We start from the raw sequence: 55,483 nt of genomic DNA, 5'->3' as shown, positions 1-55,483 counted from the left end.
CGCCGCGGGCATCCATATCGTCGAGAGCCTGTTCTGGCGGCAGGCGATCGTGCTGCCGATGCTCGTCGGCTGGGCGCTGACGCGGGGCGGCCTTGCCATCTATCGCACCCACCGGATCGGCACCCATGCGCGGCGAGCGATGATGGGGCTGACCGGCATGGCGCTCAACTTCGGCGGGATGATCTTTTTGCCCATGGCCGAGGCGACGACGATCAACCTGTCGGTGCCGATCTTCGCGGTGATCTTTGCCGCGCTGTTCCTCCGCGAGCCAACGGGGTGGCAGCGGTGGAGCGCCGTGCTGGTCGGTTTCCTTGGCGTCCTGCTCGTCCTCAATCCGACGACGCTCGTCGCGCAGGGCTTCACCGGCCATCACGGGCTCGGCACGCTGATTGCGCTCGGCGGGGCGGTGATGACCGCGCTGATCACGATCCAGGTCCGCGATCTGGCGCGCACCGAAAGTCCGATGACGATCGTCTTCTGGTTCAGTCTGATCTCGATGCTCCCGCTCGGTCTGGCGCTGCCGTTCGTGATGACCGCGCATGGCGCCGGCGAATGGGCGTTGCTGATCGGGCTCGGCCTGCTCGGTGCAGTGGTGCAATTGTCGCTGACCGGCGCGCTGCGCCTCGCGCCTGTCGCGGTGGTGACGCCGATGGATTATTCGAGCCTGCTGTGGTCGATTGCCTGCGGCTGGTTCTTCTTTGGCACCCTGCCTGCGGAGACGACCTGGGTCGGCGCGCCGCTGATCGTCGCGAGCGGGCTGTTCATCGCCTGGCGCGAGCATCGCCTGCATATCGAACGGATGAAGGATATCACCGCATGACCCCGCCCATCCTCTACCATTGCCCCGATGCCCGCTCGCTGCGCTGCCTGTGGGCGGTCGAAGAGGTGGGCGCAGACGTCGACCTGCGCGTCCTGCCCTTTCCGCCGCGCGCCTTTGCGCCCGAATATCGCGCCGTCAATCCGCTGATGACGGTGCCGGGCTGGGTCGAAGGCGGACGGGTGATGACCGAATCCGCGGCCATATGCGAACGCATCGTCGAGGACAGCGCGCTCGAGGTGCGCCGCGACGAAGCGGATTATTGGGACTATCGCAACTGGCTGCACCGCAGCGATGCCACGCTGACCTTCCCGCTCGCGGTCATGATCCGCTACACGCGCGTCGAACCCGCCGAGCGCCGGCTCGCGCAGGCGGTCGACGATTACAAGGCCTTCTTCGGCGGCCGCACCAAGAGCATCGAGGCGGCGCTCGCCGACGGGCGCGACTGGCTGGTCGCCGGCCGTTTCACCGCCGCCGACATCGTGATCGGCTATGCCGCCTTCCTTGCGACAACGCTGGGCGCGGCCGACGTGCTGGGCGAAGCGACGACCGACTGGCTGCATCGCTGCACTGCCCGCCCCGCCTTCCTTCGCGCCCGCGAACGCCAGCGCACCGACGCGCCGCAGCTATAGCCCCAGCATCAGCTTGGCCATGATATTGCGCTGAATCTCGTTCGACCCGCCATAGATCGACGCGGCGCGACCGTTGAAATAGCGCGCCGAAGCGGTGAGATCATCTTCGGGTCCGACGAAGGGCAGATTGCTGCCCGGCGCGCGCGCCGCGAACTGGTGCGGCGCCGCGTAGGGACCGGCGATGTCGACCGCCAGTTCCTGTATCCGCTGCTGCGCCTCGGTTCCCTGCACCTTCAGCATCGATGACGCCGGACCGGGGCTGCGCCCGAGCGCGATTGCCGCCATCATCCGCTGCTCGGCGGCATGGATCGCGTGGACATCGGTATAGAGCCGTGCGAAACGCCGCCGGATCGCCGGATCGTCAAGCAAGGTGCCGCCCTCGCCGAAATCGCGCGCCGCCGCGCCGGCCAGCAGGCGATCGAGCGCCGCGGTCAGCCCCGCAGCGTAAGCCGCCGAGCGTTCGAACTCGAGCAGATATTTGGCGACGCCCCACCCCCGATCCTCTTCGCCGAGCCGCCCCGATTGCGGCACGCGGACATTGTCGAAAAAGACCTGGTTGAAATCATGGTCGCCCGACAGCGTCAGGATCGGCCGCACCTCGATCCCCGGCAGCGTCATGTCGAGCAACAGGAAGGTGATGCCCTGTTGCGGGCGGCCGTCACGGCTGGTGCGCACCAGGCAGAACATGCGGTTCGCGAAATGGGCGTGCGTCGTCCAGATCTTCGACCCGGTCAGCACATAATCGTCGCCATCGCGCTCGGCGCGGAGCGACAGGCTGGCAAGATCCGATCCTGCCTGCGGTTCGGAATAGCCCTGGCACCAGAAATCCTCGCCCGACAGGATACGCGGCAGATAATGCGCCTTCTGCTCGGGGGTGCCGAAGCGCATGATGCACGGCGCGACCATGCGCAATCCCATCGGCGACAGGCTGGGCGCGCCGGCAGCGGCGAGTTCGGAATCGAAGATATGCCGCTGTGTCTCGTCCCAGCCGGTCCCGCCATATTCGCGCGGCCAGTGCGGCGCCGCCCAGCCATGGCGATGCAGGATCGCCTGCCACGCCATCGCATGCGGCTTGTCGACGAACACGCTCGTCGCGCGCGCCGCGGCGTCGCGCAGATCGTCGGTCAGATTGGCCGCAATCCAGCCGCGAACCTCCTGCCGGAAGGCCTCCAGCCCCTGCCTCTGGATCGGATCGGCCGTCAATTCACCATCCGCTCATAGCCTTCCCAATAAGGGGCGCAGAGATCCTTGCGAAGAATCTTGCCGCTGGCGTTGCGCGGCAGCGCCTCGATCACGTCGACGCTGCGCGGACATTTGAATGGCGCTATGCGCTCGCGCGCCCAGGCAATGATGTCGGCCTCTTCCACCGTCGTCCCGGGCTTGGGCACGACGACCGCCTTGACCGTTTCACCCCATTTGAGATCGGGGATGCCGATCACGGCGACTTCCTGCACCGCCGGGTGGCCGTAGATCGCGCTTTCGACCTCCGCCGGATAGACATTCTCGCCGCCGGTGATGATCATATCCTTCACCCGGTCGTGGATGTAGAGATAACCGTCCTCGTCCATATAGCCGGCGTCGCCGGTGTGGATCCAGCCGTCGCCCGTCATCGTGCGCGCGGTCGCCTCGGGCAGGTTCCAGTAACCGAGCATATTGTTCGAAGAGCGCGTGACAACCTCGCCCACCGCGCCCACGGGCATATCCTGCCCGTCGTCGCCGATGATCCTGATCTCCACGCCGGGCAGCGGCTTGCCCGCCGACCGCATGCGCTTGTTGCCTTCGGGATCATGATCCTCGGGCGGCAGCATGCAGATGGTGCCTGTCGTTTCGGTCATCCCATAAGCCTGGATGAATTCCGCCCCGAACATCTTGATGCACTGGCGCAGCAGTTCGAGCGGGATCGGCGCCGCGCCATAGAGGATATATTTGAGCCGGCTGTAATCGACCGTGCCGCAGCGCGGGTGGAGCAGCAGCATCTGAAGCGCCGCGGGAACGATGAAGAAGCGCGTCACGCCATGCTGTTCGACCGCATCGAAAACCCCGTCGGGATTGAATTCGGCGAGGATGATGCCGGGCAGCCCTGCCGCCAGCGCCATGATCCCAAGCCCCGTTCCGCCGATATGCGCGCAGGGCATCGCGACAAGCACCGCCTCGTCATCGTCCCATTTCGTATAGGCCAGATCGGCGTCGGCCGAGTTTTTCCGCAACGCGAACAAATTGCGGTTCGACAGCACGGCACCTTTGGGACTGCCGGTGGTCCCCGAGGTATAAAGTTGCAGCACGGCATCGTCGGGACCGGACGGGGTGAAGGGCGCGCGCGGCGTCGCGTCGATCAGCGCGCGTGCCTCGGTATCGCCGACGATGCGCGGCGCATGGTCGAGCTTGCCCGCCAACTGATCGGGCACCGCGTCGAAACCGGGGCCGGTGAAGACGATCTTCGCCCGGGTATCGTTGATGATATAGGCCCATTCGACGGGCGAAAGCCGCCAGCCGATCGGCGCCATGACGATCCCGGCGCGCGCGGCGCCAAAGAAGAGCGTGAAATAGAGGTCGCTGTTCTTGCCGATCCACGCGATGCGATCGCCCTTCTCGAGCCCCGCGGCGCGCAGCGCGCTTGCCACGCGCGCCGTCCGCTCCTCAAGCTCGGCATAGGTGAACAATCGGTCCTCTTCGCGCATCGCAATGCGCGACGGCCGGTCGGCGGCCCAGTGGGTGATGAATTCGTCGAAACTGACAAGGTCCGAAACGTCGGCAGCCATCGATCCTCTCTCCTCGAATCGCGTTGCTATTTGCAATCGAGAAGGACGCTAAAGCTTCGGCGGCCAAGGTAAAGCGCCGAACGCCCAACCTGACAGCAGTGACAGCTTGGGCGCGCCGCCGGACTCAGCTGTGTTTGCGGAACAGCAGCATCAAATTGTTCGCCGGCATGGTGCGGCGCTCGGTTAAGCCAAATCCGTGCGGCGCGGCCGCATCGACGACCGCCTCCACTTCGCGCAGCCCCCAGGCGGGATTGCGGCTGCGCAGGCTCTCGTCAAAGGCAAGGTTGCTGTCGGCGGTCGCGACATCGGCTTCGAGATAAGGGCCGTAAAGGATCAGAGGGGCGCCCGATCCCAGCAATCGCGCCGCCCCCGCGAACAAGCCCAGCGTCGCCGCCCACGGGCTGATATGCACCATGTTGATGCACAAGAGGGCATCGGCATGTCCCAGCGGCCAGTCCGGCGCCGATGCGTCGAGGTGCAGCGGCGCGGCGATGTTCGGCAGCCTTGCCTCGGCGCTCCAGGCCGCGATCGAGGCGAGCGCGGCTGGGTCGGGGTCGCTCGCCTGCCAGTCAAGCTTCGGGAAGGCGGCGGCGAAATGGACGGCATGCTCGCCCGAACCGCTCGCCACCTCAAGCACCGTGCCCGACGCGGGGAGCCAGTCGCCGAGCACCGCGGCGATCGTGTCGCGATTGCGCAAGGTTGCGGGGGCATGGCGCTTGTCGCCCTCGCCGCCGTCCGAAGGCGTCCACGGCCCCTTCATCGCCGCGACGAACGCGCTGCCGCGAGCAGGCGCCGGGCGCGCAGCGCGATCTCGACCCGCTGAAAAACGATGAAGCCGAGCGCGAAGGCCATCAGGATATCGGTAACGGCCATCAACCCCCCCTGTCCGTGGCCGGCGACGCCTTCGGCCATGTTGCGCGACACACCCCGGATGAAGATGAGCGCGACGAAGAAAAGCAACGCTGCGGGCGACACGGTCTGGCTGAGTTCATGCGTGTCGGGATCGACCGCAACCTGCATCAACTTGCCGCGCATCCAGCCGAGGCCGCTGCCGACCGCGAGCGCGACAAGGCACCATATCCACACCAGTCCGTGCGGCGGAGCGTTCCAGAAAATGAAACCCAGCAACAGCGCGTAGAAGGTCGGCAATATCCACAGGCGTTCGAGCCGCAACCGCCGTGCCTTGCCGACCGAGCGCAGCCTAAAGAACAGCACGAGCAGAACGACCCCGGCGGGGATCAGATAATGCAGCAGCGGCGACGGGGCGGTTCCGGCGTTCATGACCGCCTCACTTCGCCTTTGCCTGCGCCCGCGCGCGACGTTCGCGCACGATCAGCCACGCCAGCAGCCCGACCGGCCCGACCATCAGCGTCAGGAACAGGAAAGGGAACTGGACGATCCGGCTGAAACCCTTGGCATCGGCATCGCGGGCAATCCACATGCCCGTGAACAGGTCGAAGGCCAGATAATGCGTCCAGCCGAGCGTCGCGCCGCCGGGACTGTCGAATAATTTCATCACCCCCGCCAGCGTCGTGAAATTGCCGCCGCCGGTTCCGCCGGCATCGATCGTGCCGGAGAGGAAGCCGCCGAGCATCACGGCATAGGCGAGGCAGAGCAGGAAGACCCCGGCATAGAGGATCAGCGCCAGCACTTTCGGCCCGCGCGGCGCGAAGGCGAGAAGCAGCCAGCCACCGATCGCCCAATAATTGGCCAGCAGGAAAACGCTATCCCAGCTCATCGCTTTTCCCCTTCAGATCAGTCCGCCGACGCCGAGAAAGATGATTCCGCCGAACAATGCAACCAGCCCCGCCGACAAAATCAGCAGCGTCATTCGCGCCGCGGCCCGCCGCCGCATCACGACGAAGGCGGTGAGCAGCGCGAAACCCAGCGCGATGAGCGGCGCATAGCCGAACACCCAGTGGTGCGCGAGCGCGCGGCGGGGCCGGACGATTTCCCATTGTTCGGCGACAAGGCCGTAGCCGGTTACCGCGGCCAGCCAGATCGCGGCGAAGACGACGAGCGACAAGGCGGCGGCGAGACCGCAGCCGCCCCGGCGCGGCGCGGCACCGCTTTCATCCTCGCCCGCGGCGCGCATCAATCCTCCCAGCGAAGCACCGGCTTGCGCGCCGCCAGCGTCTCGTCGAGCCGCGCGCGCGGCGCGAAATGCGGCGCCGACTTGAGCGCCGGATCGCCGTTCTTTGCGCGAAGCGCGATGCTGCGCAGCGCACCGACGAACTGGTCGAGCACCGCCTTCGATTCGGTCTCGGTGGGTTCGACGAGCATCGCGCCGTGGACGACGAGCGGGAAATAGACCGTCATCGGGTGATAGCCTTCGTCGATCAGTCCCTTGGCGATGTCGAGCGTCGAGAAGCCCTCGGCAAGCCCGCGATCGCTGAACAGCGCCTCGTGCATGCATGGTCCCGACGCGGCGAAGGGCGCATCGAGCACATCCTCCAGGCTGCGCAGGATATAGTTTGCGTTGAGCACCGCATCCTCGGCGACCTGCTTCAGCCCGTCGGCCCCGTGGCTGAGAATATAGGCCAGCGCGCGGGTGAACATGCCCATCTGGCCGTGGAAGGCGGTCATGCGACCGAAGGTGTCGGGGTGCTCGGCGCCCGCGCTTTCTTCCTCGACCAGCTTGAAAGACCCGTCGGCGTAGCGCGCCGAATAGGGGATCGGGCCATAGGGCGCGAGCGCCTTCGACAGCACGACCGGCCCCGAACCGGGACCACCGCCGCCGTGCGGGGTCGAAAAGGTCTTGTGCAGATTGATGTGCATCGCGTCGATGCCAAGGTCGCCGGGGCGAACCTTGCCGACGATCGCGTTGAAGTTGGCGCCGTCGCAATAGACATAGCCGCCCACCGCGTGCACCGCGTCCGAAATCGCTTTCATGTCGCGTTCGAACAGGCCGCAGGTGTTGGGGTTGGTGATCATCACGCCCGCCACATCGGGGCCGAGCCGCGCCTTGAGCGCCGCGAGATCGACGCGCCCCTCCGCGGTCGCCGGAATATCCTCGACCGTGAAGCCGGCAAAGGCAGCTGTTGCGGGATTGGTCCCATGCGCGCTTTCGGGGACGAGCAGCACCCGCCGGTCCTCGCCGCGCGCTTCGAGCGCCGCCTTGATGCACAGGATCCCGCAAAGCTCGCCGTGCGCGCCCGCCTTGGGCGACATGGCGACGCCGTACATGCCGGTGAGTTCGATCAGCCACACCGCGAGTTCGTTGATGACCGCAAGCGCGCCCTGCACCGTTTCCTGCGGCTGGAGCGGATGCACGTCGGCAAAGCCCGGCATCCGCGCGACCTTTTCGTTGAGGCGCGGGTTATGCTTCATCGTGCAGCTGCCAAGTGGGAAGAGGCCGTGGTCGATCGCATAATTCTGGCGCGACAGGCGCGTATAGTGGCGCACCGTTTCGGACTCGCTGAGCCCCGGCAGGCCGATGGGATCGCGGCGCATCAGCGCGCCGAGATCGGCAGCGGGCGCCGCCTCGTCGAAGTCGACGCCGGTGGTCGCGGTCGAGCCGATCTCGAAGATCAACGGCTCCTCGAGCATCAGCGCGCGGTTGCCGGTAAATGTCGCGGTATCGGCGGCACCACCAGCGCCGTGCATTTCGGGGCGCCAGCCGGCGGGGTTGAGCGCGGTCATGCCAGCACCTCCTTCAGCGCCGCGGCAAAGGCGGCGATATCCTCTTCGGTCGCGGTTTCGGTGACGGCGACGACCAGGCCGTTCGCCAGCGCGTCATTGTCAGGATAAAGGCGCCCGAGCGACACGCCGCCGAGCACGCCCTTTTCGGCGAGCTTGTGAACCGTCGCGCGCGCGTCGACGGGCAGCCGCAGCGTGAATTCGTTGAAGAAGCCGCTGTTGACGACCGACACGCCCGGTACTTGCGCCAGTTCGGCCGCTGCCACCCTGGCGCGCCCGTGGTTGATGCCGGCAAGCTGCCGCAACCCCGCTTCGCCGAGTAAGGTCATGTGGATGCTGAAGGCCAGCGCGCAAAGCCCTGCATTCGTGCAGATATTGCTCGTCGCCTTCTCGCGCCGGATATGCTGCTCACGCGTCGACAGCGTCAGAACGAAGCCGCGCTTGCCATTGGCATCGACCGTCTCTCCGCACAGCCGCCCCGGCATCTGGCGGACATATTTCGTCTTGCACGCAAACAGGCCAACATAGGGACCGCCGAACTGGAGCCCGACGCCGATCGCCTGCCCCTCGCCCACCACGATATCGGCGCCCATCTCGCCCGGCGACTTGATGAGACCCAGGGCAACGGGTTCGGTAACGACCGCGATCAGCAGCGCACCGGCCGCCTGGCATGCCGTAGCGAGCGCGCTCATGTCGTCGATGCGGCCCAATATATCGGGATATTGAACGACGACGCAGCTTGTATCCTTGTCGATAGCGGCGGCGAGCGCGGCCCAGTCGGTACCGGCTTCAAGCGTCGGGTCGCCGTCGACAAGCTGGTCACCGGTATATTTCGCCATCGTCCGCGCGACGCTGCGATAATGCGGATGGAGGCCGGTCGAGAGCAACGTCTTGCCGCGCTTGGTGATGCGCCGCGCCATCACGATCGCCTCCCAGCAGGCAGTCGAGCCGTCGTACATGGACGCATTGGCGACGTCGGTGCCGAAAAGACGCGCGACCTGCGTCTGGAACTCGAACAGCATCTGCAGCGTGCCCTGCGCGATTTCGGGCTGATAGGGCGTGTAGGCAGTCAGAAACTCGCCGCGCTGGATCAGATGGTCGACACTCGCGGGCACATGGTGGCGATAGGCGCCCGCACCGAGGAAGAAGGGACCGTCGCCGGCGGCGCGATTCTGTCGCGCGAGCGCTGCCATATGGCGCTCGACCGCCAGTTCGCTGGCATGACCGGGAAGGCCGGCGATCGGGCCGTCGAGCCGCGCTTCGGCAGGCACGTCGACGAACAGATCGTCGATCGAGGCAGCGCCGACCGCCGCGAGCATCGCGCTGCGGTCATCGGGCGTGAGGGGGAGGTAACGCATGAACTACTCCGTCGAAGAAGCTGATTTTATGGCAAGAAGCTGGGCCAGATCGGGAAGCGATCCGGTAAAGATCGCCGGCCCGCTGTGCGTGGTCTTCACCCAGGGGGCGAGCCAGATGCGAAGCCCCGCATCGCGCACGCGGCGGCAAAAGGCATAATCGTCCGACAACTGCGCCCGCGTGTCGGGTTCGATCATCGGCAGGAAATAGGCATAGGCCTCCTCGCCGATCCCGTGCGCGGCGCGCTCGGCGGGATCGGTGCGGAAGACCAGTTCGGGATGACGCGCGCGCAACCTGTCGAACACGTCGCGGCGGATCATCATCATCCCGCTGCCGACCCGCGTCAGTTCGACCAGATCGGTGAGCGCGAAGGATTGGTCGGGATGCAGGAAATGCAGCGCAAACTCCCCCGAAAAGCGCCCGAGCGCCGCCGGATCGGCGTCACCCAGCCCGGCTTTGGCGGCCAGCGCCGCATTGCGCCAGTTGAGCATCCGCCGCGGACAGGCAGCCCCCAGAATCGCGCAATCGTCGCGGCCGACCATCGCGCGCAGCATCGCGAATACATCCTCGGCGCCGAAGTCGATGTCGGCATCGACGAACAGCATGTGGGTGCAGTCGCTTTCCGCGAAGATCGCGGCGAGCATGTCGCGCGCGCGCGTCACCGACGGCTGGTAGAGGATGAACTCGAACCGCACCGTCAGGCCGATCGCCTGCGCGCGTAACGCAAGGTCGAGCAGCGCGCGGACATAGCTACCCTGCGCCCCGTCATAGATGGGCGTCGCCACCATCAGGCGGCAATTGGCAAGCGCAGGGTCCGTCATGGTCTTGCGGCCTTTCCCCCTCCCGCGACCGGAAGGAGTTTGCGATCACAGATCGGCGATGAATTCCTTGTACGCCTGCGCATTCATCAGCCCGTCGAGCTGGCTCTTGTCGCTGAGCGTCATGCGAAAGAACCAGCCTTCGCCTTCGGGGTCCGAATTGACGAGCGCGGGGTCCTCCTCAAGCTGGCCGTTGCCTTCGGTGACGGTGCCATCGACGGGCGCGTAGACGTCGCTCGCCGCCTTCACCGATTCGACCACCGCGGCGTCGCCGCCCTTCGACAGTTCGGCGCCGGTGTCGGGAACCTCGACGAAGACGATATCGCCGAGCTGGCCCTGCGCGAAGTCGGTGATGCCGACCGTCGCCACATCGCCATCGACATCGATCCATTCATGCTCTTCGGTATAAAAACGCGGCATCGATCAGCCTCCCTGTTTGCGCACGTAACGATGTGGAACGAAGGGCATCGGCGTCACCGTCACGGCGACGCGCTTGCCGCGGACTTCGGCGGCGAGCGCCGTGCCGGGCTCGGACAGGCCGGTGGGCACATAGCCCATCGCTATGGGGGCGCCGACGCTCGGCGCAAAACCGCCCGAGGTGACGACACCGACTTCGCGGTTCCCGTCGAAAATCTTGGCGCCCTCGCGCACCGGCATCTTGCCATCTACGGTCAGGCCGACGCGCTTGCGCGGACTGCCATCGGCAAGATGGCCGAGGATGCGCGCGGCGCCCGGAAAGCCGCCTTCCTCGCGGCGGCGCTTGCTGATCGCAAAGGCCACATCGCCCTCGACGGGGTCGATGCCTTCGTCGAGGTCGTGGCCGTAAAGCGGCAATCCCGCTTCGAGCCGCAGCGAATCGCGCGCGCCGAGGCCGATCGGTTTTACCGCCTCCTGCGCGCACAGCGCATCGGCGAGGGCCGAGACGTCGCTCGCCGGCACCGAAATTTCGAACCCGTCTTCTCCGGTATAGCCCGAACGGCTGATCCCCAGCCGCACGTCGCCCCACAGATAGGGGCCGGCCTGCATGAAGACGAGGCGATCGACGGGAAGAATATCGGAAAATTCGGGAACCACGCCGAGCGCCGTCAGCGCGGCCGCGGCCTTTGGCCCCTGCAGCGCAAGCAGCGCCTGTTCGTCGAGCAGGTTCATCTCGATCTCGTCGGGCAGATGTTCGCGCAGATGCGCGATGTCGTCCCACTTCACCGCGCCATTGACGACCATGTAGAGGCCATGCCCCGTATTGGTGACCATCAGATCGTCGAGGATGCCGCCATCGTCGGCGAGCAGCAGCGAGTAGCGCATCCGCCCCGGCTTCAACGCCGAAATATCGCCCGGAACCAGCGCCTCGAGCGCTTCGGCGGCGCCTTCGCCGCTGAACACGAGCTGCCCCATGTGGCTGACGTCGAACAGACCCGCATTGTCGCGCGTCCACAGATGTTCGGCCATGATGCCGTCATACTGGATCGGCATGTAATAGCCGGCGAATTCGACCATCCGCGCGCCCCTTGCACGGTGCCAGGCGTCGAGCGGAAGCGTTTCGATCGCGACCGTTTCGGCCATTTCTTCGGTTTCGCTCATATCGGCCTCCCGTCGTTGACATGACGCGGCGCGGCCCGATGCCGTTCCTTCGCCACGCCCCCTCTGTCACGGGAACCTGAGAGTTTTCGTCCATGCGCCCACGATGACGGGTCGGCATGGAGTTACCCCTTCGGTGGTCCGGGCGACGCCCGAACGCTTTCCAGAGTGTCCGTTCCAGCCGCGCGGTCCGTTGACCTGAGAGTTTCCGGGGCGGTTGCTCCTTCGGTGGCGACGGCCGGTTTCCCTGCCCCCGCGCTCTCCCGCGTGGCCGGTCGAATCTCTTGGAGAGGCTCGACAGACGCCTGAGCCTTGGCGCTCGCCTTCGGCAGAGTCAATCGGCGAGCTGTTGCATCGCGTCATTTTCGTGGACGAAGTGTCCAGGCGCCGCGAGCGACGCCGCGGCTACGATCGCGCGCGCCACCGTTTCGGCCGGAATCGAGCGATAGCGGCGCAGCGATCCGTGCAACAGCGCGTCGGTGAACGGCGCGGCAAGCATCGCCAGCCCCTCGCCAATCCGCTTCGGCCCCCGCCGGTCGCCGGTGAGCAGGCCGGGGCGCATCAGGTCGAGCCGCAGGAAATTGAGCGCGCGCAGCTCCTCCTCCACCTCACCCTTCGTCCGCAGATAGAAGTTCGCGCTATGCGCCGCCGCGCCGACGCTGCTGACCGCGATCATGTGCGCCGTCCCCGCCGCCTTCGCCGCACGGGCGCAGGCGAGCAGCAGATCATGATCGACCGCGCGAAACGCGTCCTGCGACCCCGCCTGGCGGATCGTGGTGCCGAGGCAGGAGATCAATATCCCGGGTCGCTCCGCCGCGATGATCTCGGCCCATTCGCCCGGATCGGCGGTCATGGCGCGATGGCCGGCCCCCGCCTCGACCAAGCGGCGCGCCAGCAGGGTAAGCGGCAGGGAATGGCCGCAGCGGGCAACCGCCTGTCCGACAAGCCCCGTCGCTCCGATCAGAAGCGCGCGGGGTGCGGCATCAGACATGCGCCAGCGCCTCGGGCACCGCGGCCCGCCCATTCATCTCAGCAAAGCGATCGATCGCGAATCGGTCGGTCATCCCGGCAATATAGTCGCCGATGTGGCGCACCGTCGCCCCGTCCGTATCGGGCAGCCGCGATGCCCATTCCTCGCCCATCAGCGCAGGATCGTCCCTGTAGGCCGCAAACAGCCCCGAAACGACGGTGCGCGCCGCGTCGGCGGCCGCGATCTGCGACGGATGGTGATAGAGGTTCGCATACATGAAGCGTTTGAGATCGCGCTCCTGCCGCGCCAGCGTATCCGAAAAGCCGCCGAGCGTGCGGCCCGCCGCGCGCACTTCCGCTACGCTCTCCACCCCCGCATCGGCGACATTGGCCTTGGTCGCGGCGATCACGTCGTTGACCATCACGCCGATCTGGTCGCGCACCAGCTCGCGCAGCAACCGGTCGCGCGGCGCGCCCGGAAAGCGGGCTTCGACGAGGCGGAAATTCTCGGCGACGAAGGGCTGCGCCATCAACTGGTCGATCGTCAGCAGTCCCGCGCGCAGGCCGTCGTCGATGTCGTGATTGTCGTACGCGATGTCGTCGGCGACCGCCGCCACCTGCGCCTCCAGGCTGGCATGGCTCGTCAGGTCGAGCGGAAATTCCGCGTCGATTTCCGCCAATGCCCAGCCGGGATGACGCACCGGACCATTGTGCTTCGCCAACCCCTCCAGCGTCTCCCACGTCAGATTGATGCCATCGAAGCGCGGATAGGGACATTCGAGCCGCGCGAGCGTGCGCAGCGTGTGCCCATTATGATCGAACCCGCCATGCGCCATCATCGCCGCTTTCAGCGCGTCCTCGCCCGCATGACCGAAGGGCGGGTGACCGATGTCATGGGCAAGGCACAAGGCCTCGGTCAGATCTTCGTTCAGCCCCAGCGCCCGGGCGATTCCGCGACCAATCTGCGCGACTTCGATGCTGTGCGTCAGCCGGACGCGATAATGGTCGCCGTCGGGCGCGACGAAGACCTGCGTCTTGTGACGCAGCCGGCGGAAAGCGATCGAATGGATGATGCGGTCGCGGTCGCGCTGAAAGGCATCGCGCGGCCCGCGCACGACGCGGCCCGGTTCGTCATGGCGGCGTCCGCGTGTCGCCCTGGGGTCACTCGCACAGGCCGACAACGTCATTTGAAGAGATCGACCTCTTGCCCCGCATCGCTGGTAAAGACGAAACCATCGCCGCCCGCCTTCTTATATTGCGCGAGCCAGTCGGCAGCCGCCTTCTTGTCCTTGAACGGCCCCACGAGCAGGCGGCGGGTGCGGCCCCATTCGGTCGAGCCGCCATCCTTGCCCTTGAACAGCGCGGCATTCTTTTTGGCGAAGCGGTTGAAATCGAAGGCGAGCGCCTTCTGGTTCGACCCCGCCGCAACTTGCACCCAGATGCGCGAGGGATTGGCCTTTTTCTTCGCGGCCTCTTCCTTCGCCTTGGCGTCGGCCTCCGCCTTGGCCTTGGCCGCGGCTTCTTCCTTTTCGCGCTTTGCCGCTTCGGCGGCATCTGCCTTGCGCTTGTCCTCGACCAGCTTGGCAAGCGTATCGGCGCCGACCGCGCCGCTGGTGCGCTCAAGCTCCTCGGGCGGAATCTCGATCGAGCTGACGATCTGCGCCAACGAGGCGAGCGGAGCCGCAGCACTCGGCGCTGGCGTGGTCGTCGCCGACGGCGGCGCAGCGGCAGCGGCCGACGGCTGGCCGACATCGCTCAGCGAGAAGCCCGGACCGACCGGACCGGCACCGCTGTTCACCGCTACGCCCACCGGTTGGGCCGCCGCTGGCGCCGGTGTCGGCGCGGGAGGCTTCGCTGCCGGGACGGACGGTGTATCAGCACGGCGCACCGGCACGGCGGCTGGCGGCTGCGCCAAGGTCGGCGCAGGCGCTGGCGTGGGCGCAGGTGTCGGCTTCGGGGTCAGCGTCGGAGCCGGTCGCGTCGCCGGTGGCGGCGTGGCAGTGGCCACCTGCACCGGTTTGCCCTTGTCGCCGCGCCGTTTGCTCGGCGTCGAAGTCGGGGAAGGCGCTGGTGTCGGGGCCGGAGCGGCCGCAGCGATCTGCACGGGCTTGCGCACCGGGCCAAGTTCGCCAGCCGGGAAGCGCCCGAAATGTGCGGCGGCGGCCTGCTGCGCCGGATTGAGCCGGTCCATCTGGGTTAGATAGGGCAAAATGCTCTGCGCCAGCAGCGCCGGCATCGTCGCCTTGACGATCTCGGTCGCCTCGTCATTGCGGCCGTTGATCGCTAGGATCATCGCGCGCGACCGCCATGCGGCACGGTCCTGCGTGCGAAGCTGCGGCGTGAGGAGCTGAATCGCGCGGTCGGCCTGCCCCGTGATGCCGAGCGAGATCGCATAGCGGCGGATCACTTCGTCGCTCGGCGCGATCGACAGGGCGAGTTGATAATCGCGCTGCGCCCCATCCTGCTGGCCCAGCAAATCGCGCGCAAGCCCGCGGTCGGCAAGGAATAGCCGCTCGGGGGCGCCGAGAAGCTGCGCCTCGCCGAAATAGTCGAGCGCCCGCGACGGCTTTTCGAGATGGAGCATCGCCGACCCGAGCGCCGCCTTGACCCCGCCGTCGCGCGGGCTCGCCTGCTCGGCACGGGTCAGAAAGCCGAGCGCGGCGCGATAATCCTCCAGCTCGATCGAAGCGCGTCCGGCATCAAGCAGCGCGGCGCTGTCGGCGGCGTTCGAGGCGAGCCGAGCGATCGCCGACGACAGCATCGTCCGCGCGGCGGTGCGTTTTTCCATCGCCGCCTTGGTGGCCGCATCGGGCGGTGTCACCTGAAATGCATGCGCCGCTGCGAAGGGGGCAGCGGACAGGAACAGCAGGCCGAGCGCGCCGACATGAAGTCGAACGCGCCGCGGCCCCGCCGTCAATATGGATCGCCGCATGGGCAAATCATCCCGTGTTCGGGCCGCCTGCCCATCGGGCGGCCGCGATGAACCCTGTTACTGGTTGTTCTGACGGCCCAGGAAGCGCGGAATATCGACTCCGTCTTCCTTGTCGCCTTCTTCGGCAGGGGCCGAACCGCCACGCGACAGACGCGACATGCGTTCGAACAAGGTGCCGCCACCGATCGGCCGCGCAGGCTCGGCCGCGGGGGCCGGGTCGGCAGCCGGCGCGGGCGCCGGTTCGGGTGCATCAAGTACGAGCTCGTCGCTGGTATCGTCATAGGTCGCGGCGACCTGCGACAGTTCCATCGGCTCTTCCTCGGCCGGCGCCGGTGCTTCGGCCGCGGGAGCATCGCCCAGCGAGAAGCCCGGTGCGGGGTCGGTGTCGACTTCGGGTTCCGCAGCTTGGACCGGCGCTTCCACAGCCGCCGCCTCGACCGGCTCCTCGGCAAAGGGCGCCGGCGCCGGGCTGCGCGCGGGGGCGAAGGAGAAGCTGCGCGCCGCCGGTGCCGCCGGAGCCGCCGCGTCGCCAGAACCGTCGATGCCGGTCGCGACAACCGATACGCGAATCTTGCCTTCCAGCCCTTCGTTGAAGGCGCTGCCCCAGATGATGTTGGCGTCGGGATCGACGAGTTCGCGAATATGGTTCGCCGCTTCGTCGACTTCCATCAGGCGCATGTCTTCGCCGCCGGTGATCGAGATGATCACGCCCTTCGCGCCCGCCATCGACACGCCATCGAGCAGCGGGTTGGCGATCGCCTTCTGCGCAGCTTCGAGCGCGCGACCGTCGCCTTCGGCTTCGCCGGTGCCCATCATCGCCTTGCCCATTTCGCGCATCACGCTGCGCACGTCGGCAAAGTCGAGGTTGATGAGGCCGGGCATGACCATCAGATCGGTGATACCGCGCACGCCCTGCTGGAGCACTTCATCCGCCATGGTGAAGGCTTCCTTGAAGGTCGTGTTCGGGTTGGCGACCAGGAAGAGATTCTGGTTGGGAATGACGATCAGCGTGTCGACATGGTCCTGAAGCTCGGCAATGCCGGCTTCGGCCGACCGCATGCGGCGGTTGCCCTCGAAGGTGAAGGGCTTGGTCACGACGCCGACGGTCAGAATGCCGCGGTCGCGGGCCGCCTTGGCGATGACCGGAGCCGCACCGGTGCCCGTGCCGCCGCCCATGCCGGCCGCGACGAAGCACATATGCGCGCCGTTCAGCGCCTCTTCGACCTGCGCAATGCTTTCCTCGGCCGCCGCCCGGCCGACTTCGGGACGCGAACCCGCACCCAGACCCTGGGTGATCTGCGTTCCGAGCTGGATGCGACGCTCCGCCGGCGAGGCGTTGAGCGCCTGCGCGTCGGTGTTGGCGACGACGAAATCGACGCCCTCGACCTTCGCCGCGATCATGTTCGCGATGGCATTGCCCCCCGCGCCGCCGACGCCGATCACGGCGATACGCGGCTTCAGTTCATCGACCTGCGGCGGGCCAATATTGATGCTCATCAACCAATCTCCCTGTAGCGGCGGACCAACGCCGCTTCCCTCACCTTGCGACCCATTCGGGCGGTAGTCCGGCCGCCCGTCATTGATTTATCGCATTGCACTATTGTGACGCCGGAATCACCCAAAAAATTAACCTTTCGCGCAACCGCGCGTCAGAAACTGCTCTTCAGCGCGGTGATAAGTCGGTTGATGATCGACGACCCCTTGGGACGGTACACATCCTGCGCCATCGTGGGCAGGTCGCGCAGATCCACGGGATCGGATGCGGCATAAAGAACCAGACCGGCAAGCGTCGCGAAAGCCGGTCCCGAATGGGCATCGGGCAGGCCGTGCAAGCCGCGCGGTCGCCCGACGCGCGCCGCCCGGCCGAGTGCGATCTGGGTATAATCGGCGATGCCTTTCAGATCGGCGCCCCCGCCGACGAGCACGACCTGGCGGCCGATCGGGCCGACGAAGTGAAGATCCTTCAGCGTCCGTCCGATGTCGCCCATCATCTGGTCGAGCCGCTGGCGAATGACCGAGATCAGCTGCGCGCGCGTGATGCGCGGCGCATCGCTGCCCGCGGGCGCGCCGGGATCGAGTTCGATCAAATCATTGTTGTCGCGCGGGCTGGCCGAGGCCGAGCCGTAGAAGCTCTGCAGCCGCTGCGCCTGGCTGCGCCGGATACCGAAGGCCGAGGCGATGTCGTCGGTGATGTCGCTCGCCCCGAACGGCAGCGAAACCATCTCGACGAGCATTCCGCCCGCATAGAGCGATACCGTCGTCACCGCCGCGCCGAGCTCGACAAGCGCCACGCCAAGGTCGCGTTCTTCTTCCGACAGGCAGGCGAGCCCCGCCGCGATCGGCGAGGCGACCACCGCATTGACGTCGAGATGCGCCTGCCGCACCGCGGCTTCCAGATTTCGCACCGGGGCGCCGTCGGCCATGATGATGTGGATGTCGACGCCCAGCCGGTCGGCGTGCAGGCCGATCGGATTCTTGACGCCGGTCAACCCGTCGAGCGTGTAGAGCGCCGGCTGCGCGTGCAGGATCATCCGCCCTTCGGGATCGATCCCCGCGCGCCCGGCGGCGAGCAGATCGTCGATATCTTCCTGTTCGATGCGGTGACCGCCCAATTCGCTCTCGATCGGGGCGACGTCGCTCAAGAGGCTGCCCGCCGAGAAGCTGACCCAGACGTCGTCGATATTGAGACCCGCGATACGCTCGGCCTGTTCGATCGCCTCGCGCACGATATGCTCGGTCTGCTCCATGTCGGCGACATAGCCGCGCTGGACGCCGCGGCTTTCGCGCTGGCCGGTGCCGAGCACGTGCAACTGCCCGTCGGCAGTCTGGCCCGCGATGAGCGCACAGACCTTCCACGACCCGACATCGAGCGCGGTGATAATCTTTTCGATGCGCGGCGGCGCCATCGCTTCTATCCCTCGTTCGCCTGACCCGCCGACACCGCGTCGGCGGCGGCACGCGCGTCGTCGATCTTCGACGGCGCCACCTGCCCTTCGTGCGGCATGCGTAGCACGAAACGGCTGGGGTCGCGCATGTCGAAACGCAGGATGCCGCGGCCAAGGAGGCGGTTCGCCCCGTCCATGTGCGCGAATTTCGCGAGCGCCGCCTTCGCTTCGGCATCGCCTTCGGGCAGCGACAGCGTTTCGCCGCTGCGGAAGCGCAGATCCCAGCGGCGGTTGCCGACCCAGGTCGCGCCCGCGAGCAGTTCCTTGAGCGAACTGGCCTCGGCGAGCAGCGCGTCGAGATCCTGCGCGCGCCGATTGGCATTGGGGCCGATGACGAGCGGCAGGTCGGGCATGGTCGCGACCGTCACGGGTTCCAGGACGACCCCGCTGTCGTCGATCAGCGACAGTCGGCCGTCATTCTGCCAGATCGCTGCCGGGGTGCGCTCGACGATATCGACGACCAGCGTATCGGGCAGGCGGCGCGACACGCGCGCATCCTTGATCCAGCCATACTGCATCAGGTCGCGGCGCACATCGTCAAGCTCGACCGCGGCCATCGAGCGGTCCTTCTGCGCCAGCGCGATATCATAAACCTTCAGCCGGTCGATGCGATCGGCACCGACCACTTCGACCTTCTTTACCTGAAATCCGGCGCGCCCGACCGCCTGCGCCCACTCTTCGTGGATTTTCGCGGTCACACCCGTCACCTCGGCACCGAGCACCAGCACGCCCGCCAGGCCGATACCGATCGTCCAGTTGGCGACGCGCTGAAGCTGCGCCGGGCTGATCGGCAAGGCGTTGATGACCATGTTGAGGCGCGAATGCTTGACCGACCGGCGCCTTTTGGGCGCGCGCGACGGACGGCGCGGCGGCGCCTTCGCGCGTTTGATCCTGGTGCTGCTCATACTCCGCTGCTCATGCCAATGCTTCCCCCACGATGCGTTCGACGAGTTCGGCATAGTCCATGCCGATGGCGCGCGCCTGTTCCGGCACGAGGCTGAGCGGTGTCATCCCCGGCTGCGTATTGACCTCGAGCAGGAAAATGCCCGCAAGTCCATGCTCGTCGTCCCAGCGAAAATCGGAACGCGACGCGCCCTTGCAGCCGAGCAGGCGATGCGCTTCGACCGCCAGATGCTTCATCCGCTGCGCAACGTCGGCGGGGACATCGGCAGGACAGACATGTTCGGTCAGACCGTCGGTATATTTGGCGTCATAGTCGTAGAATCCCGACTTCACGCGCAGTTCGGTGACACCGAGCGCCTCATCGCCGAGTACCGCGACGGTCAGTTCGCGCCCCTTGATGAAAGGCTCGGCGAGCAGCCGATCGAACTCCTGCCACGGCCCCACAGCTTCGCGCGCAATCGGGTTGCCGTAGTTGCTGTCGTCCTTGACAATCGCGACGCCGACCGACGATCCTTCGTTGACGGGTTTCAGGACATAGGGGCGCGGCAAGGGATCGGCTGAAAACAGGCTTTCGCTGTCGACCATCGTCCCCGTCGGCATGGGAATACCATGCGGCACCAGCGCCTGTTTCGTCAATTCCTTGTCGATCGCGATCACCGACGTGACGAGCCCGCTGTGGGTGTATTTGAGGCCCATCAGGTCGAGCATGCCCTGCACGGTGCCGTCTTCGCCCGGAACGCCGTGGAGGGCGTTGAAGACGACATCGGGCCGCGCTTCGGCAAGCCGCTGCGCCACATCGCGGCCCATGTCGATGCGCGTGACCTTGTGCCCGCGGCTTTCGAGCGCGTCGGCAACGCCCTTGCCGCTCATCAGCGACACTTCGCGCTCGGCGGACCAGCCGCCCATCAGCACGGCGACATGCCACGGACCCCGGCTCACTTCGCCACTCCCAAGCGCTGAATCTCCCATTGCAATTCGATGCCGCTCTTCGCCTTCACCCGGCGGCGGACTTCCTCGCCGAGCGCTTCGATGTCGGCGCTCGTCGCCGCACCGGTATTGATCAGGAAATTGGTATGCTTCTCGCTCACCTGCGCGCCACCGATGGCGAAACCGCGGCAACCGGCCTCATCGATAAGCTGCCACGCCTTGCGACCGTCGGGGTTCTTGAAGGTCGAGCCGCCGGTCTTCGAGCGCAGCGGCTGCGACGCCTCGCGGCTCGCCGAGATGCGGTCCATTTCGGCCTGGATGGCTTCGGGTTCACCCGGACGCCCGCGGAACGTCGCGCCCACGACGACCGCACCTTCGGGCAATTCGCTGTGGCGATAAGTGTAGCCCAGATCGGCAAGCGGCAAGGTCCGGCGCTCGCCCGAGCGCAAGACGATGTCGGCCTCGACCAATATGTCCTTGACCTCGCTGCCATAAGCGCCGCCGTTCATCCGCACGAAGCCGCCAACGGTGCCGGGGATCGACCGCAGGAACTCCATCCCCGCGATCCCTGCGTCGCGCGCGGTCGACGAGACGAGGATGCCCGAGGCACCGCCTCCGCAGCGCAAGCTGGTCGCGTCGACGGCTTCGACCTTAGCAAAGGCCTTGCCGAGCCGGACGACGACGCCCGGAAAGCCGCCGTCGCGAACGATGAGGTTCGAGCCAAGGCCGAGTGCCATCACCGGAATCGCGGGATCGAGGTCGCGCAGGAAACCGGCAAGATCATCGGCGTCCTTCGGCTCGAACAGCCAGTCGGCAGGACCGCCCGACTTGAACCAGACGAGCGGCGCCAGCGGCGCCTTTGCGGTTAGCTTGCCGCGGACCGCCGGAAGCGTATCGGCGGTGCTCATACCGCCTCCACCGCGCTCGCCAGCCCCGCCGCCATCTTGGTGATGTCGCCTGCGCCGAGGCAGATGATCATGTCACCCGCGCCGAGCGTTTCGGTGCGGATCGCGTCGGCGATCGTTGCAGCGAGCGCGCCGGCGTCGGCAACGGTCGATGCATGGCGATGGCCGCGGTCGCGCAGCCCCTGCGCCAGCGCATCCGACGACACGCCCTCGATCGGGCTTTCGCCCGCTGCATAAACGGGCAGTGCGAGCACCATGTCCGCGTCGTTAAAGGCCTGCTGGAAATCGTCCATATGATCGCGCAGGCGGGTAAAGCGATGCGGCTGGACGACGGCAACGACGCGTCCCGCCCCGGCACCTTCGCGCGCTGCCGACAGCACGGCCCGGATCTCGACCGGATGATGGGCATAATCGTCGATCACCGTCACGATGCCGTCCCCGGCTGCAATCTCGCCGACCTTGGTGAAGCGGCGCTTGACCCCGGCAAAGCCGTTGAAGCCCGACGCGATATTTTCGTCCGACACGCCCATGTGCAGCGCGACCGCAATCGCCGCGAGCGCGTTCTGGACATTGTGGCGCCCCGACATCGGCAGGTGGATACCCTCGATCGTACGGCTATTGCCGTCGCGGTCGCGCACGACGACGTCGAAGCGATTGCCGTCGGGCCCCGGTGTCACATTGGTGCCGCGCACGTCGGCCTGCGCCGAAAAGCCATAGGTGACGATGCGGCGGTCGCGGATGCGCGGGATGATCGCCTGCACTTCGGGATGGTCGAGGCAGAGCATCGCCGCGCCATAGAAGGGCACATTTTCGATAAACTCGACGAACGCGTCCTTGATCGCGTCGAAGCTGCCATAATGATCGAGATGTTCGGGATCGATGTTGGTGACGACCGCGATCGTCCCGTCGAGGCGCAGAAAGCTGCCGTCGCTTTCATCGGCTTCGACCACCATCCAGTCCGACGCACCGAGCCGCGCGTTCGAGCCGTAATTGTTGATGATGCCGCCGTTGATGACGGTCGGGTCGATGCCGCCCGCATCGAGCAAGGCGGCGACCAGGCTGGTCGTCGTCGTCTTGCCGTGCGTGCCCGCAATCGCGACGGTGGATTTGAGGCGCATCAGCTCGGCGAGCATTTCGGCGCGGCGGACGATCGGGATGCGATGCGCGAGCGCGGCCTCGACCTCGGGGTTGCCGCGCTTCACCGCCGTCGAGGTCACAACCACGGCGACGCCATCGACGTTCGCGGCTTCGTGCCCGATCGCGACTTTGATGCCGCGTTGGCGCAGGCCCTCGACAACATAGCTGTCGGCAATGTCGCTGCCCTGCACCTGATAGCCAAGGTTGTGCATCACCTCCGCGATGCCCGACATGCCGATGCCGCCGATCCCGATGAAGTGGATGATGCCGATATCGGTCGCAACGCCGCGCATCAGTTCGCCTCCCGCCGCGCGGCGGCGACACCCGAAGCGGCGCGCTGGGTGCCGGCACCGACGCGGATGACATCCATCATCGGCGGCGCGGCAAAGCTTTCGACAAGGTCGGCAAGGTCACGGGTCGCATCGGGCAGGCCGCAGCTCGCCGCCCGGTCGGCAGCTTCTTCGAGCGCGCCGGGTTCGAGCGCCATGCGCTGGATATGCTTGGCGAGCGCAGCGGGATTGAAATCGCTCTGCTGGATCGAGATCGCGCCACCCGCCGCGACGAGATCGCCGACATTATAGGTCTGGTGATCGTCCATCGCGTGCGGATAGGGCACGAAAACCGCCGGCCTGCCGGCGCAGGCCAGCTCGGCGACGGTCGACGCCCCCGCCCGCGCTATGACGAGGTGCGCCCAGCGCAACCGCTCGGGAAAATCGGTGATATAGGGAGCACACTCGGCCGCGACGCCAAGGGCGGCATATTTGGCGCGCACCGTTTCGATGTCAGTCTCGCGGCATTGCTGGACCACCTGCAAGCGGTCGAGCAGCGCGCGCGGGAGCATGGCGACGGCAGCGGGAACGACGTCACTCAGCACCGTGGCGCCCAGGCTGCCGCCGACGACGAGCAGACGAACGATGCCGTCCTCGGGCAGCGGCGGATAGCCGTCCTCGCGGATCGCGATAATTTCCTCGCGCACCGGATTGCCGATCAGGTGGCGCTTGTCGGCACAGGCGGGCGGGAAACGGCGGATATGATGGTAGGCGACCGCAATCGCATCGACCCGTCCCGCCATCAGCCGGTTGGTCCGGCCCAGCACGGCATTTTGTTCGTGGATGACGCTGGGCGTCTTGGTCGCGCGCGCCGCGAGCAGGCTGGGCAGCGAAGGATAGCCGCCGAAGCCGACGACCACCGCCGGGTCGAAATCGCGGATCAGGTCGATCGCCATCGCGCGCCCCTTGCGGATCGCCAGCGCCGCCTTCACCCAGCCGACGGGACCGCCCTGAACGCGGCCGGCGGGCAGAACATGCGTTTCCAGCTCGGCCGGCGCGCCCGGAATCCTGAGGCCGCGGTCGTCGCTGACCAGCGCGACGCGGTGCCCGCGCGCGATCAGTTCACCCGCCAGCGCATAAGCGGGCAGCATATGGCCGCCGGTGCCTCCGGCGGCGAGTAGATAGTGGCGCGTCGCGGTCATGGCCGGGCCGTCATTTCCTGTTCCAGTTGCGGGTCATCGATACCCGCGCCGCATAGGGGTTTCGCCGGGTCAGCGACAAGAGCAAACCCATGCCGATCGACAAGGCGATGAACGACGAACCGCCATAGCTGATAAAGGGCAAGGTCATCCCCTTTGACGGAAAGAGCTGGGTATTCACTGCCATGTTGATCGTCGCTTGCCCGCCGAACTGCGCAATCAGACCCGCGACGGCGAGAATGAGAAAGCTGTCCTCTTCGTCGAGCAGCCGCACCAGAACGCGGACGATGATCGCCAGATAAAGGACGGCGATGGCGATGCAGGCGATGATCCCGAATTCCTCGCCGATGACCGAGAAGATATAGTCGGTGTGCGCCTCGGGAAGCTGGAACTTGGCAAGTCCCGCACCCGGCCCCGTGCCGATCAGCCCGCCGGCGGTCAGCGTCGCATGCGCCTTGTCGACCTGAAAGCTGTCGCCCTCGGCGAACAGCCAGATGTTGATGCGCTGCTGCGCCACCGGGTAGAAGAAATAGGCAAGGACCAGCCCCGCGAGTCCCGTGCCCGCGAGCCCCGCCATGATCCGCATCGACAGGCCGGCGACCATGACGAGAACGAACCATGTCCCCGCGAAGATGATCGTTTGCCCCAGATCGGGCTGGCTCATCAGCAGGATCGCGATGATCCCGGTAAAAACGAAGGACAGCGGCACGACCGGCAGATTCTGATCGTGCAGCCGCAGCGACAATATCCAGGCCAATGACACCGCGAAGAAGGGCTTGAGAAATTCCGACGGCTGGAGGCGGAAGATGCCGCTGCCAATCCAGCGCTGCGCGCCGTTCACCGTCGTGCCGATCAGCGGCACCATGAACAACAGGAAGACGAAGGTGATCGTGCCATAGATGGCAAAGCGCCGCGCCTGCGGTTTGGGCAGCATCGATACCGCGAGCATGACCGGCACGCCGACCATGACCCACATGAGCTGGCGATAGAAATAATAGAGCGGATCGAGGCTGGCGGTCGCGGTCGACAGCTTCTGCGCGGCGACCGGCGATGCCGCCGCCACGGCGACGAGGCCGATGGCGATCAGCATCGACACAAGCAACAGCAATACGCGGTCGATTTCCCAGAACCACAGGCCCAGCGGCGTGCGGTCGGCGCGGCTGAGGCGCGGGCCGCGGCGCTTCGTCGTCCGCGTCGTCGCGATGACGGGCCGCTCCGTGGTCGCATCCATATTGTCCGCCCCCCCGTTCATATCGTCATCCATTCCCCAACGCCTGCACCAGTTCGCGGAAGCGATCGCCGCGCTGTTCGTAATCCTTGAACTGATCGAACGAAGCGCAGGCGGGCGACAGCAACACGATGTCGCCGGGCGTCGCAGCGGCGGCGGCGGCTGCGACCGCGGCGGCCAGATCGCCCGACCGTTCGACGGGCAGCGCGTCGCCGATCTCGGCCGCGAAAGGCTCCATCGCCTCGCCGATCAGATAGGCGCGCTTGACATGGCCGAACCAAGGACGACAGGCGGTCAGCCCGTCGCCCTTGGCCTGCCCCCCGGCAATCCAGTGGACACGCTGGTCCGGCGCCGGCGGAAATGCCGCCAGCGCCGGTGCAGCGGAAGCCGCGTTGGTCGCCTTGCTGTCGTTGAACCAGCGGACGCCAGCGACTTCGCCGACCAATTCCATACGGTGCGGGAGCGCGCGATAGCTCGCGAGTCCGCGTTCGATCTGTTCGTCGTTCAGCCCCAGCACGCGGCATACCGCGATCGCGCACACGGCATTCTGCGCATTGTGCGGACCGTGCAGCGCGGGCCAGCGCGCCTGATCGGCGGGATCGATGTCCTTCGCCGAAACGCGGTGGAGCCGGTGATTGATGCGCCCCGCGATCATCCGCGACGGGTCATCGTCGACCGCGACGATCGCGACCTGATCGCGGTGCTGGAGCGCGAACAGCCGCTCCTTCGACGCGGCATAGCCAGCGAAACCGTCATAACGGTCGAGGTGATCGGGGCTGATGTTGGTCAGCACGGCGACATCGCACGCCAGGCTGTGCGCCAGGTCGATCTGGTAGCTCGACAGTTCGAGCACATAGACGCCGTTTTCGGGGAGCGGATCGCGGGCAAGGATCGGCAGCCCGATGTTGCCGCCCATCAGCGCCGGAACGCCCGCGCTTTCCAGCACATGGGTTACAAGCGCGGTCACCGTCGATTTGCCGTTGGTGCCGGTGATGCCGACGATGCGGTGCGGCGGCAGATCAGCCGCGGCTTCGGCAAACAATTCGATATCGCCGAGGATCGACACACCGGCTTCGCGGGCATGGTCGGCGATGGGATGGCGGTTGAGCGGCACGCCCGGCGACACGACGACGCCGGCAAAGCCGACAAGGTCGATCTCCAACGGATTGCCGATGTCGGCGCCGAGCGCCATCGCGGCATCGCGCGCCGCTTCGCGCTCGTCCCACGCGGTCACCCCCGCGCCGCTGGCGATCAGCGCCTCGCAGGTCGCCAGCCCCGAGCGCGCCAGCCCCAGCACCGCATAGCGGCGACCGGCAAAGGCGCGCGCGGTGATCACCGCAGCTTGAGCGTCGCGAGTCCGGCGAGCGCGAGGACGATCGAGACGATCCAGAAACGGACGACGACGGTGGATTCGGGCCAGCCCAATTGTTCGAAATGATGGTGGATCGGCGCCATGCGGAAGATGCGTTTGCCGGTCCGTTTGTACCAGAAGACCTGGATGATCACCGACAAAGCCTCGACGACGAACAGCCCGCCGACCAGCACCAGCACCAGTTCGTGCTGCGCCGTCACCGCAATCGTCGCTAGCGCGCCGCCGAGCGCGAGGCTGCCCGTATCGCCCATGAACACCGCCGCGGGCGGCGCATTGAACCACAGAAAGGCAAGGCAGGCCCCGATGATCGCGGCGGCGAAGATTGCAAGCTCACCTGCCCCCGGCACATGGGGAATGCCCAGATAGCCCGCGAATTTCACGTTACCCGACAGATAGACGATGACGAGGAAAGCAAGGCTGGCGATCATCACCGGAAAGGTCGCGAGCCCGTCGAGCCCGTCGGTCAGGTTCACCGCATTGCCGAAACCGACGATCAGCACCATCGCGAAGACATAATAGAGCGGCCCCAGGGGAATATAGACTTCGCTGAAAAAGGGCAGATAAAGGTCGGTGCCGGTCCGCGATACGATCAGCAGCACCGCGATGCCCGCAATCACGAATTCGACGAGCAGGCGCACGCGCCCCGGAATCCCGCGATGGCTCGACTTGGTCACCTTGTCGAGATCGTCGAGAAAGCCGACCAGCGCGAACCCGCCGGTGACGAAGATGCAGGCCCAGACGAAGCGGTTGGACAAATCCATCCACAGCAGCGCCGAAATCATTAGCGAGATCAGGATCATCAGCCCGCCCATCGTCGGCGTGCCCTTTTTCGCAAAATGGCTTTGCGGTCCGTCCTCGCGGATCGGCTGCCCCTTCCCCTGCCGCATCCGCAGCATGAGGATGAAGCGCGGCCCGATCCACAGACCGATGATCAGCGCCGTCGCAACCGCGGCGCCCGAGCGGAAGCTCAGATAGCGGATGAGGTTCAGAACCCCCGGAAAGCCAAGCCATTCCGCCAGCCAATATAGCATCAATAATCCCCATTGGTCAGCGCGGTCACGACATGCGACAGTCCCACGCTGTTCGATCCCTTGACCAGCACCGTATCGCCGGGCCGGATCAAGGCCCCCAGCCGCCCTACCGCAGCCGAGTGGTCGGCCACATGCTCGAAATCGATCCGCCCCTCAAGCGCTTTGGCGAGCGGCGCCATCTCTTCGCCGACAAGCAGGGCGAACTGCACACCAGCTGCGACGAGCGGAGCGGCCAGACCGGCATGATAGGCCTCGCCGCCGTCGCCAAGCTCCTTCATCGCGCCCAGAATCGCGACCCTGCGCGCACCGGATTCGCTGCCGAGCTGGCCGATGGTTGCGGCCATCGATGCGGGATTGGCGTTATAGCTTTCGTCGATGACGAGGATCGAACCGCCCGGCACCTCGACGCGGGTGCGCGCGCCGCGACCCGCAAGACCGCCCATCTCGGCGAAGGCCAAGCCCGCGGCGGGCAGGTCACCGCCAACCGCCTTGACCGCAGCAAGCACCGCCATCGCATTGGCCACCCAATGCGCGCCGCCTTGCGCGATGGTGAAGCAGAGCAGCGCGTCCTGAACCTGTGCCGTAACGAGCGATCCCCCCTGCCCGTCGGGCAACCAGTCGACCGCGCGCACATCGGCCCCTTCGCCCAGCCCGAAGCTGACGACATGCGCCGCATGCTGTTCGGCCTTGGCGCGCAGCCGCGCGTAATGCGGGCTGTCAAAGGGAAGGATTGCGGTGCCGCCCGGCTCCAGCCCCTCGAATATCTCGCCCTTCGCGTCGGCGATCGCTTCCTCGCTGTCGAAAAATTCCATGTGCGCAGGCGCGATGGTGGTCACGATGGCGACATGAGGGCGTACCATCCGCGTCAGCGCCGCCAGCTCGCCCGCATGGTTCATCCCCATTTCGAAGATGCCGAAATCGGCGGTCGAGGGCATGCGCGCCAGGCTCAAGGGCACGCCGACATGGTTGTTGTAGCTTTTGACCGAACGGTGCGCTTTGCCCGGGCGAAAGCGGTCGAGCGCCGCGAACAGCGCCTCCTTGGTCCCCGTCTTGCCCGCCGAGCCGGTGACGCCGATGATCCGCCCATGGCTGCGCGCGCGCGCCGCGGCGCCGAGCGCGTTCAACGCTGCGGCGCTGTCGGCGACGCGGATGTGCGGAAAGTCTATATCGTTTTCGCAGATGATACCCGCTGCGCCGGCGGCAATCGCCTTGTCGATGAAGTTATGGCCGTCGGTCGCCTCGCCCTTCATCGCGACGAACAGGTCGCCCTTCGTGACTTCGCGCGAATCAAAGGCAACACCTTGCACCGTGAAATCGGCGCTAGCGGTGCCGCCGCACGCCGCCGCGATCGCGCGCGCCGTCCACAGCGGGGTCATGCCGCCACCTCGCGCGCGACGCTCACATCGTCGAAGGGGATGACGCGCAGCGCGTCACCGCGTCCGACAATCTGCCCCTGTTCGTGCCCCTTGCCTGCGACGCAGATAATGTCGTCGGCGCGCGCCATCTCGATCGCGGCAGCAATCGCGGCGCGGCGGTCGCCGATCACCTGGGCACCCGGCGCGCCTTCGGCGATGGCGGCGCGGATCGACGCGGGATCTTCGCCACGCGGATTGTCGTCGGTGATGATCGCGATATCGGCCTTGGCGGCGGCGATGCGGCCCATTTCCGGGCGCTTCGCCTGATCGCGGTCGCCGCCCGCACCGAACACCAGGATCAACCGCCCCGTGGCGTGCGGCCGCAACGCATCGAGCGCCGCCTCCAGCCCGTCGGGGGTGTGGGCATAGTCGACATAGACGGGGGCGCCCGCGCGCGTGATCGCCGCACGCTCGAGCCGTCCGCGTACCGGCTGGAGCCGCGCCAGATTGGCGAGCGTCTGCGCACCATCGCCGCCGGTCGCGATGACCAGCCCGGCCGCGACCAATGCGTTGGCGGCCTGATAGGCGCCGATAAGCGGCAGGTCGACTTTCTGCGTCAGAGCACCTGCCGCAACGGTCAGCGTCTGCCCGAGCTGCGTCGGCGTCCGCCCGACAAGGCGCAGTTCCTCACCCTTCGTTCCCACGGTAAGCAGACGCAGTCCGCGCGCGCGCGCCGACTCTACCACTTTGGACGAATGGGCATCGTCGGCCCAGACCACCGCGCCTCCGCCGGGTTCGACAACCTCGGTGAATAGCCGCAACTTGGCGCCCAGATAGGCTTCCATCGTGCCATGATAATCGAGATGATCGTGGCTGAGATTGGTGAAGGCCGCCGCCTTTACCGGCAGGCCTTCGGTGCGATATTGATCGAGCCCGTGGCTCGACGCCTCGAAGGCCGCATGGGTCACGCCCTCGGCCGCCAGGCCCGCCATGTTCGACAGAAAGGTCACGATGTCTGGCGTCGTCAGTCCGGTGACGACCCGGTCGGCGCCGGTGGTCACGCCAAGCGTTCCGATCGATGCTGCGTGAAGGCCCGCCATTCGCCAGAGCTGACGCGTCATCTCGACCGTCGAAGTCTTGCCATTGGTGCCCGTGACCGCGACGCAGGTTGCGGGAAAACGGTGAAAGAAGCGCGCCGCAAGCCGCGCGAAGGCGCGCCGCGGATTGGCATCGGCGATATGCACCGCGCCCTCGACCACGGCTTCGGGCCGCGCGACGACGGCGACGGCGCCCGCCGCCACCGCGGCGGCAATAAAGTCCTCACCGTTGAATTTTTCGCCGACGAAGGCGCCGAAGACATTGCCCGGCGCAACCTTGCGATGATCGATGGCAAGCCCGGTCACCACCGGACCGTCCCCATCGACATGATCGCCGCCGGTCAGCGCCGCGAGCCGCATTATTCGCTTTCCCCGTTCTTCCACAGCAGCGGCGTCAGTTCCGACACGTCGACGTCGCGGCTTTCGTCGGGGAACACGCCGAGCATCGGTCCCGCACGCATCACTACTTTCTTGACCACCGGCGCGGCGGTGTAGCCAGCGGTGCGCTGCCCCGAGCTGAAGGCGTTGCCCTTGGGTTCGTCGATCATCACCAGCACCACGTAACGCGGATTGTCCATCGGGAAGACGGCGGAGAAGGTCGACACGAGCGAATGGCGACGATAGCCGCCGGCGCCCGGCTTTTCGGCGCTGCCGGTCTTGCCGCCGACGCGAAAGCCCGGGGCGTCGGCCTGGCGGCCCGTGCCGTCGGACACGATCAGGCGCAGGAGCTGGCGCATCCGCGCACTCGTCGATGCCTTGAACACGCGGCGTCCCTGCGGCGGCGCCTTGTCGCCCAGCTTCAGGATCGTCGCCGGACGCCAGATGCCGCCGTTGACCAGCGCGGCATAGGCGCTGGCAAGGTGCAGCGGAGTGACCGCAATGCCGTGGCCATAGCTGGTCGTCATCGTCGACAGCCGGCCCCATTCGCGCGGCCACAGCGGGAAGGCACGCTCCTTGAGTTCGATTTCGGGGCGTTTGTTGAATTCGAGGCTACGGAACATCGCCTCCATCTTTTCCTTGCCGAGCTGGTCGGCGATCTGCGCGGTGACGATGTTCGAGCTGTGGATGAGCGTTTCGGGGACGTTGAGCCAGCGGTTCATCATGTGCGAATCGCGGATGCGGAAACCGGCGATCGCCAGCGGCTGCGTTGCATCATAGCGCTTCGCCATGCTCGTCACGACGCCATTGTCGATCGCGGCGCCGATCGAGAGCGGTTTGACGACCGATCCAAGCTCGTAGAGATTATAGGTCACGGCGTTGCGCCGCGTCGTCGGATCGCTACCCGCCAGCTTGTTCGGATTATAGGTGGGCAGCGACGTCATCGCCATCACTTCGCCCGTGTGGACGTCGAGGATGATGCCCGCCCCGCCGATCGCCTCCAGATTGGTGACAGCGTTCGACAACTCGCTTTCGAGCACGCCCTGCACGCGCGCGTCGATCGACAGCGTCAGCGGATCGCCGCGCGTCGCCTTGTCGATCAGCCGCTGGTCAAACGCGCCCTCGACGCCAGTGACGCCATGGCCTTCGGCGTTGGTGAAGCCCAGCACATGCGCCGCGAGCGACATCTGCGGATAGAGGCGCTCCTTTTCGCGCGGAAAATCGAACCCTACATCGCCGATGGCATTCACCGCCGCCACCTGATCGGGCAGCGCCCGTCGCCGGATATAGGTCGGGCGCGGGCCCGTCAGCTTGGCGAGCAGGTCCTCGCGCGTCATGTCGGGAAAGATCTTGTGCAGTTCGTCGGCGAGATACTGGCGATCGTTGAGCAGTTTCGACGGCATCACACGGATCGAATAGCCGTCGATCGTCCGAGCGAGCGGCACGCCATTGCGATCGACGATATCGGCGCGCGCGGGCACGAAGGCCGTGCTGTTGCCGCCGCGGCCGGCATCGCTATCGAACAGCGCAAAATAGAGCAGCCGCACCGAAACGAGGAAAAATGCCGCCATGAACAGCAGCATGAGCATCATCAGCCGCTGTTGCGCGGTCAGCAATATCTGCTGCCGCACCCCAGCGGTTCGAACCCGGGTCGGACGGACGACCAGCGTGTTCATTGGCCCGATTTGCCCTCCTTCGCTTCACGCGCCGCGGCACGCTTGAGGTCGGCGAGCGTCGATTCCGCGAGGAGCTGATCCTCGATCATCTTGAGCTGTTCGCGGCGACGCGTCGGCGCCAGACGCGGCGCGCTGTCGCTGCGCACCGGCGTTTCGGCCTGCGCCAGCACGACGGGCTTTTCGGCGGCCGGCTTCGCCTCGGCCTTCACCGGCGTCACGGCGGGTTCGGGTGTTCCGACGGGGCTGACCATTGCCATCAGCACCGGCGCGACTTCATTGGCGCCGCGAGCGCGCGGCAGACCATCGAGCGAGGCAAGCTGGCGCTCGCTCGACAGATATTGCGAGGCATCCGGCGCCGAGTAGCCGAAGCTGTCGGCGTTCCACTGTTCGAGCTGGCGCATCGAAGCGCGCACCGCGAGTTCGGATTCAAGGTAGCGGATATTGTCGCGCGTGCGCTCGATCTGATGATTGATGCGCGCGAGTTCGCTGCGTGTCGCAGCGACCTTCAACGAGACCGGATAGAGCATCATCGCGAAGATGAGCACGAGCAGCACCAGGCCGATCCCCTGAAGCTTGCGGGCCGCCATCAGCATGAGATTGCCTCCTTCGTCGTCAATTGGGTCGGCCAGGCCGGGGCTGCGGTGCGCACGGCGCTGCGCAGCGTCGCGGAGCGCGCGCGCGGGTTGCGCGCCTCTTCGGCCTTGCCGGGGCGCACCTTGCGCGCCGGCGGCTGAAAGGTGGCGGCCCGCGCCGCTCCGATCGGCGCGGGCCGGTGGCGCGAGCCGGCGGCGTCGCCGCCGCTACGCTCGCGCAGAAAGTTCTTCACGATCCGGTCTTCGGTGCTGTGGAAGCTGACCACGGCAAGCCGGCCGCCGGGGCGCAGGACGCGCTCCGCCGCGGCGAGCCCCTCCATCAGTTCGTCGAGCTCGCCGTTGATGTGGATGCGGATCGCCTGAAAGCTCTTCGTCGCCGGATCCTTGGGCGCGCCCGGCGGATGGCGCAGCGCCTTGCGGATCACCGTCGCCAGTTCGCCGGTGCGCGACAGCGGGCGCGCAGCGACGATTGCCCGCGCGACGCGGCGCGACTGACGTTCGTCGCCATAATGATACAGGACGTCGGCGATCTCGGCCTCGTCGGCGCGATTGAGCCATTCGGCGGCAGTCTCGCCCTCCTGCGCCATGCGCATGTCGAGCGGGCCGTCCTTCTGGAACGAGAAGCCGCGCGCATCGCGGTCGAGCTGCATCGACGAAACGCCGATGTCGAAAGTGATGCCGTCGACCGCGCCGATGCCCCGTTCGGCGAGCAGGCGGTCGATTTCGCCGAAGCGGCCGTGGATCAGCATCAGCTTGCCGTCGGCTTCGGCGACGAGCGCCTGCCCCTCGGCAATCGCATCGGGGTCGCGGTCGCACGCGATCACCTCGGCCCCCGCGGCGAGCATCGCACGCGTGTAGCCGCCGGCGCCGAAGGTCGCGTCGACATGCCGCTCGCCCGGAGCGATGGCAAGGGCGGCGATGACTTCTTCGCGGAGGACCGGATCATGGCGGGGATCCCGAGGCAGGTCGGGGGAAAGATCGGTCACTTGCGCCCCTTCCCCTTCGTCTCTTCCCAAGCCTTGGCAAGTCGCTGGAGCACCGGATCGGCATCGACGCAGTCAGCGAGCGTCGGCAGCCACCATACTTCGAACCGGCGGCCCGACCCGACAAAGGCGGTCGCGCCGGCATCGCCGACGCGGTCGCGCGCGGTAAAATTGGGAAGGAAGCGCCCGCTGTCGTCGAGCGTATAGGCCTCGGTATAGCTGAACCGCTTCTTGAACGCCTCGTCCTCGTCGAAATCGAGGTTGCGGGCGAGCGCGGTGTCGCGGTCGCGCTCGATCTCGTCGGTCAGGCGATCATATTGATCCTGGCCATAGGCGACCAGACAAGGCAGCTTTTCATGGAAACCAACCCAAAGCACGCGCTGACCGTCCGCGTTGAGGGGCACATTATTGCGGAACTGCGAAGGGACGGCGATGCGTCCCTTGCCATCGATCGCGGCGAAGTTGGTACCCGAGTACCGGCCGGGCGTCACAACTGCCATCGCTGAAGCCCCCCGTTTCGCGCCTCCGGGCAAAACTTCCCCGTCCGCGAGAATCGCAGGATTTCGCGCCAAAAGACTCGGGTGGAGATTGCCCCTCTCCGATTCCTGAGTATCAAGAGTCGATTAGGGTGAAAAGGGGTATTTTAGGGTGAAACAGGGTAATTGCGCCCCAAATGGGCAAAAATGTGCTCAGTTGATCAAGCAAAGCGGGCTCCGGCGCCGAAACGCCAGCCGCGGGAAGCCGAAATTCGGGTTGTAATGGGGCCGCGACCTCTCAGTCGGCGGCGGCGCCTATCCAGAGCGGGCGCAACCAGCCGCGCGCGTCGGCTCCGCGCAAGCGCGCATCCAGCCACTCCATCGTGTCGGCATGGCGCAGATGCGCCGCCCAGCGGGGCTGCGGCTGCCAGAGCGGGGCGAACAGCATATCGGCGTCACCGACCAGCCACGCTTCGCCCTGCCCGATCCGGCAATGGAGCAGATGACCGCCCGCGATCCGCACGCAGGCAGGCGGCACCTGCGTAAAGCGGCCGGCGCTGAACAGCCGCAGGCGGGCGCCGCCGACATCGACGGCGATCGGCCTTGTCTCGGCATTGGGCGCCGCGGCGAGCGTGATGCCCCAATGGTCGAGCAACGGGGTGAGCAGACTCGTCACCGGCGGATTGCGCGGATCGCCCAGCGGGTGGCGCGGCGGCCAGCCCGAAAGCGCATCGGCGAGGATCACCGCGCGCCCGCCGCCACGCGCAAAGGCGTCGATCGCGACAAGATCGCGCGGTGCAAGCGCGGGGGGATGCGCGAGCAACAGGGCATCGCCGCGCGCGAGCGGGCGGTCGGCAAGACTGTCGACGAGCCGCAGCGGCCCGCCGCGTGCAATCCGGTCGAGTGCGGGGTCGTCGCGGGCGCCCTCGGCAAGCATCGCGGCCAGATCGCCGCCCGACCAGCGCAGCGGCAGGCTTGTCATCATCGTCACCGGCACGGCGCGCGGCGCCGGAGCGCGATAGGCAAGCGCCAGCAGCCCGTGTGCGGCGGCAAACCAGCTAAGGATCGCGGCGGCAATCAGCAGCACGCGAAAAAGCCCGCGCGGCCGCGCGGCCTGGACCATACAGTCCGCACCAACTGCCACCACACTCCCGCAACCCGCGCTCAGCACGAGTTGCAGCCAGGGGAAGGCTCCCGCGAGCCAGGCCGCAAGCAGCGCCTGACCAATCAGCGTCAAAGCAATCGCGACGCCAAAGGCGGCGCGGCGTTCAGTTCGGGAAGCGCGGCGCGCCGTCCACGCCAGCGCCGCCAGCGGCAACGGCCATAGAGGCAGCAGCAGCGCGGGATCGATCCGGCCGAGCATCGCCTGTCCGCCGACGAACCAGCCCAGCGCCAGCACCGCGGCCGCCGCCAGTGCGCCACGCAGCAGAGCGCCGGGAGGCGGCAATGTCACTGTTTCGACTGGCGAACGCGCTCGAGTTCAGGATCGGGTTCGAGGTCGGGGACGGCGGGCGCGGTCGGCACCTTCGCCGCGGGGTCGTCGTTCTGCTCCTTCGAAACCGGCTGCACGCCCAGCTCCTCGAGCGGCGCGCTCGCGGGCTTCTGGTCGGCGCCCGGCACCTTGACCTCCGCCGCAGTGTCGGGGTCGGCGGCGGCGCGTTCGCGCGCCCGGTCGCCGATCAGCCCCGCCATCCCGACGAGCAGCAGGACGGTCAACACCCCGGCAATGCCGATCTGGAGCCGCCGCATCGCATCGTGCGGCGGCGGCGGTGGCGCTTCAGCGGGCGCCGCGGGGTTCGGCGCGATCGCTGGCTTGATCTCGGGCTTGCTGCTCATGCTGCCGCCTCGGCGAGGCCTTTGCTCGCCAGCCATTCGGGATTGTAGAGCGTCGACAGATAGCGAAAGCCGCTGTCGCACAGGATCGTCACGATGCGCTTGCCGGGACCAAGTTCGCGCGCGAGCGCCATCGCGCCCGCGACATTGATCCCCGACGACAGGCCGACGCACAACCCCTCGTCGTCGAGCAGGCTGCGACAGACCGCGAGGCCTTCGGCATCCGAAATGCGGAATTGCGTGTCGATCGGCGCGCCGTCCAGATTGCCGGTGATGCGGTTCTGCCCGATGCCTTCGGCGACGCTCGACCCTTCGGGTTTCAGCTCGCCGCACTTGTAGTAATTATAGAGGCCGGCGCCGTGCGGATCGGTCAGCGCAATGGTGATCCGCTCGTCCTTGGCCTTGAGGCCCAGGCCGGTTCCCGCGATCGTGCCGCCGGTCCCCGCCGCGCAGGTGAAGCCGTCGACGCGCCCCTCCATCTGCTGCCATATCTCCTCGGCGGTGCCGCAGATATGCGCCTTGCGGTTTGCGATATTGTCGAACTGGTTGGCCCAGATCGCATTGTCGGTTTCTTCGGCGATGCGGCGCGAGGTGTGGACGAAATGGCCGGGGTTTGCGAAGGGCGCCGGCGGGACCAGCACCAGCTCGGCACCAAGCGCGCGGATCGTCGCCATCTTCTCGGCACTCTGATTGTCGGGCATGACAATGATCGTCCGGTAGCCGAGCGCGTTGCCGACGAGCGCCAGCCCGATACCGGTGTTGCCCGCCGTACCCTCCACTATCGTCCCGCCCGGCCGCAGCAGGCCGTTCGCTTCGGCATCGCGGACGATGTAGAACGCGGCGCGATCCTTCACCGATCCGCCGGGGTTCGCATATTCGCACTTGGCCCAGATTTCGCAGCCCGTGGCTTCGCTGGCGCCCCGCAGCAACACGATCGGCGTGTTGCCGATCAGGTCGAGGCTGTTCTTCGCATTGATCATGTCCTTGATCTAGGCCCGCGCCCCTGCGCCTGCAAGACAGCTTCGCTTGCGGCGCGCATGGCCGCGCTTTGTCGACGAACGGGGCACCGGCGCCGACCAACGACGGGATCCGGTCCCAGCGCGGGGTTGCATCTGTAACAGTATATCATTACTGCGCCCGTCGAACTCGTCACGATATAACAGGAAATTGTCGCCATGCGCTTGCTCCCCGTCACCAGCCTGACCCTCGCCCTACTCCTCTCCACCCCCGCTTTCGCGCAGCAGGGCGCCGCCCAGTCGGGCAGCGACGATGATTTTCACACCGACCAGGGCATCGTCGTCACCGCGCCCTATGTCCGTAGCCTCGACATCCTGGGCAATGTGTCGGTGATGCAGGGCGAAAAGCTGGCACAGGATATTCGCGGCCAGATCGGCGACACGCTCGCATCGCAGCCCGGCGTATCGTCGAGCAGCTTCTCACCCGGCGCGTCGCGCCCCATCCTGCGCGGCTTCTCCGGCGAACGCGCCGCGGTCCTTGTCGATGGCCTCGGCGCGATCGATGCGTCTTCGACGTCGGCCGATCATGCCGTGTCGATCGATCCGCTGACCGCCGATCGTATCGAAATTCTGCGCGGCCCGTCGGTGCTGCTCTTCTCGAGCCAGGCCGTCGGCGGGGCGGTGAACGTCTTCGACCGCCGTATCCCGCGCGCCATCCCCGAAAGCCCCGCCCACATCGATGCGCTCGCCAGCTATGGCACCGCGGCGCAGGACAAGAGCATCGGCGCCTCGATCGACGTGCCGCTCGGCCAGCGCTTCGTCGTCCATGCTGACGGCAATTATCGCGATTCGAACGACGTGCGCGTCGGCGGGCTGATCTATGCGCCTGCACTGCGCGCGCATCTACTCGACCTCGCCGCCGATGCGAGCGCCGGCGGCGACGCCGAGGAAGCGGCGCGGCTGACTGACGCCGCGAACAGCCGCGGCCGCGTGCCGAACAGCCAGAGCACGAGCAAGAGCGCCGGCGTCGGAGCCGCCTTCGTCGACGACGGCGGGTCGCTCGGCATCAGCTTCGGCTACCTCGAGGACGAATATGGAATCCCGCCGCGCGCCGACATCAACGAGCTGCCGACGATCAAGGCGCGCCAGTATCGCGTTGATGTGCGCGGCGAGGTCAATCTGGGCGACGGCCTGTTCGACAAATTGCGTATCCGCGGCGCCTATGCCGACTATGCCCACACCGAATTCGACGATGGTCAGCCCGGCACGCGCTTCACCAATCGCGGCATCGAGGCGCGCGCCGAACTCGCCCAGAATGATCGTGGCGGCTGGCGCGGTGCGAGCGGGGTCCAGTACAGCTTCCGCGATTTCGCGGCGATCGGCGACGAAGCCTTTCTTCCCGCCAACGAAACGACGCGCCTCGCCGCCTTCACGCTGCAGGAGCTCGAACGCGGCCCGGTGACGCTCGAAGGCGCGCTGCGTTTCGAAAATTCCAAAGTAGCGGCGAACAGCATCGGCTTCGACCGCTCGTTCGACAGCCTGTCGGGCGCGGCCGGCCTGTCGTATCAGCTCGCCGACGGCCTTAAGGCCAGCGTGTCGGTTTCGCGTAGCGAACGCGCGCCCTCGGCCGAAGAGCTGCTCTCGGACGGGCCGCATGCCGCAACGCTGACCTATGAACGCGGCAACCCCGATTTCGCCAAGGAAACGAGCTGGGGCGGCGAGGCATCGCTCAAGTTCACCCGCGACGGCTGGTCGATGGGGCTGACCGGCTATGCAAGCTGGTTCGACAATTTCATCTATGAAACCGACACCGGCCTGATCGCCGACGACTTGCCGCTGTTTGAATTCCGCCAGAACAAGGCGCGGGTATGGGGATTTGAATTTCAGGGCACCGCCCCGCTGGCGCAGGCGGGGGGCTTCAACTTCGTTGCCGACGCGACCGCCGACATGACGCGCGCCAAGATCGTCGACGGTCCCTATGTCCCGCGCATCCCGCCGCTGCGCATCCGGGGCGGGCTCGAAGCGCAGAGCGACCGCGTCGATGCACGCGCCGAGGTCGAATGGACCGACGACCAGACCCGCATCGCGCCGTTCGAGACCGCGACCAAGGGCTTTACGCTGGTCAACGCCTCGCTGACCTGGCGCCCGCTTCCCGACACGAAGAATCTGTCGCTGACGCTGGCAGCCGACAATATCTTCGACGTCGATGCCCGCCGCCATGCGAGCTTCACCAAGGATTATGTGCCGCTTGCCGGCCGCGACATCCGCATTACCGCGCGCGCCAGCTTCTGACCGCGTGCCGAAAAAGGGGCCGGGTTTCCGTGCGAAACCCGGCCCTCTTTTTTGCCCCTTGGCTTCTAGTGGCTCAGAAACTGCTGGCGGCGGTTCCAGTAAATTGAACTGGCCGCGGCATAGGCGCCGACTTTTTCCCATACCGATTGATCGACGCTTTCGACATCGACGCCGGCGGCGGTATAGGCATTAATGATCGTGTTGATCTGATCCTCGGTCATCTCGCTGCTGAGATCCGGGTTGGCCCCCTTCGGCCCGAAGTCGAGCGAGCGATCGACCGGGTCGACCGACAGGCCGGCCTTCCTGATCTGACCTGCGAACCATTCGCGCGACACGCGGGCAAGATTATAGTCGAAATAGACATCCTTGCGATCGGCCGCGATCCCGTTCTTCGTCATACAGTCGGTCGAGAGCGCACCGAACTGTTCGAACAGCGGCCGCGCGGCGTCGCTGTCACTACCCGCCATCGCCGCGCCGATCTGCGCGCGCAGGTCGGGCGAAACCGTCTTGGCGACGCAATCGAGCGCGGCTCCGTCCTGCGCCAGCGCGGCGCCGGGCACGCCCGCGAACCCGAGTGCAACCGCCGCTATCCAAATCCTTGTCATTTCTGCTTTTACCCCCTGAAACGCGCCCCTCAGGACAGCATGGCCATGCCGCCGTTCACGTGCAAGGTCTGTCCGGTGACATAGCCCGCTTCTCTCGACGCGAGATAGACAACGGCGGCGGCGATATCGCTCCCCTCGCCCATGCGGCCCGCGGGGATGCGCTGGTTGAGCGCTTCCTTCTGCGCATCGGGCAAATCGTCGGTCATCGCAGTTGCGATGAAACCGGGAGCGACGCAATTGGCAGTGACGCCCCGGCTCGCCAGTTCCTGCGCCAAGGCCTTGGTCATGCCGGTCACGCCCGCCTTCGACGCGGCATAGTTCGCCTGCCCCGGATTGCCGGTGGCTCCGACGACGCTGGTGATCGAGATGATGCGGCCGAAGCGCGCCTTCATCATCGGCTTGGCGGCAGCGCGCGCGAGGCGGAAATTGGCCTCGAGATTGATGCGGATGACGTCCATCCACTCTTCGTCCTTCATCCGCATGATCAGATTGTCGCGCGTCACGCCCGCGTTATTGACGAGGATATCGAGCTGACCAAGCGCCTCGACCGCGGAGGGCACGAGTGCGTCGACCGCCGCGGCATCGCCCAGGTTGCACGGGAGCGCGACATGATCGCCGCCCAGACTATCGCGAAAGGCATTCAGCTTGTCGGCATTGGACCCCGACACCGCAAGCCGCGCGCCCTGCGCCGCAAGCGCCTGCGCGATTGCGGACCCGATGCCGCCACTGGCGCCGGTAACAAGCGCGGTCATACCGGTGAGATCGAACATATTATTCTCCTGGAATCCGTTTTCAGAGCGTCTTGAGCAATGCCTCGATGTCGTCCATCGATATCACGCTCACCGTCTCCACATCACCCGATGCGCTGCGCTTGACCATCGGGCCGAGCACCTTGCCGCCGAATTCGACGAACTGTGTCACCCCGATTGCTTCCATGGCGCCGACGCTTTCGCGCCAGCGGACACGGCCCGTCACCTGTTCGACGAGCAGGTTGCTGATGGTATCGGCATCACTCACCGGACTGGCGGTGACGTTCGCGATCACCGGCACCAGCGGCGCCGTCGGCGGGTTGGCTCCTAGCGCCTCGGCCATCGCATCCGCGGCGGGCTGCATCAACGGGCAGTGGAAGGGTGCGGACACCGGCAGCAATACGCCGCGCTTGATGCCATAATCCTTTACCATCGCCACGGCGCGCTCGACTGCGCCCTTGTGGCCCGAGATGACGACCTGCGACGGATCATTGTCGTTGGCGACGGTGCAGACCTCGCCCTCGGCCGCGGCGTCGGCGAGCTTCTGCGCAGTGTCGATGTCGGCGCCGAGCAGCGCCGCCATTGCGCCGACCCCGACGGGGACCGCCGCCTGCATAGCCTGCCCGCGCGTTTTCAGAAGCCGCGCAGTCGTCGCCAGGTCAAAGGCACCGGCAGCGCACAGCGCGCTATATTCGCCGAGGCTGTGGCCCGCGACATAAGCGGCCTTGCCCGACAGCGTCACGCCGCCGTCCCGTTCGAGCACGCGCAGCGTGGCGATCGCGTTCGCCATGATCGCGGGCTGGGCGTTTTCGGTCAGCGTAAGCTGATCTTCCGGCCCTTCGCTCATCAGCTTGAAAAGATGCTGGCCGAGCGCCTCGTCGACCTCCTGAAACACCTCGCGCGCATGCGCCGACGCCTCGGCGAGCGTCTTGCCCATGCCCACGGCCTGGCTGCCCTGACCCGGAAAGATGAATGCGCGCATGACCTAGCCCCTTCTCGTCGGCCCCGCGAAGGCGGGGGCCGCGGTCGTTTTACACCTTGCCGTCGACCAGGCCGACGACGCCCCCCGCCTTCGCGGGGGCGACGGAAAGTGCCGCGCCTATTCGCTCACCCCGCGCGATGCAAGCCGAAGGGCACGACCTTGTTGGCCACGTCATGGCCGATGTCGGCGCGGCCAAGCCAGGTGATGCCGGTCCGCGCGCACCAGTCCTGCGCGATTTCCTCGGCCTCCATTCCGAACGGCCGGTCGTTTTCGGGAATGTCGCTGACGCGTCCCAGCCGGATGCCCGCCAGACCGCGCGGCGCCAGACAGGTCGCGACATGGAAAAAGGCGCGGTCGAAGGCGTAGAGATATTCGCTCACTTCTTCGACGATCAGCAGATGCCCCGACAGATCGGGCTCGAGCGGCGTGCCGAGAAGCATCGACAGCGTCATCAGGTTGAACGCGGCATGGCGCGCGCCGTGCCGCAGGCCGGGCTCGCAGGCCGCCGGATCGCGCGCGACGAGCCAGTCGAGCGCCCGCGTCACCGCCGCTTCACCGCCTTCGCGCCGGATGTCGGCGACCATCGGGCCGTGCGCGACATGATCGAAGCCCTCGCGGTACAGGCAGCCGAGCAGATTGCCCTGATCCGAATAGCCGAGATAGGCCTTGTGGCGCGCCGCCTCGCCCATGGCGACGACGGCATCCTCGGCGATGCGGCAGGCACCATAGCCGCCGCGCGCGAACCAAATCGCGTCGATGTCGGGGCGGTTGGCCATCGCCACCAGCGCTTCGCGCCGCACCGCATCGGCGCCCGCAAAATGCCCGTGAACGACAAAGCATTGCGGATCGAACACCAGTTCGACCTCGGGATAGCCCAGCGCCGCAATGGCCCGCACCGCTTCCGCATCGTCGGGAAGAATGGGGGTGGAGGGGGCAATGATGCCTATGCGCATGACTTGAAATAACCCAACGATCCGTTCGCATCGAGCGAAGTCGAGATGCCCCTCGGCCTTGCGCCAGTTGCAAACCCTTCGCCAACGCCATATCGCGCCGGCATGGCCGAAAACAAATCCTATTTCTTCTGCGGCATCGGCGGATCGGGGATGCTGCCGCTCGCGATGATTGTCGCGGCGCGCGGCGCGGCGGTCGCGGGGTCCGATCGCAGCCGCGATCAGGGTCGCAGCGCCGACAAGTTTCACTGGATCGAAAGCCGCGGCATTGCGCTGTTCCCGCAGGATGGCAGCGGCGTTGCCGCCGGGCAGACGCTCGTCGCTTCGGCGGCGGTCGAGGACAGCGTGCCCGACGTCGCAGCGGCAAACCGGCTCGGCCTGCCGCGCCTGACGCGCGCCGAACTCAACGCGGCCCTGTTCAACGAAGCGGGCCGCGCGGTCGGCGTCGGCGGGACAAGCGGCAAGTCGACCGTCACCGGCATGATCGGCTGGATCCTCGATCGCGCGGGCGCCAATCCCACCGTGATGAACGGCGCGGTAATGCGCAATTTCGCCGACGATCAAACCCCCTTCGCTAGCGCACTCGTCGGCGATACCGCGACTTATGTCAGCGAAGTCGACGAAAGCGACGGGTCGATCGCCCTCTACCAGCCCGACGTTGCGGTCGTCACCAACATCAGTCTCGACCACAAGAGCCTTGCCGAACTGCACAGCCTGTTCGGCGATTTCGCGGCCAAGGCGCGCGTTGCCGTGGTCAATGCCGACGATCCCGAATCGGCGCCGCTGCTGGCGGGAGGAAACGTCCTGCGCTTTGGATTTTCGGAGAGCGCCGCGATGCGCGGCAGCGACTTCGAGGCGCTTCCCGACGGGTGCCGCTTCAAGGTCCATTTCGCCGGCGACACCCACGCGGCGGTGCTGCGGATGCCCGGCCGACACAATGCCGCCAATGCGCTCGCCGCAATCGCCGCCGCGCGCGCGCTCAACATTCCGGTCGTCCGCTCGGTCGAGGCGCTCGCCAACTTCGCCGGGCTCGCGCGCCGGTACGAGGTGCTCGGCCAGGCGAACGGCGTCACCGTGATCGACGATTTCGCGCATAATCCCGACAAGGTCGCCGCGACGCTCGCCGCAGTTGCCGAGCTTCCCGGCCGCGCTTTGCTCTTCTTCCAGCCGCACGGCTATGGCCCGCTCCGCCAGATGGGGCGCGAGCTTGCCGCCAGCTTTGCGCGCGGCATGCGTCCCGGCGACCGGCTCTTCGTCTGCGATCCCGTCTATTTCGGCGGCACCGTCGATCGCAGCATGGGGAGCGAAACGCTCGTCGCCGACATCGTCGCGGGCGGTGCCGACGCTGTCCATGTGCCGGTCCGCGCCGATTGCGGCGCTGCGATGGTGCAGGAGGCGGCGCCCGGCGACCGTATCCTGATCCTCGGCGCGCGCGACGACACACTCACCGATTTCGGGCGGGAATTGCTGGAAAAGCTTGCATCGCGCGCTTGATTAATCCCCGCGAATCTGTATAGGCGCGCTCATTCGGGGCGAGGCCACGTTGCCATCGCCCCGTTTGCTTTGCACCAATACGCAAAGCCGGACGACAGCCGGAGGGGTTTCGCGATTGGCGCGAAATCAGCGATCGGCCAAATCGAAGGACGCAAACCATGCCGTTTTACGAGCATGTTTTTATCGCGCGTCAGGATCTGAGCCAGGCTCAGGTCGATGCGCTCGCCGAAGGCATCACGAACATCGTGACCGAATTTAAGGGTCAGGTCCACAAGACCGAAACCTGGGGCCTGAAGCAGCTCGCCTACAAGATCGCGAAGAACCGCAAGGGTCATTACGCGATGCTGTCGGTCGAAGCGCCGGGCGAAGCCGTCGCCGAAATCGAACGCCAGGCGGCAATCAACGAAGACATCATCCGCTGGATGACCATCAAGGTCGACGAACTCGAAAAGGGTCCGTCGGTAATGATGCGCAAGCAGGAACGTCGGGGCGGCCGTGGCCGTGACCGCGACGGCGAAGAATAAGGAAAACGACCATGGCACGACCCTTTTTCCGTCGCCGCAAGACCTGCCCCTTCAGCGCGAAGGACGCACCGGTCATCGATTACAAGGACGTCCGCCTGCTCCAGGGTTACCTGTCGGAGCGCGGCAAGATCGTCCCGTCGCGGATCACCGCGGTGTCCACCAAGAAGCAGCGCGAGCTGGCGAAGGCGATCAAGCGCGCCCGTCACATCGGCCTGCTCCCCTACATTGTGAAGTAAGGAGCGCGGACCGATGGAAATCATCCTGCTCGAACGCATCGAGAAACTGGGCGGTATCGGCGACGTCGTCACCGTCAAGAACGGCTTTGCCCGCAACTATCTGCTGCCCAACAACAAGGCACTGCGCGCGAACGAAGCCAACAAGAAGCTCTTCGAAGCCAACCGCGCGAAGATCGAATCGGACAACGCCGACCGCCGCGCCGCGGCAGAAGGCCGCGCGAAGGACATCGACGGCAAGCAGGTCGTCCTGATCCGTCAGGCGTCGAACACTGGCCAGCTTTACGGTTCGGTTTCGGTGCGCGACATCCTCGACGCGCTGATCGAAGACGGTGCGACGAACCTGACCAAGGCGATGTTCGAACTCGAACGTCCGATCAAGTCGCTCGGCCTGTTCGACGTCAAGGTGAAGCTGCATCCCGAAGTCGCGGTCACCGTGGGCGTCAACGTCGCCCGCTCGCCGGACGAAGCCGAAATGCAGAAGCAGGGCATCGACGTCATTGCCGCCATGTTCGAAGAAGAACAGGCTGCGGCGGCTGCGGTTGCTCTCGAACCCGACAGCGAAGACGAATTCGACGACGCCACCCCGCCGTCGGACGCTCCGGCCGCTGACGAGGACGAAGACGCTTAACGCATCTTCGGCTCGCACGAAACAAAAAGGCCCCGGAACCACATCGGTTCCGGGGCCTTTTTCGTGCGCGGGCTATTTCGGGAGACCGGCTTTGGGGTGGGAGCCTGCGCCGGGATGACGATGGAAGAAAAGTCGGCCAACCTCCACAATCGGTCGCTGTCCGCCCTCAGCGTTCAAGCATCAACCATCGCATGATACTCCGCTTCCGCAAGGAAGCGTTCGGCGTCGAGTGCGGCCATGCAGCCCATACCCGCCGCGGTGATCGCCTGGCGATACACCTTGTCGGTCACGTCACCCGCCGCGAAGACGCCCGGCACCGCGGTCAGCGACGTGCCCGGCGTCACCGCAAGATAGCCGTCGGCGTCGAGCGGCAGCTTGCCCTTGAACAATTCGGTCGAGGGGCTGTGGCCGATGGCGACGAAGCCGCCGTCGGTGCGCTCGTGGCTCGCCTCGCCCGTTACCGTGTCGATCAGGTCGACTCCAACCAGCCCCGCCGTCCCTTCGCCCGCGACGAAGCGATCGACCTTCTTGTTCCAGAGCACCTTGATCTTCGGATTGGCGTGCAACCGGTCCTGCAGGATCTTTTCGGCGCGCAGGGTGTCGCGACGGTGGATCAGCGTCACGTCGTCGCTATGATTGGTCAGATACAGTGCCTCTTCGACCGCGGTATTGCCGCCGCCGATCACCACCACCTTTTTGCCGCGATAGAAAAATCCGTCGCAGGTCGCGCAGGCCGAAACGCCCTTGCCGCCCAGTTCCTGTTCGCCGGGAACGCCCAGCCATTTCGCCTGCGCGCCGGTCGCGATCACCAGCGTTTCGGCGACATAGACGTCGCCGCCGTCGCCGGTCAGGCGGAACGGCCGCTGCGACAGATCGACGTCGACGATGGCGTCCCAGATCATGCTGGCGCCGACATGCGTCGCCTGCGCCGTCATCTGCTCCATCAGCCAAGGGCCCTGGATGACTTCGGCAAAGCCGGGATAGTTTTCGACGTCGGTGGTGATCGTCAACTGCCCGCCCGGCTGCAGCCCCTGCACCACGATCGGCTGCATCCCGGCGCGCGCCGCGTAGATGGCGGCCGAAAGCCCTGCAGGGCCGGAACCGAGGATCAGCATCTTGGTGTGGTGCGTGGCGGGCATGACGGTCTTTCGTTGTTGGCGGCTATGAGCGAGGACGCCCAGATGGGTGTTGCCAATCGCGCTAGCAAGGGACAGGCTGCACGCCAAGGGGAGAGACGGGAATGGCGAGTTGGTGGGAACGTCATGGGGTGCCGCGGCTGATCAAATGCGCCTGCTCGCAGGGGCAGATCATGAAGGCGCGCAGCAAGGTGGTGCCGGCGGCATCGGGCGACGTGCTGGAGCTTGGCTGCGGCGGCGGCATCAATATGGAATTTTACGATTGGAACCGGGTGACGCGCTTCACCGGGCTCGATCCGTCGCCCGAACTACTCGCGATGAGCCGCGCGGCGGCGCAGGCGCGCGGCATCGCGGCGACGATCGAAGGTGGCATCGGTGAAGCGATGCCCTTCGAGAGCGGCCGATTCGACACCGTCGTCACTACCTTCACCCTCTGTTCGGTGCACGATCAGGCGGCGGTGCTGGCCGAGATCCGCCGCGTGCTCAAACCGGGCGGAACCGCCTTGTTTCTGGAACATGGCGGCGCCCCCGACGCGGGGGTTGCGCGCTGGCAACGGCGGATCGAGCCCGTCTGGAAACGCATCGGCGGCAATTGCCATCTGACGCGGCCGATCGCCGACGCCTATGCGGGCGCGGGCTTTGCGGTGGAACGGCAGGCGGCACATTATATGCCCAAAACCCCTCGCCCTTTCGGCTGGGTCGAATATGGAACCGCGCGCGCTCCTGCCTGATTACCGAGCGCAGCAATTCCTTAATATGGGCCGCCTAGACTTGGGGGCGAAGGATCGGATTCGCGTGCGTCATCAATACCCTCTTCCGCTGCATCACAGCTGGCCGCTTTTCGAGCGGGGACATCATTTCGATCTGGGCTGGGTCGACCGGCGATCGATCCGTCCGCCGGGCCGCACGCCAGCGATGGCCGACGACGCGGCCGCAGTCATGGAGCGCCACGGCGTCGGCAGTTGGACCTGCGACCTTGCCGACGATCATCTTGTCTGGTCCGACACAGTCTATGACATCTTCGGTCTGCCGCGCGGCGTCGAAGTCGCGCGCAGCGATGCCGTCGCGCTCTATCGCGAGGAATCGCGCGCCGCGATGGAAAAACTGCGCGCGCACGCGATCACCCATCGTCGCGGCTTCACCCTTGATGTCGCGATCGAAGCGTCGCGGCGCAAACCACGCTGGGTCCGGCTGATCGCCGCACCGGTTTGTGAAGACGACCGCGTGGTTGCGCTGAACGGCTTCAAATATCTGATCGGCGCTTAATTCGAACCCGATTCTCGTTCCGGCATGGCCACTCCCGGTTCCTATCCACGAAACCCGCTTCATAGACGGTCAATTACCGCCGCCCTTCCCTAACATGTCGGATTAACTTACAGTTTACCATAAGCCGGTGGCGGCGAATCCCTGATTTGCGCCACTGGCACATCCCTTGCTTCGGATGGTGGCGATGCTGAAGAAAATCGGACGGCTGTTTATCATCAAGACCAGGTTCGAGGCCTGCCTGATCATCTATGCATTGGCGGCGGGTGCCATGGCGCGCGGAACAGCCTATCTGCATGAATTTCCGGGGTACGGCGGCCAGTTGCTGCTCGTCGCGTGCAGCGGTTCGGTATTTCTTGCTGGCGCCAAAATCTTCGACTGCCTGCGCTACGAGCAGGCCGAAAGGCGGGCGGCCGAGCCACCCGCCGGCTAGGATCAAGAAACTGGCGAGGTGCTTCCGTCCACGGCCAAAACATGCCAAAGCCATGGGCATGAGCAGGATCAGCGGCCGCCCGGTCATCGGCACCGAACATCTTTATGGCCTCGCGCTTCGCACGGCGCGCTGGCGTAAAGGCAGCACCGGGGTGCCGTTGCTGTTCCTCAACGGGATCGGCGCCGACATCGCCGCCGCGGCACCGCTGCTCGCGCAGATACATGGGCGCGAGGTGTGGACGCTCGACATGCCTGGCGTCGGCGGGTCGCCCGACGCAATCCTTCCCTATACCGCGCCGACAATGGCCGCGATCGTGATGGAGATTGCCGAACGCTTCGGCCACCCGCAGCTCGACCTTGCCGGCTTCAGCTGGGGCGGTGCGTTGGCGCAGCAGATCGCGGTGCAATTTCCGGCACGTATCCGGCGCATGGTCCTGATGGCAACGACGCCGAGTGTAGGGGCACCGGGAATCGGGTGGGCCGCGCTGCTCGACGACGACATGCTGGCGAGCGGACTGAAGCTTCCCGCCGCAACGCCGCTTGGCCTCACTTATCAGGCGATGGCAATGGCCGGCTGGACCAGTGCGCCTATGCTGCCGCAGCTCAAGAACATGCCGACGCTGATCCTGATGGGCCGGCGCGACGGCGTCGTGCCGGCCGCGCACGGCCAGGCGATCGCCGATCTGATCGACGGCGCGATACTGGAAGTCGTGCCGGGGTCGCACCTTTTCCCCTTCACCCACGCCGCGAACACGGCGGCGCGGATCAGCGCTTTTCTGGAGCAGCCGGCAGAGGCGACGGCGGAGCAAGCCGCCGCGTAAGGAAATCCGCGATCGTCATCGCGGTGGCGTCGGGCGCTTCCTCCATCGGCAGATGGCCGACATCGTCGAGCAGAAGGACCTCCGATCCCGCAATCCGGTCGCGAAAGGTCAGCGCGGCGCTCGGGTTGATCAGCCGGTCCCGCTTGCCGAAAAGGATGAGCACCGGCACCTTTATCTCGCCGATCCGGTCGGCCATCGCGGGCTCGCGGTCGAGCGTGGCGCGCAGCGCCGTCGCCTCGCGATTGCCCGGAAAGCGGAGCAACTCCCAATAGCGGTCGACCATCGCATCATCGACGATGCCGGTTTTCGCGACCGATTGGCGGAGCGACTTTTCGACCAGCGAGCGCGGCGTGATCTGTCCGGCGAGCCAGCGTCCGACCGGATTTTTGAGAAGCCGGAAGCCGAGATTCGATTGGGGCGCCTTTTCGGCTTTTCGCAGCGGCATGCCCGCCGCATCGAGCAACAGGAGCGCATCGACGCGTCCCGGCTCGGCGAGCGCATAGCGCCACGCCACCCAGCCGCCCATCGAATTGCCGCCCAGGATGAAATGATCGAGGCCGAGCTTGGCCGCCACCACATCGACCGCGGCAATCATCCCCGCAGCGCTGTAATCCTTGTCGGGCGTGCCGCCGGTCAGGCCATGCCCCGGCAGATCGAGCGTCACGATCCGGTAATCGCCGCCGAGCCTTTTGACGAGCGGCTCCCACGTCTGAAGGCTGCTGTTCGACCCGTGGAGCAGCACGATGGTGCGGCCGTCGCGCCTGCCCTGATCGCGATAATGGATTCGCTGCCCTGCCGGCCCCGCCGCGAAGCTCGCGTCGGGGCCGCCATATTTGGCGATCATGGCATCGCGGTCGGTGTCGGGCGTGCGCAGCGCAAGGAAGATCGCTGCGATGACGAGCAACACCGCCAGCGGGATGAGCACCCGCTTGCGGCGGAAGAGCGGCCGCCGCGGCGGCAGCGGTTCATATTCGTCGTCGTCGATCATCGTCCGTCCCCTCGACCCGCGCGCAAACCTAGCGTGCCGGGGGCGGGCGTCAACCGACCCGCTTCACCGATCCCTTGTGCGCCCCGACCCCGCCGCGCGGACGAAAGCGACGCTTGCGCTGCGGCTGTGCGCCGTCGCCGGCCGCTGCCTCGCGGCGCGGGCCGCGATGGCCGCCGTCGCGCGAACCGCCCTCGCCATGCCCCTTGCGGCGCTGCGCATCGTCGCGCTGGCGCTGCGGGTCACGACCCTTGCTGCCGGTGTCGCGCGGCGGCTGTGCCGGCTTGGGCAGATTGCGAACCATCTCGCCGAAATTGTCGGGCAGCTTCGCCGGCTCGGCCTTGGTCCGCGTCACGCGTTCGATATCGCGCAGATAGGGGCGCTCGTCAGGCGCGACAAAGCTGATCGCAACACCCTCCGCCCCGGCGCGCGCGGTGCGGCCGATGCGGTGAACATATTGTTCGGGGACGTTCGGGATCTCGAAATTGATCACATGGCTCACCCCCGACACGTCGATGCCGCGCGCTGCAATGTCGGTCGCGACGAGCAATCGGACCTGACCCGAACGGAACGCCTGCAGCGCGGTCGTGCGCTGCGCCTGGCTCTTGTTACCGTGGATCGCAAAGGCTTCGATGCCCGCGCCCTTCAAATGGCGGACGACGCGGTCGGCGCCGTGCTTCGTGCGCGTAAAGATCAGGGCGCGGTCGATGTCCTCGCTACGCAGCACATGATGGAGCAGCGCCTGCTTTTCCTTCTGCTCGACGAAGGTCACGCGCTGGCGAATCTTTTCGGCAGTCGTCGCCTGCGGCGCGACCGACACGGTGACCGGATCGTTCAGGAACTGATCGGCAAGGCCCGCAATCTCCTTCGGCATCGTCGCCGAGAAGAAGAGATTCTGGCGCCGCGACGGCAGCAGCTTGGCAACGCGGCGCAGCGAATGGATGAAGCCCATGTCCATCATCTGGTCGGCTTCATCGAGAACGAAGATTTCGACATCGTCCATGCGCAGCGCACGCTGATCGATCAGGTCGAGCAGGCGGCCCGGGGTGGCGACGAGAATATCGACGCCCTGCGCGAGGTCACGGATCTGCTTGTTGATCGGCACGCCGCCAAACACGGTCGAAACGCGCAGCTTGGTGAAACGACCATAGTCGCGGCAGCTTTGCGCAATCTGCGCCGCGAGCTCGCGCGTCGGCGCCAGCACCAGCATGCGGCAGCCGCGCGGATTGGCGCGATGCGGATAGGTCAGCAGATGGTGGATCGACGGCAGCGAGAAACCGGCCGTCTTGCCGGTACCCGTCTGCGCGATGCCGCATAGATCGCGGCCCTTCATCAGCGGCGGGATCGCCTGCGTCTGGATCGGGGTCGGGGTTGTATAATCCTTGGCGGCAAGCGCGCGATTGATGTCGGCGTGCAGGCCAAAGTCGTTGAAACTCGTCATAACATACTCTCAATGGGCGACGCGCACAGCGCCCGTTCGCATCGAACGGACGGCGCACGGCCGCGGGTTCGAAACGACCCGCGTGAAAGGGTGCCTCAAGGGACAAAGCGCGGTGCCGGCTCGTCCCGCGCTGGCGGCCTTTACGGCGCCTCGGGCGGGAAAATCACGCTGCCGGTGGTTGCGGCGGTGAAGTCCGCCATGCTGCGCTGCACAAGCATATGGCGAATATTACGCGAAATTGCAAGATGATTACTCGGGCCGGGATTGCCCCCCTCGCCGGTTCGTGCTGATCTTGATCCTGCAAGACCGAATAAAGGGGAGAGCCGGAGCGCCATGCCGGAAAAGATTATCGTTATCGACGAAGGCACGACATCGACCCGCGCCATGCTTTTCGACGCGAGCGGCACGCCGCTCGGCAGCGCGCAGCGCGAGTTTCGCCAGCATTATCCGGGCCCCGGCCTCGTCGAACATGATGCCGAGGAAATATGGCAGGCGACCCTCGCGTGCACGCGCACGATGATCGACAAGGCGGGCGGCGCGGCCAATATTGCCGCGATCGGCATCACCAACCAACGCGAAACGATCGTGTTCTGGGACCGGACGACCGGCCGGCCGCTCGCCCCCACAATCGTGTGGCAGGATCGGCGGACCGCCGCGGATTGCGCGAAGCTCAAGGAGGCCGGTCACGAACCGGCGGTACAGGCCAAGAGCGGTTTGCTGCTCGATCCCTATTTTTCCGGCAGCAAGATCGGCTGGGCGCTGCGCAACTGGCCGCAGTTGGCCGAGGCGGGCGATCGGCTTGCCGTCGGGACGATCGAATCCTATCTCGTCTATCGCCTGACCGGCGGCGCGCATGTGACCGACGCGACCAATGCCTCACGCACGCTGTTGATGGCGATCGACGGCGATGAGGGCTGGGACGGCGGCCTGTGCGACCTGTTCGGCGTTCCCATGCGACTGCTGCCCGAAATCGTCGATTGCACTGCCACGGTCGGCACCACCGACCCGGAGCTGTTCGGCGGCGCGATCCCGATTGCGGGGATGGCGGGCGACCAACAGGCGGCAACGATCGGCCAGGCCTGTCTGGCTTCGGGCCAGACCAAGGCAACCTTCGGCACCGGCGCCTTCATCCTGTCGGCGAGCGGCACGGAACGGCCGCATTCGGCCAACCGGCTGCTCGCGACAATATTGGTTCAGGAAAACGGGCGCCGCAGCTATGCGCTCGAAGGATCGGTATTCGTGGCGGGAAGCCTGATAAAGTGGCTCCGTGACGGCCTCGGCCTGCTTGCGAACGCAGGCGAGAGCGAGGCGCTGGCCCGCTCGGTTCCGGATAATGGCGGTGTCTATCTGGTCCCCGCGCTTGCAGGACTGGGTGCACCGCACTGGCGACCCGATGCGCTCGCTGCAATATCGGGGCTGAGTTTCGCGAGTGGCAAGGCGCATGTCGCCCGCGCCGCGCTGGAAGCACAAGCCTATCAGGCGCATGATCTGAAAGCCGCCTTCGCGGCCGATGGCGTCGATTGGGCCGATCTGCGGATCGACGGCGGCATGGCGGCGAACGACTGGATGGCGCAGGATCTGGCCGACATGCTCGCCTTGATCGTCGAGCGGCCCGAATTTGTCGAAAGCACCGCCCTCGGCGCCGCGATGCTGGCGGCCTGCGGCGCAGGACTCTACCCCGACCTCGCCACCGCAGCGGGGACGATGCGCGGGCGTGCGACACGCTTCATCCCGGCGTTGAACGACGCGCAACGCAAAACGCGCCTTGCCGGCTGGCAAAGCGCGCTCGCGAAAATTTTGACGTGATCGTCGCTCCCGCGAAGGCGGGGGCAACGTCGATCAACGCTTGAGGGTAAGACCGCCGAAGCGCTTGTTGAACTTGGCGACCTGACCGCCCTGATCGAGCAGGCGCTGGTTGCCGCCGGTCCACGCCGGGTGCGCAGTCGGGTCGATTTCGAGCGTCATCACGTCACCTTCGCTGCCCCAGGTCGAGCGCGTCTGATATTCGGTGCCGTCGGTCATCTTGACCGTGATCATGTGATAAGCGGGATGGATGTCTTTTTTCATGTCTTAAGCTCCTGTGCCGCTGGTTTCCGACCAGCGGCGTGAGTCGGTACGATCCCCGCAGGGGGCCGCGAAGCGGCTGCCCCTAACGACGAACGGAAGGAATTGCAACCCGCCGTATTGCCGGGCGGGCGCGTATCATTCAATCGCTGGGCGGGTCGGCGATCATCGCGGTGAACTGGCATTCGGTTGCCAGTTGATCGCCCAGCATCGCCCGGCCTTGGAACTTGCAGATGTTCCGCTTGGCCTGCAGGATCGTGACGTGCAGGTCGAGCAGATGGCCCGGCTCCACGGGTTTGCGGAACTTAACCCCGTCGATCCCCATGAAATAGACAAGCTTGCCCGACCCCGCGAGACCCAGCGATTCGATCGCGAGCACCCCGCCCGCCTGCGCCAGTGCCTCGATAATGAGGACACCGGGCATGATCGGCCGGCCGGGAAAATGACCCTGGAAAAAGGGCTCGTTGATCGTGACCGCCTTCACCGCATGGATGCTGGTGTCGCGGACCATCGATTCGACGCGGTCGACGAGCAGCATCGGGTAACGATGCGGAAGCAGACTCAGGATCCGGCGGATATCCGCCGGACCCATCGTCTTGTCGTCACTGTCGGTCATGCGCGCTTAGCGGGTGACCGGCGGCGTGCCGCCCGACGCGGCCGGCTGGGCAGCCGCGGCGGCGCGCGCCTGGTCCATCGCCTGCTGGTTCTTCTGCTGCACGAGCTGGCCGGGCTTGTAACCCGCCGGCGGCGTGATCGACACGTTCGGCAGAATGCGGTTAAGTTCGGTAACGACCGCATCGGTGATGTCGGTGCTCGGGTCACGCGCCAGCACGGCGTCGGGCTGCAGCAGCAGGTCGACCTTCTTGGCGGTCATCGCGGCGCGGATCGCCTCGTTCATGCGAACGCTGATCTGATCCTCGACATAGGCGATCGCGAGGTCGACGGGTTCGCCGATCTTGTTAAGCTCGGCGGAAGCCGCCTGGCGCTTGTCCTGCACGGCCTTGGCAGCGGCCTGGAGCGCAGCCTGATTCTGCGGCGTCTTCTTCGCTTCCTCATTATATTTGGCCACCAGCACGTTCAGTTCGGCCTGCAGCGTCTGACCGCGGGTTTCCTGCTGGTCGATCTGCGCCTTGTAGGTCGTCTGGATCTGCTGCGATGCGACGGTGAAGGCGTTCGAACGCGAGGCCGCGACGCGAACGTCGGCGAGCGCGACCGATTTTGCCTGTGCAACGGCCGGAGCCGACAGAAGCGGCGAAACCGAAAGCGCGGCAATGGCGAGCGCCGAGGCGGCAATAATTTTCTTCATCAGAATTGTGTTCCTACATTGAATGAGAAGCGTTTCGTATCGTCACCCTCTTCTTTGCGAAGGGCGTAAGCGAAGTCGATCCGGAAAGGACCAAACGGAGAGTTCCAGTTGACGCCGGCGCCAATCGCGACGCGCGGTTTCCAGCTGTCGCCCAGATAGCGTTCCTCGAATGGTGCCAGCGGCGTGAAGCCGTTGGTGGCGTCGCAAGTGGTATATTGCCCAGTCGGCGTCACCACACCGGTCGTTGTGTCGGTGACGACGGTCTGACTCGCAAATGTCGTCGCGCCGGTCGAGGCATTACGGCAAAGATATTTGGTGATACCATCGGCCGGGTCTCTGAAATCGGCCAGCGTTGTCAGCGTCGGGCGCTTAACGCCCCAGACCGACCCGAAGTCGAGGAATACCGACGGGCGAAGGCCGAGCTCCTTGGCGCCGCTGCCGAGCGGAATATCGACCTCGAACCGCCCCTTGTAATAGGCGCGTCCGCCCAGGGCGTCGTCGACGCGGGCATTGTCCGACGTGTCGAGGATCGGGTTCATGGGATCGGTCAGATCGACATTGCCGTAGCGCACGACGCGGGGGCCGACGCCGCGGATGTCGAAGCCGCGCAGTTGCGGTTCGCCAAGGAAAAAGCGGTCGGTCAAACGCACCTTGTCGCTGGTCGGCGACGGAGCATCGCCAAGGGGATAGATATAGCCGCCTTCGGCTGAGATGTTCAGGATGAACTTGCTGCCGAGGTTGAAATGCTTGCTCGCCGTCGCGGTCGTCCGGACATACCGAACACTGCCGCCGAGGCCGGCAAAATCCTGTCCGAG

General features: G+C 66.3%; 56 protein-coding genes and 2 riboswitches (2 of these 58 only partly in view). Of the genes, 12 read left to right on the top strand and 44 right to left on the bottom strand.

The annotated features are described in order from the left end of the window. On the top strand, window positions 1-820 hold the 3' portion of the coding sequence (locus tag L0963_RS03920) for a DMT family transporter (protein WP_062900541.1). It extends 113 nt beyond the left edge of the window; the window shows 820 of its 933 coding nt (coding positions 114-933); its start codon lies beyond the left edge, outside the window; the stop codon is at window positions 818-820. Continuing rightward, window positions 817-1,449 (top strand): glutathione S-transferase family protein, encoded by a 633-nt coding sequence (locus L0963_RS03915; protein WP_186402685.1) that lies wholly within the window; start codon window positions 817-819, stop codon window positions 1,447-1,449. Before L0963_RS03920 ends, L0963_RS03915 begins: the two co-directional genes overlap by 4 nt. Here the strand turns inward: L0963_RS03915 and L0963_RS03910 are convergent. The 33 genes from L0963_RS03910 to L0963_RS03750 form a co-directional block, all read right to left on the bottom strand. Then, window positions 1,444-2,652 carry an acyl-CoA dehydrogenase family protein gene (locus tag L0963_RS03910; RefSeq protein WP_186402684.1) on the bottom strand — a complete coding sequence of 403 codons (1,209 nt, stop codon included), beginning with the start codon at window positions 2,650-2,652 and terminating at the stop codon, window positions 1,444-1,446. The genes L0963_RS03915 and L0963_RS03910 overlap by 6 nt on opposite strands. Further along, window positions 2,649-4,208 (bottom strand): fatty acid--CoA ligase, encoded by a 1,560-nt coding sequence (locus L0963_RS03905; protein ID WP_217372595.1) that lies wholly within the window; start codon window positions 4,206-4,208, stop codon window positions 2,649-2,651. The genes L0963_RS03910 and L0963_RS03905 overlap by 4 nt, the downstream gene beginning before the upstream one ends. A 124-nt stretch (window positions 4,209-4,332) precedes the next feature. After that, window positions 4,333-4,968, bottom strand: a complete 636-nt coding sequence (locus tag L0963_RS03900; RefSeq protein WP_186402682.1) for a DUF938 domain-containing protein — start codon at window positions 4,966-4,968, stop codon at window positions 4,333-4,335. Continuing rightward, window positions 4,965-5,489: a CcdC protein domain-containing protein gene (locus L0963_RS03895; protein ID WP_217372596.1), complete on the bottom strand. Its 525-nt coding sequence runs from the start codon at window positions 5,487-5,489 to the stop codon at window positions 4,965-4,967. The genes L0963_RS03900 and L0963_RS03895 overlap by 4 nt, the downstream gene beginning before the upstream one ends. 7 nt (window positions 5,490-5,496) lie before the next feature. Further along, a complete protein-coding gene (locus L0963_RS03890; RefSeq protein ID WP_058812652.1) occupies window positions 5,497-5,946 on the bottom strand; it encodes an ABA4-like family protein in 450 nt (149 codons plus the stop codon). Between the two features lie 12 nt (window positions 5,947-5,958). Next, window positions 5,959-6,303 (bottom strand): hypothetical protein, encoded by a 345-nt coding sequence (locus L0963_RS03885; protein WP_062900548.1) that lies wholly within the window; start codon window positions 6,301-6,303, stop codon window positions 5,959-5,961. Then, a complete protein-coding gene (gcvPB, locus tag L0963_RS03880) occupies window positions 6,303-7,850 on the bottom strand; it encodes an aminomethyl-transferring glycine dehydrogenase subunit GcvPB (RefSeq protein WP_217372597.1) in 1,548 nt (515 codons plus the stop codon). The genes L0963_RS03885 and gcvPB overlap by 1 nt, the downstream gene beginning before the upstream one ends. Next, on the bottom strand, window positions 7,847-9,205 hold the full coding sequence (gcvPA, locus tag L0963_RS03875) for an aminomethyl-transferring glycine dehydrogenase subunit GcvPA (RefSeq protein ID WP_217372598.1): 1,359 nt from the start codon (window positions 9,203-9,205) through the stop codon (window positions 7,847-7,849). The genes gcvPB and gcvPA overlap by 4 nt, the downstream gene beginning before the upstream one ends. A gap of 3 nt (window positions 9,206-9,208) precedes the next feature. Then, window positions 9,209-10,024: a glycosyltransferase family 2 protein gene (locus L0963_RS03870; RefSeq protein ID WP_062900551.1), complete on the bottom strand. Its 816-nt coding sequence runs from the start codon at window positions 10,022-10,024 to the stop codon at window positions 9,209-9,211. Window positions 10,025-10,069: 45 nt separating this feature from the next. Further along, window positions 10,070-10,441 carry a glycine cleavage system protein GcvH gene (gene gcvH / locus L0963_RS03865; protein WP_062900552.1) on the bottom strand — a complete coding sequence of 124 codons (372 nt, stop codon included), beginning with the start codon at window positions 10,439-10,441 and terminating at the stop codon, window positions 10,070-10,072. A 3-nt stretch (window positions 10,442-10,444) separates the two neighbouring features. Continuing rightward, on the bottom strand, window positions 10,445-11,599 hold the full coding sequence (gene gcvT, locus L0963_RS03860) for a glycine cleavage system aminomethyltransferase GcvT (protein ID WP_217372599.1): 1,155 nt from the start codon (window positions 11,597-11,599) through the stop codon (window positions 10,445-10,447). A gap of 53 nt (window positions 11,600-11,652) precedes the next feature. Next, window positions 11,653-11,772: riboswitch (glycine riboswitch) on the bottom strand. After that, window positions 11,773-11,872: riboswitch (glycine riboswitch) on the bottom strand. It lies immediately after the preceding riboswitch. 58 nt (window positions 11,873-11,930) lie between these two features. Continuing rightward, entirely contained in the window at window positions 11,931-12,587 is a 657-nt protein-coding gene (locus L0963_RS03855; protein ID WP_062902958.1) for an NAD(P)H-binding protein, read from the bottom strand. Next, window positions 12,580-13,752 (bottom strand): deoxyguanosinetriphosphate triphosphohydrolase, encoded by a 1,173-nt coding sequence (locus tag L0963_RS03850; RefSeq protein WP_062900554.1) that lies wholly within the window; start codon window positions 13,750-13,752, stop codon window positions 12,580-12,582. Before L0963_RS03850 ends, L0963_RS03855 begins: the two co-directional genes overlap by 8 nt. Further along, window positions 13,749-15,497: an SPOR domain-containing protein gene (locus L0963_RS03845; RefSeq protein WP_234178571.1), complete on the bottom strand. Its 1,749-nt coding sequence runs from the start codon at window positions 15,495-15,497 to the stop codon at window positions 13,749-13,751. The genes L0963_RS03850 and L0963_RS03845 overlap by 4 nt, the downstream gene beginning before the upstream one ends. 57 nt (window positions 15,498-15,554) lie before the next feature. Further along, on the bottom strand, window positions 15,555-16,994 hold the full coding sequence (gene ftsZ / locus L0963_RS03840; protein ID WP_062900556.1) for a cell division protein FtsZ: 1,440 nt from the start codon (window positions 16,992-16,994) through the stop codon (window positions 15,555-15,557). A 152-nt stretch (window positions 16,995-17,146) separates the two neighbouring features. Continuing rightward, window positions 17,147-18,403 (bottom strand): cell division protein FtsA, encoded by a 1,257-nt coding sequence (gene ftsA / locus L0963_RS03835; protein ID WP_003040016.1) that lies wholly within the window; start codon window positions 18,401-18,403, stop codon window positions 17,147-17,149. Between the two features lie 5 nt (window positions 18,404-18,408). Beyond that, entirely contained in the window at window positions 18,409-19,347 is a 939-nt protein-coding gene (locus L0963_RS03830) for a cell division protein FtsQ/DivIB (protein ID WP_062900557.1), read from the bottom strand. 10 nt (window positions 19,348-19,357) lie between these two features. After that, a complete protein-coding gene (locus tag L0963_RS03825; protein ID WP_062900558.1) occupies window positions 19,358-20,284 on the bottom strand; it encodes a D-alanine--D-alanine ligase in 927 nt (308 codons plus the stop codon). Continuing rightward, window positions 20,281-21,180 carry a UDP-N-acetylmuramate dehydrogenase gene (gene murB / locus L0963_RS03820; protein WP_217372600.1) on the bottom strand — a complete coding sequence of 300 codons (900 nt, stop codon included), beginning with the start codon at window positions 21,178-21,180 and terminating at the stop codon, window positions 20,281-20,283. The genes L0963_RS03825 and murB overlap by 4 nt, the downstream gene beginning before the upstream one ends. After that, entirely contained in the window at window positions 21,177-22,607 is a 1,431-nt protein-coding gene (gene murC, locus L0963_RS03815; RefSeq protein WP_186402672.1) for a UDP-N-acetylmuramate--L-alanine ligase, read from the bottom strand. Before murC ends, murB begins: the two co-directional genes overlap by 4 nt. Then, window positions 22,607-23,785, bottom strand: a complete 1,179-nt coding sequence (gene murG, locus L0963_RS03810) for an undecaprenyldiphospho-muramoylpentapeptide beta-N-acetylglucosaminyltransferase (protein WP_186402671.1) — start codon at window positions 23,783-23,785, stop codon at window positions 22,607-22,609. Before murG ends, murC begins: the two co-directional genes overlap by 1 nt. Window positions 23,786-23,795: 10 nt before the next feature. Next, the gene (locus tag L0963_RS03805) at window positions 23,796-25,034 is read right to left on the bottom strand and encodes an FtsW/RodA/SpoVE family cell cycle protein (protein WP_120649342.1); all 1,239 of its coding nucleotides are present in this window, start codon (window positions 25,032-25,034) and stop codon (window positions 23,796-23,798) included. Between the two features lie 4 nt (window positions 25,035-25,038). Further along, complete coding sequence (murD, locus tag L0963_RS03800; protein ID WP_186402670.1) at window positions 25,039-26,346, bottom strand: UDP-N-acetylmuramoyl-L-alanine--D-glutamate ligase; 1,308 nt, start codon at window positions 26,344-26,346, stop codon at window positions 25,039-25,041. After that, window positions 26,343-27,413 (bottom strand): phospho-N-acetylmuramoyl-pentapeptide-transferase, encoded by a 1,071-nt coding sequence (mraY, locus tag L0963_RS03795; RefSeq protein WP_062900564.1) that lies wholly within the window; start codon window positions 27,411-27,413, stop codon window positions 26,343-26,345. Before mraY ends, murD begins: the two co-directional genes overlap by 4 nt. Next, window positions 27,413-28,789 (bottom strand): UDP-N-acetylmuramoyl-tripeptide--D-alanyl-D-alanine ligase, encoded by a 1,377-nt coding sequence (locus L0963_RS03790; RefSeq protein WP_217372601.1) that lies wholly within the window; start codon window positions 28,787-28,789, stop codon window positions 27,413-27,415. Before L0963_RS03790 ends, mraY begins: the two co-directional genes overlap by 1 nt. Then, window positions 28,786-30,225 (bottom strand): UDP-N-acetylmuramoyl-L-alanyl-D-glutamate--2,6-diaminopimelate ligase, encoded by a 1,440-nt coding sequence (locus tag L0963_RS03785; protein ID WP_217372602.1) that lies wholly within the window; start codon window positions 30,223-30,225, stop codon window positions 28,786-28,788. The genes L0963_RS03790 and L0963_RS03785 overlap by 4 nt, the downstream gene beginning before the upstream one ends. Next, entirely contained in the window at window positions 30,225-31,919 is a 1,695-nt protein-coding gene (locus L0963_RS03780) for a peptidoglycan D,D-transpeptidase FtsI family protein (RefSeq protein ID WP_062900567.1), read from the bottom strand. The genes L0963_RS03785 and L0963_RS03780 overlap by 1 nt, the downstream gene beginning before the upstream one ends. Then, on the bottom strand, window positions 31,916-32,512 hold the full coding sequence (locus tag L0963_RS03775) for a hypothetical protein (protein ID WP_217372603.1): 597 nt from the start codon (window positions 32,510-32,512) through the stop codon (window positions 31,916-31,918). The genes L0963_RS03780 and L0963_RS03775 overlap by 4 nt, the downstream gene beginning before the upstream one ends. Further along, complete coding sequence (gene rsmH, locus L0963_RS03770) at window positions 32,506-33,498, bottom strand: 16S rRNA (cytosine(1402)-N(4))-methyltransferase RsmH (protein WP_082819788.1); 993 nt, start codon at window positions 33,496-33,498, stop codon at window positions 32,506-32,508. The genes L0963_RS03775 and rsmH overlap by 7 nt, the downstream gene beginning before the upstream one ends. Further along, on the bottom strand, window positions 33,495-33,995 hold the full coding sequence (locus L0963_RS03765) for a division/cell wall cluster transcriptional repressor MraZ (protein ID WP_003040056.1): 501 nt from the start codon (window positions 33,993-33,995) through the stop codon (window positions 33,495-33,497). Before L0963_RS03765 ends, rsmH begins: the two co-directional genes overlap by 4 nt. Before the next feature lie 274 nt (window positions 33,996-34,269). Next, the gene (locus L0963_RS03760) at window positions 34,270-35,424 is read right to left on the bottom strand and encodes a GldG family protein (protein ID WP_217372604.1); all 1,155 of its coding nucleotides are present in this window, start codon (window positions 35,422-35,424) and stop codon (window positions 34,270-34,272) included. Beyond that, complete coding sequence (locus tag L0963_RS03755; protein ID WP_062768711.1) at window positions 35,421-35,807, bottom strand: hypothetical protein; 387 nt, start codon at window positions 35,805-35,807, stop codon at window positions 35,421-35,423. The genes L0963_RS03760 and L0963_RS03755 overlap by 4 nt, the downstream gene beginning before the upstream one ends. Beyond that, window positions 35,804-36,784, bottom strand: coding sequence for a cysteine synthase A (locus L0963_RS03750; RefSeq protein WP_062900570.1), 981 nt, complete (start codon window positions 36,782-36,784; stop codon window positions 35,804-35,806). Before L0963_RS03750 ends, L0963_RS03755 begins: the two co-directional genes overlap by 4 nt. A gap of 195 nt (window positions 36,785-36,979) precedes the next feature. Between L0963_RS03750 and L0963_RS03745 the strand changes: the two genes are divergently transcribed. Next, entirely contained in the window at window positions 36,980-39,052 is a 2,073-nt protein-coding gene (locus L0963_RS03745) for a TonB-dependent receptor (RefSeq protein ID WP_217372605.1), read from the top strand. Between the two features lie 65 nt (window positions 39,053-39,117). Here L0963_RS03745 and L0963_RS03740 read toward each other — a convergent pair whose 3' ends face one another. The 4 genes from L0963_RS03740 to L0963_RS03725 all read right to left on the bottom strand — a co-directional run bounded on the left by L0963_RS03740 (window position 39,118) and on the right by L0963_RS03725 (window position 42,341). After that, window positions 39,118-39,657 carry a hypothetical protein gene (locus L0963_RS03740; RefSeq protein WP_186402663.1) on the bottom strand — a complete coding sequence of 180 codons (540 nt, stop codon included), beginning with the start codon at window positions 39,655-39,657 and terminating at the stop codon, window positions 39,118-39,120. Between the two features lie 29 nt (window positions 39,658-39,686). Next, on the bottom strand, window positions 39,687-40,427 hold the full coding sequence (gene fabG / locus L0963_RS03735; RefSeq protein ID WP_003040073.1) for a 3-oxoacyl-[acyl-carrier-protein] reductase: 741 nt from the start codon (window positions 40,425-40,427) through the stop codon (window positions 39,687-39,689). 22 nt (window positions 40,428-40,449) lie between these two features. Further along, on the bottom strand, window positions 40,450-41,388 hold the full coding sequence (fabD, locus tag L0963_RS03730) for an ACP S-malonyltransferase (RefSeq protein WP_062900573.1): 939 nt from the start codon (window positions 41,386-41,388) through the stop codon (window positions 40,450-40,452). 125 nt (window positions 41,389-41,513) lie between these two features. After that, entirely contained in the window at window positions 41,514-42,341 is an 828-nt protein-coding gene (locus L0963_RS03725) for an LD-carboxypeptidase (protein WP_217372606.1), read from the bottom strand. Between the two features lie 102 nt (window positions 42,342-42,443). Between L0963_RS03725 and L0963_RS03720 the strand changes: the two genes are divergently transcribed. From L0963_RS03720 to rplI, 4 genes are all read left to right on the top strand, one after another. Then, entirely contained in the window at window positions 42,444-43,832 is a 1,389-nt protein-coding gene (locus L0963_RS03720) for a Mur ligase family protein (protein WP_062900575.1), read from the top strand. A gap of 158 nt (window positions 43,833-43,990) precedes the next feature. Next, window positions 43,991-44,356: a 30S ribosomal protein S6 gene (gene rpsF, locus L0963_RS03715; RefSeq protein WP_003040085.1), complete on the top strand. Its 366-nt coding sequence runs from the start codon at window positions 43,991-43,993 to the stop codon at window positions 44,354-44,356. Between the two features lie 11 nt (window positions 44,357-44,367). After that, the gene (gene rpsR, locus L0963_RS03710; RefSeq protein ID WP_003040094.1) at window positions 44,368-44,592 is read left to right on the top strand and encodes a 30S ribosomal protein S18; all 225 of its coding nucleotides are present in this window, start codon (window positions 44,368-44,370) and stop codon (window positions 44,590-44,592) included. A gap of 13 nt (window positions 44,593-44,605) precedes the next feature. Continuing rightward, window positions 44,606-45,220, top strand: coding sequence for a 50S ribosomal protein L9 (rplI, locus tag L0963_RS03705; RefSeq protein ID WP_217372607.1), 615 nt, complete (start codon window positions 44,606-44,608; stop codon window positions 45,218-45,220). A gap of 173 nt (window positions 45,221-45,393) precedes the next feature. Here the strand turns inward: rplI and trxB are convergent, their stop codons facing one another. Beyond that, complete coding sequence (trxB, locus tag L0963_RS03700) at window positions 45,394-46,359, bottom strand: thioredoxin-disulfide reductase (protein WP_217372608.1); 966 nt, start codon at window positions 46,357-46,359, stop codon at window positions 45,394-45,396. Window positions 46,360-46,460: 101 nt separating this feature from the next. Here trxB and L0963_RS03695 point away from each other — a divergent pair, with 101 nt between their 5' ends. The 4 genes from L0963_RS03695 to L0963_RS03680 all read left to right on the top strand — a co-directional run bounded on the left by L0963_RS03695 (window position 46,461) and on the right by L0963_RS03680 (window position 48,872). Beyond that, window positions 46,461-47,087: a class I SAM-dependent methyltransferase gene (locus L0963_RS03695; RefSeq protein ID WP_062900577.1), complete on the top strand. Its 627-nt coding sequence runs from the start codon at window positions 46,461-46,463 to the stop codon at window positions 47,085-47,087. A 64-nt stretch (window positions 47,088-47,151) separates the two neighbouring features. Continuing rightward, window positions 47,152-47,622, top strand: a complete 471-nt coding sequence (locus L0963_RS03690) for a hypothetical protein (RefSeq protein WP_062902960.1) — start codon at window positions 47,152-47,154, stop codon at window positions 47,620-47,622. 184 nt (window positions 47,623-47,806) lie between these two features. After that, the gene (locus tag L0963_RS03685; RefSeq protein ID WP_186402661.1) at window positions 47,807-48,052 is read left to right on the top strand and encodes a hypothetical protein; all 246 of its coding nucleotides are present in this window, start codon (window positions 47,807-47,809) and stop codon (window positions 48,050-48,052) included. A gap of 58 nt (window positions 48,053-48,110) precedes the next feature. Further along, window positions 48,111-48,872 carry an alpha/beta fold hydrolase gene (locus L0963_RS03680; protein ID WP_234178569.1) on the top strand — a complete coding sequence of 254 codons (762 nt, stop codon included), beginning with the start codon at window positions 48,111-48,113 and terminating at the stop codon, window positions 48,870-48,872. Here L0963_RS03680 and L0963_RS03675 read toward each other — a convergent pair. Both L0963_RS03675 and L0963_RS03670 read right to left on the bottom strand, forming a co-directional pair. Next, window positions 48,817-49,860, bottom strand: coding sequence for an alpha/beta fold hydrolase (locus L0963_RS03675; RefSeq protein WP_217372609.1), 1,044 nt, complete (start codon window positions 49,858-49,860; stop codon window positions 48,817-48,819). The two genes, L0963_RS03680 and L0963_RS03675, sit on opposite strands and share 56 nt — an antisense overlap. A 49-nt stretch (window positions 49,861-49,909) precedes the next feature. Further along, window positions 49,910-51,298 carry a DEAD/DEAH box helicase gene (locus L0963_RS03670; protein WP_062768744.1) on the bottom strand — a complete coding sequence of 463 codons (1,389 nt, stop codon included), beginning with the start codon at window positions 51,296-51,298 and terminating at the stop codon, window positions 49,910-49,912. Between the two features lie 333 nt (window positions 51,299-51,631). Between L0963_RS03670 and L0963_RS03665 the strand changes: the two genes are divergently transcribed. After that, window positions 51,632-53,104: a glycerol kinase gene (locus tag L0963_RS03665; protein ID WP_062900580.1), complete on the top strand. Its 1,473-nt coding sequence runs from the start codon at window positions 51,632-51,634 to the stop codon at window positions 53,102-53,104. A 33-nt stretch (window positions 53,105-53,137) separates the two neighbouring features. Here L0963_RS03665 and rpmE read toward each other — a convergent pair whose 3' ends face one another. The 4 genes from rpmE to bamA form a co-directional block, all read right to left on the bottom strand. Next, the gene (gene rpmE, locus L0963_RS03660; protein WP_003040127.1) at window positions 53,138-53,365 is read right to left on the bottom strand and encodes a 50S ribosomal protein L31; all 228 of its coding nucleotides are present in this window, start codon (window positions 53,363-53,365) and stop codon (window positions 53,138-53,140) included. Window positions 53,366-53,504: 139 nt separating this feature from the next. Beyond that, window positions 53,505-53,978, bottom strand: coding sequence for a 3-hydroxyacyl-ACP dehydratase FabZ (fabZ, locus tag L0963_RS03655; RefSeq protein WP_062900581.1), 474 nt, complete (start codon window positions 53,976-53,978; stop codon window positions 53,505-53,507). Window positions 53,979-53,984: 6 nt separating this feature from the next. Continuing rightward, window positions 53,985-54,668: an OmpH family outer membrane protein gene (locus L0963_RS03650; RefSeq protein WP_062900582.1), complete on the bottom strand. Its 684-nt coding sequence runs from the start codon at window positions 54,666-54,668 to the stop codon at window positions 53,985-53,987. Continuing rightward, window positions 54,668-55,483 carry the 3' end of an outer membrane protein assembly factor BamA gene (gene bamA, locus L0963_RS03645; RefSeq protein ID WP_062900583.1) on the bottom strand. The gene runs 1,878 nt beyond the window's last position, so the window shows 816 of its 2,694 coding nt (coding positions 1,879-2,694); the start codon falls outside the window, past its right edge; the stop codon is at window positions 54,668-54,670. Before bamA ends, L0963_RS03650 begins: the two co-directional genes overlap by 1 nt.

This window comes from Sphingopyxis sp. NFH-91 (assembly GCF_021401285.1).
GTDB lineage: Bacteria > Pseudomonadota > Alphaproteobacteria > Sphingomonadales > Sphingomonadaceae > Sphingopyxis > Sphingopyxis terrae_A.
The sequence above is the reverse complement of the archived record's forward strand: the minus strand, read 5'-3'. Positions and strand labels throughout refer to the sequence as shown.

What these genes read in the sequence shown, in the direction of transcription:
- L0963_RS03915 (WP_186402685.1), top strand. Translation starts at nt 817, where the DNA reads ATGACCCCGCCCATCCTCTACCATTGCCCCGATGCCCGCTCGCTGCGC.
- L0963_RS03905 (WP_217372595.1), bottom strand. Translation starts at nt 4,208, where the DNA reads ATGGCTGCCGACGTTTCGGACCTTGTCAGTTTCGACGAATTCATCACC.
- L0963_RS03900 (WP_186402682.1), bottom strand. Translation starts at nt 4,968, where the DNA reads ATGAAGGGGCCGTGGACGCCTTCGGACGGCGGCGAGGGCGACAAGCGC.
- L0963_RS03895 (WP_217372596.1), bottom strand. Translation starts at nt 5,489, where the DNA reads ATGAACGCCGGAACCGCCCCGTCGCCGCTGCTGCATTATCTGATCCCC.
- L0963_RS03890 (WP_058812652.1), bottom strand. Translation starts at nt 5,946, where the DNA reads ATGAGCTGGGATAGCGTTTTCCTGCTGGCCAATTATTGGGCGATCGGT.
- L0963_RS03885 (WP_062900548.1), bottom strand. Translation starts at nt 6,303, where the DNA reads ATGCGCGCCGCGGGCGAGGATGAAAGCGGTGCCGCGCCGCGCCGGGGC.
- gcvPB (WP_217372597.1), bottom strand. Translation starts at nt 7,850, where the DNA reads ATGACCGCGCTCAACCCCGCCGGCTGGCGCCCCGAAATGCACGGCGCT.
- gcvPA (WP_217372598.1), bottom strand. Translation starts at nt 9,205, where the DNA reads ATGCGTTACCTCCCCCTCACGCCCGATGACCGCAGCGCGATGCTCGCG.
- L0963_RS03870 (WP_062900551.1), bottom strand. Translation starts at nt 10,024, where the DNA reads ATGACGGACCCTGCGCTTGCCAATTGCCGCCTGATGGTGGCGACGCCC.
- gcvH (WP_062900552.1), bottom strand. Translation starts at nt 10,441, where the DNA reads ATGCCGCGTTTTTATACCGAAGAGCATGAATGGATCGATGTCGATGGC.
- gcvT (WP_217372599.1), bottom strand. Translation starts at nt 11,599, where the DNA reads ATGAGCGAAACCGAAGAAATGGCCGAAACGGTCGCGATCGAAACGCTT.
- L0963_RS03855 (WP_062902958.1), bottom strand. Translation starts at nt 12,587, where the DNA reads ATGTCTGATGCCGCACCCCGCGCGCTTCTGATCGGAGCGACGGGGCTT.
- L0963_RS03850 (WP_062900554.1), bottom strand. Translation starts at nt 13,752, where the DNA reads ATGACGTTGTCGGCCTGTGCGAGTGACCCCAGGGCGACACGCGGACGC.
- L0963_RS03845 (WP_234178571.1), bottom strand. Translation starts at nt 15,497, where the DNA reads ATGCGGCGATCCATATTGACGGCGGGGCCGCGGCGCGTTCGACTTCAT.
- ftsZ (WP_062900556.1), bottom strand. Translation starts at nt 16,994, where the DNA reads ATGAGCATCAATATTGGCCCGCCGCAGGTCGATGAACTGAAGCCGCGT.
- ftsA (WP_003040016.1), bottom strand. Translation starts at nt 18,403, where the DNA reads ATGGCGCCGCCGCGCATCGAAAAGATTATCACCGCGCTCGATGTCGGG.
- L0963_RS03830 (WP_062900557.1), bottom strand. Translation starts at nt 19,347, where the DNA reads ATGAGCAGCACCAGGATCAAACGCGCGAAGGCGCCGCCGCGCCGTCCG.
- murB (WP_217372600.1), bottom strand. Translation starts at nt 21,180, where the DNA reads ATGAGCACCGCCGATACGCTTCCGGCGGTCCGCGGCAAGCTAACCGCA.
- murC (WP_186402672.1), bottom strand. Translation starts at nt 22,607, where the DNA reads ATGCGCGGCGTTGCGACCGATATCGGCATCATCCACTTCATCGGGATC.
- murG (WP_186402671.1), bottom strand. Translation starts at nt 23,785, where the DNA reads ATGACCGCGACGCGCCACTATCTACTCGCCGCCGGAGGCACCGGCGGC.
- L0963_RS03805 (WP_120649342.1), bottom strand. Translation starts at nt 25,034, where the DNA reads ATGAACGGGGGGGCGGACAATATGGATGCGACCACGGAGCGGCCCGTC.
- mraY (WP_062900564.1), bottom strand. Translation starts at nt 27,413, where the DNA reads ATGCTATATTGGCTGGCGGAATGGCTTGGCTTTCCGGGGGTTCTGAAC.
- L0963_RS03790 (WP_217372601.1), bottom strand. Translation starts at nt 28,789, where the DNA reads ATGACCCCGCTGTGGACGGCGCGCGCGATCGCGGCGGCGTGCGGCGGC.
- L0963_RS03785 (WP_217372602.1), bottom strand. Translation starts at nt 30,225, where the DNA reads ATGCGGCTCGCGGCGCTGACCGGCGGCGATCATGTCGATGGGGACGGT.
- L0963_RS03780 (WP_062900567.1), bottom strand. Translation starts at nt 31,919, where the DNA reads ATGAACACGCTGGTCGTCCGTCCGACCCGGGTTCGAACCGCTGGGGTG.
- L0963_RS03775 (WP_217372603.1), bottom strand. Translation starts at nt 32,512, where the DNA reads ATGCTGATGGCGGCCCGCAAGCTTCAGGGGATCGGCCTGGTGCTGCTC.
- L0963_RS03765 (WP_003040056.1), bottom strand. Translation starts at nt 33,995, where the DNA reads ATGGCAGTTGTGACGCCCGGCCGGTACTCGGGTACCAACTTCGCCGCG.
- L0963_RS03755 (WP_062768711.1), bottom strand. Translation starts at nt 35,807, where the DNA reads ATGAGCAGCAAGCCCGAGATCAAGCCAGCGATCGCGCCGAACCCCGCG.
- L0963_RS03750 (WP_062900570.1), bottom strand. Translation starts at nt 36,784, where the DNA reads ATGATCAATGCGAAGAACAGCCTCGACCTGATCGGCAACACGCCGATC.
- L0963_RS03745 (WP_217372605.1), top strand. Translation starts at nt 36,980, where the DNA reads ATGCGCTTGCTCCCCGTCACCAGCCTGACCCTCGCCCTACTCCTCTCC.
- L0963_RS03740 (WP_186402663.1), bottom strand. Translation starts at nt 39,657, where the DNA reads ATGACAAGGATTTGGATAGCGGCGGTTGCACTCGGGTTCGCGGGCGTG.
- fabG (WP_003040073.1), bottom strand. Translation starts at nt 40,427, where the DNA reads ATGTTCGATCTCACCGGTATGACCGCGCTTGTTACCGGCGCCAGTGGC.
- fabD (WP_062900573.1), bottom strand. Translation starts at nt 41,388, where the DNA reads ATGCGCGCATTCATCTTTCCGGGTCAGGGCAGCCAGGCCGTGGGCATG.
- L0963_RS03725 (WP_217372606.1), bottom strand. Translation starts at nt 42,341, where the DNA reads ATGCGCATAGGCATCATTGCCCCCTCCACCCCCATTCTTCCCGACGAT.
- L0963_RS03720 (WP_062900575.1), top strand. Translation starts at nt 42,444, where the DNA reads ATGGCCGAAAACAAATCCTATTTCTTCTGCGGCATCGGCGGATCGGGG.
- rpsF (WP_003040085.1), top strand. Translation starts at nt 43,991, where the DNA reads ATGCCGTTTTACGAGCATGTTTTTATCGCGCGTCAGGATCTGAGCCAG.
- rpsR (WP_003040094.1), top strand. Translation starts at nt 44,368, where the DNA reads ATGGCACGACCCTTTTTCCGTCGCCGCAAGACCTGCCCCTTCAGCGCG.
- rplI (WP_217372607.1), top strand. Translation starts at nt 44,606, where the DNA reads ATGGAAATCATCCTGCTCGAACGCATCGAGAAACTGGGCGGTATCGGC.
- trxB (WP_217372608.1), bottom strand. Translation starts at nt 46,359, where the DNA reads ATGCCCGCCACGCACCACACCAAGATGCTGATCCTCGGTTCCGGCCCT.
- L0963_RS03695 (WP_062900577.1), top strand. Translation starts at nt 46,461, where the DNA reads ATGGCGAGTTGGTGGGAACGTCATGGGGTGCCGCGGCTGATCAAATGC.
- L0963_RS03685 (WP_186402661.1), top strand. Translation starts at nt 47,807, where the DNA reads ATGCTGAAGAAAATCGGACGGCTGTTTATCATCAAGACCAGGTTCGAG.
- L0963_RS03680 (WP_234178569.1), top strand. Translation starts at nt 48,111, where the DNA reads ATGAGCAGGATCAGCGGCCGCCCGGTCATCGGCACCGAACATCTTTAT.
- L0963_RS03675 (WP_217372609.1), bottom strand. Translation starts at nt 49,860, where the DNA reads ATGATCGACGACGACGAATATGAACCGCTGCCGCCGCGGCGGCCGCTC.
- L0963_RS03670 (WP_062768744.1), bottom strand. Translation starts at nt 51,298, where the DNA reads ATGACGAGTTTCAACGACTTTGGCCTGCACGCCGACATCAATCGCGCG.
- L0963_RS03665 (WP_062900580.1), top strand. Translation starts at nt 51,632, where the DNA reads ATGCCGGAAAAGATTATCGTTATCGACGAAGGCACGACATCGACCCGC.
- rpmE (WP_003040127.1), bottom strand. Translation starts at nt 53,365, where the DNA reads ATGAAAAAAGACATCCATCCCGCTTATCACATGATCACGGTCAAGATG.
- fabZ (WP_062900581.1), bottom strand. Translation starts at nt 53,978, where the DNA reads ATGACCGACAGTGACGACAAGACGATGGGTCCGGCGGATATCCGCCGG.
- L0963_RS03650 (WP_062900582.1), bottom strand. Translation starts at nt 54,668, where the DNA reads ATGAAGAAAATTATTGCCGCCTCGGCGCTCGCCATTGCCGCGCTTTCG.